The sequence below is a fragment of the Shewanella sp. ECSMB14102 genome, assembly GCF_000813075.1.
GTDB lineage: Bacteria > Pseudomonadota > Gammaproteobacteria > Enterobacterales > Shewanellaceae > Shewanella > Shewanella indica.
Window position 1 is genome coordinate 57,672 of the sequence record NZ_JWGX01000011.1, and the last position, 57,671, is coordinate 115,342.

Below are 57,671 nucleotides of genomic sequence, written 5' to 3' on the forward strand. Positions count from 1 at the left end.
GTTGTGCTTATCCGTGAAAACGAGCTGGAACATCAGGTTCTGGCTGACCGTGACGGTGAAGATGTCAAACTGGAGCCTCGTGCGCCGGTTGTGACCATCATGGGTCACGTTGACCACGGTAAGACTTCGCTGCTTGACTATATCCGTCGCACTAAAGTCGCGGCCGGTGAGGCCGGTGGTATTACCCAGCATATCGGTGCCTACCATGTAGAAACTGATAACGGCATGATCACCTTCCTGGATACTCCTGGCCACGCCGCGTTTACCGCTATGCGTGCCCGTGGTGCCAAGGCCACAGATATCGTGATTCTGGTGGTGGCTGCCGATGATGGCGTAATGCCTCAGACTATTGAAGCTATCCAGCATGCCAAGGCCGGCGGTGTACCGCTGATCGTGGCAGTGAACAAGATGGATAAGCCTGAAGCCGATGTCGATCGCGTCAAGAGTGAACTGTCCCAGCACGGCGTGATGTCGGAAGATTGGGGCGGCGACAACATGTTCGTGTTTGTCTCTGCCAAGACAGGTATGGGCGTGGACGAGCTGCTGGAAGGTATCTTGCTGCAAGCTGAAATCCTCGAACTCAAGGCTGTACGTGACGGCATGGCCGCCGGTGTGGTTGTTGAGTCTCAGCTGGACAAGGGCCGCGGTCCTGTTGCTACCATCCTGGTTCAGGAAGGTACTCTGCGTCAGGGCGATATCGTTCTGTGTGGTCTGGAGTACGGTAAGATCCGTGCCATGAAAGATGAAAACGGCAAGAACATCACTGAAGCCGGTCCGTCGATTCCGGTTGAAATCCTGGGTCTGTCCGGGGTGCCTTCTGCCGGTGACGAAGCGACAGTTGTTCGCGACGAACGTAAGGCCCGTGAAGTTGCCCTGTATCGTCAGGGTAAGTTCCGCGACATCAAGCTGGCGCGTCAGCAGAAGTCCAAGCTGGAAAACATGTTTGCCAACATGACCGAAGGCGAAGTGAAAGAGCTGAATATCGTGCTCAAGTCTGACGTACAGGGTTCTTTGGAAGCCATCGTCGACTCGCTGACTCGTCTGTCTACCGAAGAAGTGAAAGTGAACATCATCGCCAGTGGCGTGGGTGCACTGACCGAGACAGATGCGACTCTGGCCGCAGCGTCCAACGCCATCATGGTGGGCTTCAACGTCCGTGCTGACGCTCAGGCTCGTAAGACCATCGAAAGTGAGAGTGTGGATCTGCGTTACTACAGCGTGATCTACGACCTCATCGACGAAGTCAAGTCGGCCATGAGCGGTATGCTTTCTCCTGAATTCAAGCAGGAGATCATTGGTCTGGCTGAAGTGCGAGATGTGTTCAAGTCGCCTAAACTGGGTGCAATCGCCGGCTGTATGGTGACCGAAGGTATCGTTAAGCGCAGCGCACCTATCCGGGTTCTGCGTGAGAACGTGGTTATCTATGAAGGTGAGCTTGAGTCTCTGCGTCGCTTTAAAGATGACGTTAGCGAAGTTCGCAATGGCATGGAATGTGGTATCGGCGTGAAGAACTACAATGATGTTCGCGTAGGCGACCAGATTGAGGTGTTCGAAACCGTCGAGGTTGCCCGTACCCTGTAACGACAACATCGAAAAGGGCGGCTGAGGCCGCCCTTGTTGATTTTGGGGAAGAATACTATGGCAAAAGAATTTAGTCGTACCCGGCGTATCGCCCAGCAACTGCAACAGGAACTGGCGCAGGTACTGCAGCGTGATATGAAAGATCCTCGTGTAGGCATGGTCACAGTCAACGACGTGGAAGTCTCACGGGATCTGAGTTATGCAAAAGTGTATGTCACCTTCTTTGAAGAAGACCCGGTTAAGGTTGATGAAAAGCTGGCTGCACTCAACAAGGCAGCACCTTATGCCCGCACCCTGGTTGCCGGCAGAATGAAGCTTAGGGTGATGCCTGAACTGAAATTTGTCTATGACAAGTCTCTGGTCGAGGGGATGAGAATGTCCAACCTGGTAACCGAGGTTATTAATAAGGACAAGGCCAAGCAGCAAACCTTTGGCACCGAATCTCAAGACAAGGATGAGGAAAACAACTGATGGCGCGTCGTCCCAAAGGCCGTTTGGTCGATGGTATCGTCCTGTTGGATAAAGACACAGGCATGAGCTCCAACTTTGCCCTGCAAAGGGTAAAGCGGATCTACAATGCCGCCAAGGCTGGCCATACCGGCGCGCTGGATCCACTGGCGACCGGGATGCTGCCCATCTGCCTTGGCGAAGCTACCAAGTTTTCCCAGCACCTGTTGGATGCCGATAAACGTTATCTGGTGACTGCCAAGCTTGGGCAGCGCACTGATACCAGCGATTCAGATGGTGAAGTAGTGCAAACCCGGCCGGTTGAGTTTTCCATGGCCCAACTGGAACAGGCGCTGGAGCATTTTCGTGGTGATAGCATGCAGGTGCCTTCCATGTACTCGGCGCTCAAGTATCAGGGTCAGCCCTTGTACAAGTACGCCCGGGAAGGTAAAGAGGTGCCTCGCGAAGCCAGGCCTATTCACGTCTATGAGCTCAAGTTCATCTCTTGGGAGAATGACGAGCTGACGCTGGATATTCACTGTTCCAAGGGCACTTACATTCGTACTATCGTAGATGACTTGGGTGAAATGCTTGGTTGTGGCGCCCATGTGATCATGTTGCGTCGTACTCAGGTGGCGGGTTATCCCTATGAACGCATGGTTAGTCTGGCACAGCTCGAAGCCTTGCTGGAACAGGCCATGACCGAAGAGCGGGTGCCTTCCGAGCTATTGGACCCTTTGCTGCTTCCCATGGATACGGCGGTTGCCGACCTTCCAGAGTGCAATGTCCCCGATGCCATGGCCGGATATCTGCTTAATGGTAACCCGGTGCGGGTTGCTAAGTTGGAAGCCGATACTCTGGTGCGGATCACCTTGGGTGACAGCAAACGCTTTATTGGTGTCGGCATGATGAATGACGATGGTTTGCTGGCTCCCAAGCGTTTGGTAGTGTTGCCTGAGGCAAAAAGCTGAGCTTGACTTGCGATCTACAGCCCTTGGGGTTATTATGTCGCGCCCTTGGCTGAGTTAGTGATCGGCTGGGGAAACTATCAAGACTATTTTGGAGAGACACATGTCACTAAGTACTGAAGCGAAAGCGAAAATCCTGGCTGAGTTCGGCCGTGGCGAAAACGATAGCGGTTCTACTGAAGTTCAGGTTGCGCTGTTGACTGCTCAGATCAACCACCTGCAAGGCCACTTTAAAGAACACACTCACGATCACCACTCACGTCGTGGTCTGCTGCGTATGGTTAGTTCTCGTCGTAAGCTGCTGGCTTACCTGAAGCGTACCGACGTTGCTCGTTATACCGCTCTGATCCAAAAGCTGGGTCTGCGTCGCTAATCGCGAACTGTACCAAAAGAAGAGGAGGCCCAGGCCTCCTTTTTTTGTGTCTGCAATTTTGGGGAAGCGTATTTTAGCTCGTCCCTTTTCACTTAATGTCAGTCCTCTAAAACCGATTGATTACAATTCAGCTCAGTTGGCCATCCAATTTGAGGATCCTGGCAGTATGGGGGGCTATGTATTTAGCTTCAAACTCCTCCAGTGACAGCGGCTGACTGAAATAAAAGCCTTGACCTATGGCGCAATGATTTTGCTTCAGCCATTCAAGTTGCTGCTCGTTCTCAATGCCTTCAGCGACAATTTTCAGATCCAATTGTCGCCCCAGCATCAGAATGGTGGAAGCTATTGCGCTCTCTTGCGGAAGATCGGTCACAAAACAACGGTCAATCTTCATGGTGGTGATTGGCAGGTGTCTTAGGTAAGAGAGGGATGAGTAACCCGTGCCGAAGTCGTCGACGGCAATACCAAAGCCTGCCGATTTAAGCTGTTCAAGCTTGCTGATCGCCAGCTCAATGTCATTCATCAATGAGGTCTCGGTGATCTCCACCTCCAACAGTTCGGGCCTTATTTGATAGCGCAGGGCCATCTGTTTGATATCCGGTACCAGGCTGGCGTCGGCAAACTGTTGTGAAGCGACATTGACAGCGATTGGAGGACTGAAGTTATAGCGTTTTTGCCAGCGCCGCAGTACCCGGCAGCTTTGCTCTATGACCCAGCGGCCAATAGGAATGATGATCCCGGTTTCTTCGGCAACCGGAATAAAGGACATGGGGCTTATCAAACGGCCGTCTTTTTGCCAGCGGATCAGTGCCTCACATCCCACCAGTTCACCGGTCTCGATATTAACTTTTGGTTGAAAGTGCAGCAGAAATTCGTTGTTGCGAATGGCATCGTGCAGCGAGGCTTCGGTGCGCAGTCTCACCGCCGCCCGCTCTGTCATCTGCTGCTTGAAGAAGGCCCATTGGTTAGAACCGGCTGCCTTGGCGCTGTACATGGCGATATCGGCGTGACGAATAAGATCTTCGGCACTCAGGCCATCTTCGGGATAGATGGAGATGCCTATGGATGCGGCCGGGTGAATGGTATGTTCATTGAGTTGCACCGGGGTGTTGAGCTGGATTAACAGCTTGTCTACAAAGTCGGCCGCCTGGGTTGGTGATTGAATCTCATCGGCCAGGATCACAAATTCATCCCCACCGAGACGGGCTACAGTTCCCTTGTCTCCGACCACCCGTTCCAGAATACGGGCAATTCTTGCCAGAAACTGGTCACCCACCGCATGCCCCAGTGAGTCGTTGACGTTTTTGAATCTATCGAGGTCGATAAACAGCAGGCTGAAGTTGCGTTTATGTACCCGGGCACGCTGAATGGCAACGGCTATAGTTTCCAATAACAAGGTACGGTTGGGCAGGCCGGTGAGAGGGTCCCGGGTCGCCATTTTGCGCAGCTTGCTTTGGGTCTGGCTGAATTGTTTAAGGATCTGATTGAATTTGGAGGTTACCAGTCCCAATTCGTCATCTTTGTGGTTGGCTGATACCGGCAGCATGTTTTCATCCGGTGACTCAGGGTCAATTTTGTCTATTGCTTCACTGATCCGGGCGATGGGTTGGGTCAGGAAACGGTGGAACACTATGGACAGCACCAGTGTCAGAAACAACGCCCTGGCCAGGGTGGCGGCAAAACTGAACTGCAGTTGGCTGATCAGGCTTTGGGTCAACTCTCGGGTATCATAATTGATGGTGAGCGTGCCTATCAGTTGCTCTTTTTCCGCGCCTTCAAAATAAAAAGGACGTTGCAGTGGCCTTGATATCTGCTTGAGATCGCCAAACAGTTTGAGACTCAAATGTCCAAAAGTATCAGAAGGCTCAGGACGGCTGCTGCCGAGATTGACGAATAGGGAGTTGTCATCCAGGGTGATCCTGGCTGAACCGACATGCTCCACTTTCATCACGCCTTCCATTGTCTGACGCGCCAAATTGTCATCCAATGCCCAGACCGCATTGGCGGCCGGTTGTTCAACTGAGTCGAGTAACTCTTGTTGACTACTGAGCAACGATTGCCTTTCTGTGGTCACTACAATCAAAATTTCAATGATAAAAATAGCAACGGCAAAGAAAAGAGCTGTGAAAACCACCAGATTGGTTTGCTTCCAGGTGAGCGACTTGAACCTGGCGGTATTCATCTGCCTTTTCCTGCTATTATGGGGGCGAATTCTATATTCAAGGCTAGTCCAATTCGGTAGCAATGCAGCAACATGTGATTGATATAGTCCACTTTAGAAAAAAGAAGCGTCTTTGTCATCATCTGGCACTCTTTATCTATTCTAGAGGTTTGCAGTATACTTACGCGCGAAATTCAAGGTTATTAAATTAAGGAATGGGTCAAGTGAATCCAATTGTAAAAAGTTTTGAGTATGGTCAACACACAGTCACTCTGGAAACAGGGGTTATTGCACGCCAAGCCGATGCAGCCGTTCTGGCCAGCATGGGCGATACTACAGTTCTGGTGACTGTGGTTGGCAAGAAAGAAGCAGACCCAAGCCGTGACTTCTTCCCGCTGACTGTTAACTATCAGGAAAAGACTTACGCAGCCGGTAAGATCCCTGGTGGTTTCTTCAAGCGTGAAGGTCGACCATCCGAAGATGAAACACTGATCGCCCGCCTGATTGACCGTCCTATCCGTCCACTGTTCCCTGATGGTTTTACCAACGAAGTTCAAGTGATCATCACTGTGGTTTCTGTTGATCCACAGATCGAGCCAGACATCGTGGCCATGATAGGTACTTCTGCTGCTTTGGCTATTTCCGGTATTCCATTCAATGGTCCTCTGGGTGCGGCACGTGTCGGTTACATCAATGGCGAATATGTGCTGAACCCTGGTGCAGAGCAGCGTGAAAACAGCCAGCTGGATCTGGTTGTTGCCGGTACCCAGAGCGCCGTGCTTATGGTGGAATCTGAAGCCAAGGCCCTGCCTGAAGAAGTGATGCTGGGCGCCGTGGTATACGGTCACGAGCAGCAGCAGGTAGTGGTTAATGCCATCAATGAACTCAAGGCCGAAGCCGGTAAGCCTGCTTGGGACTGGACTGCTCCTGTTGCCAATGAAGAGCTGGTTGCCAAGGTTAAGGCGCTGGCAGAGGAAGGTCTTACCGCCGCTTACCAGATCATCGCCAAGCATGAGCGCCGCGATGCGGTAGTTGAAGTCAAGAAAGCTGCTATTGAAAAGCTGCTCGAGGAAAACCCTGAACTGGATCAGCGTGAGCTGGACGGCCTGCTGGGTAGCCTGGAGAAGAAAGTGGTTCGTAGTCGTATCATCAAAGGTATGCCTCGTATCGACGGTCGTGAGCCTGATATGGTACGTGCCCTGTCTGTGATGGCCGGCGTGCTGCCACGTACTCACGGTAGCGCCCTGTTCACCCGTGGTGAAACTCAGGCTCTGGTGACCTGTACTCTGGGTACCGAGCGTGATGCACAGAAGATTGACTCCATCATGGGCGAGCGTACCAACCGCTTCATGTTGCACTATAATTTCCCTCCATACTCTGTTGGTGAAACCGGCATGGTGGGTTCACCCAAGCGTCGTGAAATCGGTCACGGTAAGCTGGCATGGCGTGGTATCAACGCCGTAATGCCTTCTGCTGAAGAATTCCCATACAGCGTGCGCGTAGTATCTGAAATCACTGAATCCAACGGCTCCAGCTCTATGGCGTCTGTGTGTGGTACTTCTCTGGCGCTGATGGATGCCGGTGTACCTATCAAGACTTCAGTTGCCGGTATCGCCATGGGTTTGGTGAAAGAAGGTGATGATTTCGTCGTATTGTCTGACATTCTGGGTGATGAAGATCATCTGGGTGATATGGACTTTAAAGTGGCTGGTACCCGTGATGGTGTAACCGCACTGCAGATGGATATCAAGATTGAAGGTATCACCAAAGAGATCATGGAAATTGCACTGCAGCAAGCCTATGGTGCTCGTGTGCATATCCTTAATGTGATGGACCAGGCCATTGGCTCTGCCCGTGACGATATCTCTGACCACGCTCCACGTATCACTACCATCAAGATCAACCCTGAGAAGATCCGTGAAGTGATAGGTAAGGGCGGTGCAACTATCCGCGCGCTGACCGAAGAGACTGGTACTACCATTGAGCTGGAAGACGATGGCACTGTAAAGATTGCTTCAAGCAATGCCGACGCCACCAAGGAAGCTATCCGCCGCATTGAAGAGATCACCTCTGAAGTGGAAGTGGGTCGCATCTACAAGGGTAAAGTTATCCGCATCGTTGACTTCGGTGCCTTCGTTAACATACTGCCCGGTAAAGATGGTCTGGTACACATCTCTCAAATCGCTGAAGAGCGTGTGGCCAACGTATCCGACTACCTGCAACTGAATCAGGAAGTTGCCGTTAAGGTAATGGAAGTGGATCGTCAGGGCCGTGTACGTCTGTCTATCAAGGAAGCACAACAAGCCGCTCCAGAAGCTGCCGAGTAAGCTTTCATTGCATGAGAAAAGGAGACCTTAGGGTCTCCTTTTTTATGGTTAAAACTTAAATTATCTTGGATTTGCCACCGCAGGCGGATAGCGTAGGTACGGCTGTATTGCTATGATTGAGCCTGCATTGGGATATGACAAAGGATGGATTGGATGAGTTTTAATCTGCGCGCCGCTGTGTTTTCTGTACTGGCCGGAGCCAGTTTGCTGACTTCGGGATGCGCTTCCCTGCCGGCGTCTGAAGCCAACAGTGAATTGTTGGTTGCCCCTGTTTTGCCGGACTATAAGTTGGAAGTCACTCTGGCAAAACTCAATGAAATCCTGGCCAGGGCTGAACTCACTACCGAGCAACGGGCTCGTTTTCATTATGACCGCGGCGTTATATACGACAGCGTGGGCTTGAGGATCTTGGCTCGCATCGATTTTCATCAGGCGTTGAAACTGCAACCCAACTTAGCTGATGCCTATAACTTCCTCGGTATTTATTACACTCAGGAGGGGGAGTTTGAGAGCGCTTATGAGGCCTTTGATGCGGTTCTTGAGTTGTCTCCTGAATATGATTATGCCTTCCTCAATCGTGGTATTGCACTTTACTATGGCGAGCGCAAACAGCTGGCTGCCAAAGACATGGAAAGCTTTTATCTCAAGGATGAAAGTGATGGTTACCGGGCGCTGTGGTTATATCTGATCGAATATGAGCTCTCCCCCCAGGAAGCGCTGGCAAGGTTGCAGTTTAATCGTACCCGTTTGGATGACAATGCCTGGGCGACAGTGTTGGTCGACTATTACCTGGGAGCGGTTGATGAATCTCGGGTGTTTGCCATGGCCAAGAGCGGCCTGACTCACCCCAAAGAGTATGCAGAGCGCTTGTGTGAAACCTACTTTTATCTGGCTAAGGTGGCGGCCGAACAAGGCGATAAAGAAAAGGCTGCTGATTATCTGCGCCTGGCATTGGCCACCAATATCTATGATTTTGTCGAGCACAGATATGCCCGAATGGAACTGGCATTGCTGGAGCAAACGCCGGAACCTGTGCAACAGACGGCTAACTGATCTACCTTTATCTGACAATCAAAGGCCTTGCCTAGCCAAGGCCTGAGTGAGGCGCTATAATTTGCGCCTTTTTCAAGCGTCATAAGTGTACGGAAGAACATGTCAGGTATTAAAGTCGAAGTGGACAAGCGCCGCACCTTCGCCATCATTTCTCACCCGGATGCGGGTAAAACCACCATCACAGAAAAAGTCTTGCTTCATGGCCGCGCCATTCAATCTGCCGGTACAGTAAAAGGCCGTGGCTCGTCTCAGCATGCGAAATCTGACTGGATGGAGATGGAAAAGGAGCGGGGGATCTCGGTCACGACTTCTGTAATGCAGTTTCCTTACAACGACTGCTTGGTTAACCTGCTGGATACCCCAGGTCACGAAGACTTCTCTGAGGATACCTACCGTACCCTGACAGCGGTGGACTCCTGCCTTATGGTTATCGATGCTGCCAAAGGGGTTGAGGACAGAACCCGTAAGTTGATGGAAGTGACTCGGCTGCGTGACACCCCGATCGTTACCTTCATGAACAAGCTTGACCGGGATATCCGCGATCCGATGGAATTGCTCGATGAAGTGGAAAACGAGCTCGATATTCTCTGTGCTCCGGTCAGTTGGCCCATAGGTTGTGGTAAGTCTTTCAAAGGCGTTTACCATATTCACCGCGATGAAACCATTCTGTATCAGACAGGTCACGGTCACACCATTCAGGAAGTGCGGATAGTTAAAGGGTTGGATAACCCTGAGCTGGATGAAGCCGTTGGCAGCGACCTTGCAACACAGCTACGTGACGAGATGGAGTTGGTAACCGGCGCCTCCAATGAATTCGATCTTGAACTATTCTTGAGTGGTGAGCTGACACCTGTGTTCTTCGGTACCGCCTTGGGTAACTTTGGGGTCGACCATATGCTGGATGGCTTGACCGCTTGGGCTCCCAAACCTATGCCTAGGCAGACCACCGAGCGTCTGGTCGAAGCCGGGGAAGAGAAGTTTTCCGGTTTTGTATTCAAGATCCAGGCAAACATGGATCCGAAACACAGAGACCGTATCGCCTTTATGCGTATCGTTTCCGGTAAATATACCCAGGGCATGAAGATGAAGCATGTCCGCTTAGGGAAAACTATCAGTATCTCAGATGCGGTTACTTTTATGGCCGGTGACCGTGAGCGCGCCGCCGAAGCTTACGCCGGCGATATTATAGGTTTGCACAATCATGGCACCATTCAGATTGGCGATACCTTTACCCAAGGTGAAGAGTTGAAGTTTTCCGGGATCCCCAACTTTGCACCGGAAATGTTCCGTCGTATTCGTCTTAAAGATCCGCTGAAGCAGAAACAGCTGCTCAAAGGCCTGGTGCAACTCTCGGAAGAAGGGGCTGTACAGGTTTTTCGTCCTCTGGATACCAATGATTTGATCGTAGGGGCTGTTGGGGTACTGCAGTTTGAAGTGGTGGTCGCCAGACTCAAATCGGAATACAACGTGGAGGCCATCTATGAGGCTATAAACGTGGCAACCGCGCGTTGGGTCTACTGTGATGATGCCCGTAAGCTGGAAGAGTTCCAACGTAAGTGCTCCACCAATCTGGCATTGGATGGCGGTGATAACCTGACTTATATCGCTCCGACCATGGTTAATCTTAATTTATCCATGGAGCGCTATCCGGATATTGAGTTTGCCAAGACCCGGGAACACTAAATCATAAAGGTGGAGCTTGCTCCACCTTTTTTATTGGGATGTTGTTGAGAGATCTTCTGATGTTTTTTATTCAAAAATGCTGGAAAAGTTACATCCGTTTTTGCGACAGCTTGGGGTTAACCGAAGATAGTCGCCGTTGTTGTATGCCAAGGCTCAGCGATCCGCCATTAAAGAAACGTGAGCAGGAAGAACCTCTGGCAGACGGACAAAAAGAAGGAAAACAACATGATCTTTGACTCCCATGCTCATCTGGATTTCAGTGAGTTTGATCATGACAGGCAAGCCCTCATAGCCGCGATGAAGGCTGCCGGTATTGGTGGGGCCATAATTCCCGGTGTTAGCCGTGAACATTGGTCAAAACAGAAAGCGATTGCTCACCAACTGCAACTGCCTTATACCTTGGGGATCCATCCCTGGTATTGCCCGAAAACCCTCATTGAATGTGATCAATCCCTTGCCGCACTGAGAACCGAGCTCATAACGGCGAATGACTCTTTGATGGTGGGAATTGGCGAGTGTGGTTTGGATAAACCCAAGGCAGAGCTCGCACCAGATAACCCGGCGCATGCCCCTTGGAATTTACAATACCGAGTGCTTGATGGGCAGTTGGCCTTGGCGTCGGAGTTGAAGCTGCCACTGATATTGCATTCGGTGAAGACCCATAATGAACTCTTGGGAATGCTGAAACAGTATTCACTGCCGCGGGGCGGAGTAGTTCATGCATTCAACGGCTCCTACGAAACAGCAATCGCTTATCTGGAACTGGGTTTCAAATTGGGGATTGGTGGCTTATTGCTGAATAAAAACGCAAAAAAGTTACGTGACACAGTTAGCAAATTACCTCTGGATGCGCTCTTGATCGAGACGGATTCACCCTCAATGGCACCTCATTTCTTGCCGGAAAAGCGCAATACCCCTCTGACGCTGGTACAAATAATAGCCGAAATGGCGAATTTGCAGAAAAACAGCAATGTTCTAATATCAGAACACCTCCAACAGAATCTAATGCAACTATTTGAGCTTTAGTTTTTTTTAATGGAACAGGTGTAACTCGCATTACATGCGGTGACTAAACTTTTGAAAATTAACTTCAAAAACTTGATCAAAACGACGATTTTGCCCCGGAGGTCGGGTATAATCTTGCTCGGAAAAAGGTTGGTTAACAACATAATTAAAAAGCGTTAACAATAGGGTGATGGTTAATGAATATACTTATGAGCTTGGTAGGGGTGGTCACCCTACTCGCGATTGGTTTCTTGTTGTCCAACAACAAGAAAGCAATCAATCTTAGAACAGTCGGTGGTGCACTGGCGATTCAGGCCGCTTTCGGTGGCTTTGTGCTGTATGTGCCGGTCGGTAAAGATATCCTGAAAAGTATCTCCGACGCTGTTTCCAGTGTTATCGGTTATGCACAAAATGGTATCGGTTTCCTGTTTGGTGATTTGGCTAACTTTAAGGTCGGCTTTATCTTCGCAGTAAACGTGCTGCCAATCATAGTGTTCTTCTCTTCTCTGATCGCTGTGCTCTATTATCTGGGCATCATGCAGTGGATTATCCGCATCATAGGCGGCGCCTTGCAGAAGGCCCTGGGTACCAGCCGTACCGAGTCTATGTCTGCCACTGCCAATATCTTCGTGGGTCAGACCGAAGCACCTCTGGTGGTTCGTCCCTTCATTCCTACCATGACTCAATCTGAGCTGTTTGCCATTATGGTCGGTGGTCTGGCATCTATCGCGGGTTCTGTTCTGGCAGGTTACGCGCAGATGGGTGTACCGATCCAGTATCTGGTTGCGGCATCTTTCATGGCCGCTCCAGGTGGCTTGTTGATGGCCAAATTGATGCACCCAGAGACAGAAACTGCCAAGAACGACATGGATGAGCTGCCGGACGATCCTGACAAGCCAGCCAACGTGCTTGACGCTGCTGCAGCCGGTGCTTCTTCCGGTATGCACCTGGCGCTGAACGTTGGTGCTATGCTGCTGGCCTTCATCGGTTTGATTGCCATGATCAACGGTATCATTGGTGGTATCGGCGGTTGGTTCGGCATGGAAAACCTGACCTTGGAACTGATCCTGGGTTATATCTTCATGCCGCTGGCTTACCTCATTGGTGTGCCTTGGAATGAAGCCATGATTGCAGGTTCTTTCATCGGTCAGAAGATAGTGGTCAACGAGTTTGTGGCTTACATGAACTTCGCTCCTTTCATCCATGATGCTGCTATGGCTTGTACTACAGTTGCCGCTGACGTCACTAAAGAGTTGCCTATGTGTGTGGCTGAAACTCAGGCGCCAATGACAGCCCGTACAATGGCGATTGTCTCTTTCGCTCTGTGTGGCTTTGCTAACCTGTCTTCCATCGCAATTCTGCTGGGCGGTTTGGGTGCCATGGCACCAAATCGTCGTCACGATCTGGCTAAACTGGGTCTGCGCGCTGTGGTTGCCGGTTCTCTGGCTAACTTGATGAGTGCGACTCTGGCCGGTTTGTTCCTGGCACTGTAAGACGGTAGTGAACAGAGGCCTGAATTCGCAGGCCTCTTGTTAACCCAATCGATTTCCAAATTAGCTTTGCTTGGCTCATATGCCTATCTATGGTTGGCAAGATGAGCAGAACAAGAGTGCAGATATTTCTGGCAAGTGAGTGAAATGGGTACTTTTGTTCAAATATAAAATTAAGTGTTCGCATTTTATTTTTGTCTTTCTTGTAGTTTTGGACGGAGAAGGTAGAATGCGGGCGCCAATTAAAAGAATGCCGCTCCAAGAGGGTGGCGAGAACCAAAGATGAATGGGGTTGATGATGAAAAACGTTAAAACTTTAGCTTTAGCCGCTACCGCGGTCGCCGCCATGTCTGGCAACGCCTATGCTGCCGATCGTTCTGATCTGCACGGTAGTGACTACAAGTGGATGCAGTTTAATGCGATGTACTCTATTGATGAGCATCCAATTGCTGCCGGTTCCGATGCCGAACATAACTACCTGGAAATGGAGTTCGGTGGTCGCTCTGGTGTTGTTGATCTGTATGGTTATGTCGATGTATTTAACCTGGCAAACAGCAAGTCTGGTGACAAGGTTGATGGCGCGAGCAAGATGTTCATGAAGTTCGCTCCTCGCTTCTCAATCGACGCCATGACTGGTTGGGATCTGTCAGCCGGTCCTATCCAAGAAGTTTACTTCTCTACTCTGTTTAACTGGGGCGGTGGCGCTATCACAGGCGTTTACGATGCCAAAGACCCAGATGGTAAAGACGTTAAAGTAGAGACTGAAGGTGATACCAACGTATCATTCTGGGGTATCGGTGCAGACGTTATGGTGCCTTGGCTGGGTAAAACCGGCATGAACCTGTACGCTACTTATGACTTCAATAAGAAGGATTGGAACGGTTATCAGTTCTCTATGAACTGGTTCAAGCCTTTCTACTTCTTCGACAACAAGAGCTTCCTGTCTTTCCAAGGTTATATCGATTGGCAGTTCGATATGGACGTTGATCCAAACAACTTCAACGCCTTTACTGGTAAGAACAATAACTCTTCTCATGGTGGTAACGTGTTCCTGGGGCTGTACTGGCATTCAGATCGTTACGCGGTTGGTTACGGTGCCAAGTACTACAACAGAGTATATGGCCTGAATAACCAAGCGTTTGCCAACGAGTTCTGGGGTGGTTTGGATACAACGGGTTGGGGCCACTATTTCAGTGTGACCTACAAGTTCTAAGTTCTGATGGGGTGACCCAAAATTGGGTCACCCCCGTTTTTATTTTGCTCTGACTTAATCTTTACCTAAGCCTGAGCTATAGTGAATTGGGTTCAATGAACCCGGATTAATAGCCGGAAGCTGGTTCAGCTTGTTTATGTAAAGGTTGACAGATTTCTCGCGTTAAAAGGGATTTTTCGCGGCAAGGCAAGGAACTCGAGTTCCCCCTTCCCGGTCTTCAAGGATTCAAGTCGTGATACTCGTTATCAAGGTTGAATACCCTACAAAGATGATTTGCAGTCAAATGCAGGCGTCGCCCGAAGGCCCGGCCATAACAATAACCACAAAAGCCCCTCTGGCGCTGCCAAGACAGATTTTTAATCCTTTGATTTTATGTCTCGGAGAGCAATTATGAGCGATTTAAAACAAGCAGCACAGCGCGCCATCCAACTGATGGACCTGACCACCTTGAATGATGATGATACTGATCAGAAGGTGATTGATCTGTGTCATAAGGCCAATACCCCGGCCGGTCATACCGCTGCTATCTGCATTTATCCACGTTTTATTCCTATCGCGCGCAAGACTCTGGATGCCATGGGTGCCGATGATATCCGTATTGCCACAGTCACCAACTTCCCTCACGGTAATGATGACATCGCTATCGCGGTGCTGGAAACTCGCGCAGCAGTCGCTTACGGTGCTGATGAAGTGGATGTGGTATTCCCTTATCGTGCGCTGATGGAAGGCAACGAAACTGTTGGTTTTGAGCTGGTGAAGGCTTGCAAAGAAGCCTGTGGTGAAGATGTGCTGTTGAAGGTGATCATCGAATCCGGCGAGCTGAAAGACCCGGCGCTTATTCGCAAGGCTTCTGAGCTGTCTATCGATGCCGGCGCTGACTTTATCAAAACCTCTACCGGTAAGGTGCCGGTCAATGCCACTCTTGAAGCAGCTGAAATCATGCTGACTGTTATCAGTGAGAAGAATCCTGCTGTAGGCTTCAAGCCCGCCGGTGGTGTGCGTGATGCCGCCCAAGCTGCTGAATTTCTTGGCGTAGCCGAGCGTATTCTGGGCAGTGACTGGGTGTCTCCCCGGACTTTCCGTTTCGGTGCATCCAGCCTGCTGTCCAGTCTGCTGCACACGCTGGAACTGGCTGACGCACCAGCACCGACTCAAGGTTACTAATCCCCGCTGATTGTGATCCAAGTCTATTTGGGGACGTCAAAACTTGGTTAGTATCTGTAATAAAATTACTACACATTTGACGTCCAACCCCAATGCTGTAACAGCTTTTATAGACAAGGTTGCAGCAGAAAGGAGGCAGTATTATGTTTCTGGCACAAGAGATAATCCGTAAAAAACGTGAAAAAATGGCGCTTTCCAAGGAGGAGATCCAGTTCTTTGTCAAAGGCATTACCGATAACAGTGTGTCTGAAGGTCAGATAGCTGCATTCGGGATGGCGGTGTATTTTAACGACATGGCCATGGATGAGCGCATCGCACTGACTACGGCTATGCGTGATTCCGGCACTGTGCTCAATTGGGATAGCCTGCAGCTCGACGGCCCTGTCATAGACAAACACAGCACAGGCGGCGTGGGTGATGTTATCAGCCTGATGCTTGGCCCTATGGCGGCAGCCTGCGGCGGTTATGTTCCCATGATTTCCGGTCGTGGTCTGGGCCACACAGGTGGTACTCTGGATAAGTTTGACGCCATTCCCGGCTATCAGACTGAGCCCGACAGCGAACTATTCCGTAAGGTAGTTAAAGAGGTCGGTGTGGCCATTATCGGTCAAACCGGCGATCTGGTCCCTGCCGACAAGCGTTTCTATTCCATTCGTGACAACACGGCCACCGTCGAATCGATCCCGCTTATCACCGCCTCTATTCTGTCGAAGAAGCTGGCTTGTAGCCTGGATGCGCTGGCGATGGACGTCAAAGTGGGCAGCGGTGCCTTTATGCCTACTTATCAGGCATCCGAGGAGCTGGCTCGCTCTATTGTTGCGGTTGCCAATGGTGCAGGTACCAAGACCACGGCGCTGCTGACAGATATGAACCAGGTGTTGGCCTCCTGCGCCGGGAACGCGGTCGAAGTGCTTGAGGCGGTGAATTTCCTTACCGGCAAATATCGTAATCCGCGCCTTTACGAAGTCACCATGGGACTTTGCAGTGAGATGTTGCTGCTCGGTGGCCTTGCCGCCAATGAGGCCGAGGCCCGCAGTAAGCTCAACGCCGTGCTGGATAATGGCAAGGCCGCCGAGATCTTCGCCCGTATGGTTTCCGGACTGGGTGGCCCGGCCGATTTTGTCGAACATCCTGAAAAATATTTGCCCCAAGCCAAGATTATTCGTCCTGTATATGCCGAGCGTTCAGGCTTTGCTTACAGTATGGATACCCGTGAACTCGGCTTGGCTGTGGTCACTTTGGGTGGTGGTCGTCGTAAGCCTGGTGATGCCCTGGATTACAGCGTCGGCCTGACACAGGTTTGTGCCCTGGGACATGAAATCAATGCCGACAAGCCGCTGGCAATGGTGCATGCCCAGTCAGAAAGCGCCTTCGAAGAAGCCGCTGCCGCTGTGCGCCGAGCCATAGTCATTGGCGACAGCGCCCCTGAGAAAACACCGGAGATTTATCGCGCCATCCGCGCCGCCGATCTCCAGGAGAAGTAGTATGAAACGTACCATTATTTTAATGCTGGATTCCTTCGGCGTCGGTGCAGCCGGTGATGCTGCCAAGTTTGGTGACCTGGGTTCAGATACCTTTGGTCATATCGCCAAAGAGTGTGCCGAAGGGCGTGCCAATGATGGCCGTGAAGGGCCGCTGAAGTTGCCCAATCTTAGCCGTCTGGGGCTGGCACATGCCGCCATGGAAAGCACAGGTCAGTTTGCCCCTGGGTTTGACGCCGATGTCGAGCTGATAGGCGCCTATGGCCATGCCGAAGAGCTGAGCTCAGGCAAGGATACCCCCAGTGGTCACTGGGAAATGGCCGGTGTTCCCGTGCTGTTTGATTGGGGCTATTTCAGCGACAAGCAAAACTCTTTCCCCAAAGAGTTGACCGATAAGATCCTGGCGCGCGCCGGCCTTGGCGGTTTCCTCGGTAATTGTCACGCATCCGGAACTGCGATTCTTGAAGAGTTGGGTGAAGAACATATGCGTTCGGGCCTGCCCATCTTCTATACTTCGGCTGACTCTGTGTTTCAGATTGCCTGTCATGAAGAGAGTTTCGGCCTGGAGAACCTCTACCGTTTGTGTGAAATCGCCCGTGAAGAGCTTGAGCCATATAATATGGGCCGAGTCATAGCGCGACCTTTTGTTGGCAGCGGCGCCGCCGATTTTGCTCGCACCGGCAATCGCCGTGACTACGCAGTAGAGCCACCGGCGAAAACTGTGCTGGATAAGCTCAAAGCCGCCGGCGGCCAAGTGGTCAGTGTCGGTAAAATTTCCGATATTTATGCCCACTGCGGTATCACCAGCAAGGTTAAGGCCTCGGGCCTGGAAGCCTTGTTTGATGCTACACTGGAGCAGGTCAAGGCTGCCGGTGACAACACCATAGTCTTCACCAACTTCGTGGATTTCGACTCCCATTATGGTCACCGCCGCGACGTGGCAGGTTACGCCCGGGGACTGGAATACTTTGATGCAAGATTGCCTGAAATCCTGGCACTGCTGAATAAGGATGACTTGCTTATCCTGACCGCAGACCATGGTTGCGATCCTACCTGGGAAGGCACAGATCATACCCGCGAACATGTGCCGGTTCTGGCTTATGGCGCAGGTTTGAGTGCCGGCTCGTTGGGGCGTCGCAAGAGCTTTGCCGATATCGGCCAATCCATTGCCAGCTACTTCAAGCTGGAACCAATGGAATACGGCGAATCATTTATTCGCTGACAAGATTTGGCTCCCTCGCCGGAGCCGTCTTTAATAAACAGACTTGAGTCTTTATAAAACTAACGGGGTTATTTCGATGGCAACACCACATATCAATGCAGTTGACGGCGCATTCGCTGAAACCGTACTTTTCCCTGGCGATCCACTGCGGGCCAAGTACATTGCCGAAACCTTTCTGGAAAACGTAGAGCAGGTTACCGATGTACGTAACATGCTTGGTTTTACCGGTACTTACAAAGGTAAGCGTATCTCTGTGATGGGTTCAGGTATGGGTATCCCTTCCTGCTCCATTTATGCCACTGAGCTTATCAAGGACTATGGTGTCAAGAACCTGATCCGTGTGGGCACCTGTGGTGCAATCAGTACTGACGTGAAAGTGCGCGATGTGATCATCGGCATGGGCGCCTGTACCGATTCTCAGGTAAACCGTCTGCGTTTCAAGGGCCAGGACTTTGCCGCTATCGCCAACTATGAGCTGATGAGCGCCGTGGTTGACTCAGCCAAGGCTCACGGTACCAAAATTCGTGTAGGTAACGTGTTCTCTGCCGATCTCTTCTACACTCCGGATCCTGAGATGTTCGACGTGATGGAAAAGATGGGGGTACTGGGTGTGGAAATGGAAGCTGCCGGTCTCTACGGTGTTGCCCATGAATTCGGTGCCCGCGCTCTTTGCGTGGTAACTGTCTCCGACCATATCCGTACCGGTGAGAAGACCAGCTCTGATGAGCGTCAAACCACTTTCAACGATATGATCGTCATGACGCTGGACGCCGCGATTACCCTGTAATCCGGTAGCTAACTGACATCATAAGGGCTCCCTCGGGAGCCCTTATTGTTTAAGCCTTTTCGCTTATTCCTGGAGCGCAGCTCTGTAGCAGAAGCTAGCTCTTGGGCTAGTTGTTCTTTTTGTTTGCTTCTGCAGTTTGAGGCTCCCGTTTGGGGGCTACTTCTGTCCTGGGACGTTTACTGCGGGGATTGTCCGTATCGATAGGATCCGGGATCAGGCTATCGCTGGCTTGCTTGGCTTGCTTGGCTTCGCTTTGGTCTCTTTGGTCTCTTTGGTCTCTTTGGTCTCTTTGGTCTCTTTGGTCTCTTTGGTTACTTGGGTCAATTGGGGATGCTGAAGTTTCAGAGCCTGTTTCTGTTTGGATTTTTTCCCCTGTTTTATTGCCAATCCCAGATTCGGTGTTTACCTCTGAGAGCTCTGGCCTGGCAGCCTTTGTGGCCGATGCTTTGGCGGGCTGTTCAGCCTGTTTGGGAGACGTATTGGTGTTGAATTCAGCGGCAAGCTCTGTCTGGGATTCGCCTGTATCCGGGGCTGAATCTTGGCTTTCGGTGGCAATCAGTTCAGTATCCGCGGCTTCCTTGGCGGCTGCTTTGTCTTGCTGCTTGAGCTTTTTACGCCTGCGTTTGACCCGGGTGCGGCGGCGGTCAAAGTCGGCGCGTTTGAACGACAAGGCCCGTGATAATCGCAGGCCGATAAAGCCCGCGACTATCAGCATCAGTCGCTGCTGCTCCATATTCAGCTGGTGGGCTTCCTGGATCTCATTGAAAAACAGCTTGGGATCAAGCCTGACTTCGACAAACCCCAGGTTGTTACCTTGCTGGATCACCGGCTCGACATAAGGGGGATAGGGCGCCAGCAGATCATCCAGTTCCGGGGAATCCGGCTCCAACAATTCGGGGCTGACGTCCTGGGCAAAGGATAAGCGCTGGCCATCCTCACTGTAGATAGTCGCCGCCATCACCTTGGGATCTTCCACCAATGCGCTGGCGAGCCACTGCAACTGCTCATCATTTTGCAGTTGCAGCGCCGGGGCGGCACCGTAGGCTGTTTGTTGCACCAATAATCTGGCCATCTTTTGGGTTTGGGTCTTCAGAAGCCGCTGCCCTTGTAGTAGGCTTGTCTGCCACAGCTGGACCAGGCCGACCAGCAGAGTGACGGCTATGGCGATCTGCAGCAGTCTGCTGATCTTCTGGCTTTTTTTAAGGCCCTTGAACAACAATACTTTGTCCCTTAATCAATTCGGTGTTTCCCTAATCATAATGGATTATGGGTATGCCCGATAGCCGGAGAGCAGTGACCATGGAGTCAGTCTTACCTTTTCCCTTGTTGGCCAGTCAGCGTCAAGATGGCGTCTATACCTTGAGTCTGCAGCAGCACACTTGGCCGGCATTCAAGGAAGGGCTACACGCTCAAGGCGAGCGACTGCGGTTGATCTTCAGTGAAAAGGCCGCGGCTGCTGTTGCCGACTTGCTTCTTGAGCTGGCACCGAGGGCGGTGGCAATTTTGCAGCGCGAGCAATCCTTGTATGGGCTTGAGTTACAACTCGAAACCAGCCCCTGTCAAGCCATGTTGCAACGTCTTGAGTCAATTGGCGAGCTGGATTACCTGCCCATAGCCGCGACAGCGAATTTACCTGAGCTTTCTACTCCAGGCCTGTTGGTGATGGATATGGACTCGACCGCGATTACCATTGAGTGTATCGATGAATTGGCGGCCGCTGCCGGCGTGGGCGCCGAGGTGGCACAAGTGACCGAACGGGCGATGCAGGGAGAGCTGGACTTTGAACAAAGCCTGCGCCAGAGGGTGGCCAAGCTCAAGGGCGCCGACCAAAGTATTATTGATGACCTCTGTGCCCGCTTGCCCCTGAGTCCAGGGCTTGAGAGCATGATAGCCGAGCTCAAGTCCCATGGCTGGCGCACTGTGGTAGCCTCAGGTGGTTTTACTCCCTTTGTTGGTCATCTGCAGCAGTTGCTTGGGTTGGATGCTGCCTTTGCCAATGAACTGGTAATAAGCGATGGCAAGTTGCTCGGCGAGGTTCGCGGTCAGGTAGTGGATGCCGCCTTCAAGGCCGATGTGGTGACAAAATGCGCCGGGCAGTGGCAGATAGCTGCCGGGCAAAGGTTGGCTATAGGCGATGGCGCCAACGACATCCCCATGGTGCAGGCAGCCGATTTTGGTATTGCCTATCATGCCAAACCTAAGCTGGCTGCGGCGGCTGCGGCGAAGATCAATAAGCTGGGCCTGCAGGCATTACCTTTCTTGCTGCAAGGGCGCTGAAGCGTCAACCGTTAGAACTAGAGTGATTGCTCTTGTTTTTATGACCGGGTTTTATTAGCTTCTGCTATAGAACCCGGTGACGACACAATTCATGGAAACTGTACAGCAATCAATCTTTCTGCCTTATCGCAATGGTGAGCTGCACCTTCGCAAAATTTCTCCCGCTGCCGGTTTTCGGCATCAGATCCCGATTTTGATGTTGCATGGTGCCATGTCCAACGGCCGGGTATTTTATAGCAGCAGCGGTCGAGGTCTGGCGCCGTTTCTGGCTCAGGCGGGCTTTACCGTCTATGTAATGGATAGTGCAGGTCGTGGCCTCAGCACGCCTAAGCTGGCGCGTGGGTTCGAGCTTGGGCAAGGCGAGGTCATCCGTGAACAACTACCCTTGGTGCAGCAATATCTGCTTAAGGCCGAGTCGCTGGACAAGCTGCATTGGTGCGCCCATTCCTGGGGCGGGGTGCTGATGACCAGTGCCCTGGCCCGGTTTCCTGAGCTGCAAGCCTCGGTGGCATCACTGCTTACCTTTGGCAGCAAGCGCACCATAAGAGTCAGGTCACTGAAAAAGTGGTTGATGGTGGATCTTGTTTGGAACCGCCTGGCTCCAGGGATTGCCGCCGGTCACGGCTATCTTGCGGCCGACAAGTGGCGCATGGGTATGGATAACGAGAGCCGGGCTTCGCTGCAGCAGAGCATAGATTGGGTGCGCGGAGATTGGATAGATCATGACGATGGTTTTGACTATGGCCAGGCTGCCGCCAAAGCCACTTGGCCCAAGAGTTGGTTTATCGCCGGACAGAATGACACTGTGCTCGGCAACCCGGAAGATGTGTTGGATATGATGGCCGAATGCGGCTTGCAGAATAGTCGCTTTACCTTGCTGTCACGGGAAAACGGCAATCGCCACGACTATGGTCATGCGGATATGCTGACCCATGTGGATGCACCGACCGATCATTTCAACAAGGTGCTTGCCTGGTATCAGGGCTTTGAGCTTTCCAGCGTCAGTGATTGAGCATCAGGGTTCAGTTCCGGGTAGCGCAGCAATACCTCGCTGGTGATCTCCAAAAACTCGCCGACGCCCACGACCCGCCATAGCATCTCTTCGAGCTTCTTGGCCTTGTGCTTGGCATGGACACCTATATATTCCAGCTCGCGGCGGATATAGCCCAGATCCGGTTTACCGGCAGCGCCGCGATAGACTTTCAAGGCCATAAAGCTGCCGAGCGATTGCGCCTGACGAATAAAATCTATTTGAGCCTGACGCTCTGTCAGCTCATGGCGGGCAGTGCAGCGCAGCCGCAACTGGCCGCTGGATTGGCGCACCAACTGCACAAAGACTTCGAAGCTGTCCATGGTCATCTGCGGCTTCATTGCCCGTATCGGACCGATAAAGTCGCGCTTCAGCCGGCCGTCTTGCAGTAAAGGTTCGAGATTGAACTGCAACTGTTCAGCGCTGCTGTTGGCGAACAGGTCGCTGACGACATCCGGCTTGACGCCGACCCCCAGCGCCGAAAAACGGAAAGACTTGACGGTTTTTTCCACAAGGAAAGGCACTGAATGCAGTTTGCGCATCAAGAGGTTTTTCATTCCTTCGGCCAGTTCTTTGACCTCAGAGTTATTTTCTGTCAGTTGCTGCAATTTCTCGCGGTTTTGCTCTATCAGGCGCTGCAAAAACTCCACTCCCGGATGAGGCGTGTGGCCCATCACCGCCGCCAGATGCAGGGTGACACCGTTTTTACGGCTGCGCACCAAGCGGTAGGGCAGTGCCTGCAGTTTTGCCTTGGGCGCCAGTTCCTGCAGCTTGGGAAAGCTCAGCAGCAGTGGCTCCTTGGGATTGAGAGTCGCGTTCTCATCCAGATTCAGCTGCAGGCCACGACTGGAAATGTCGTGGGTGATCCCTGTGTATTGCTGTTTTCCCTGACTGATGTTGACCAAGGTCTTGAAGGAGAACCTGGCTTCCTGACGTCGCTCGCTGAAATACATGGACACCAATCGGATACTGTTGGTGGTGATTTTGGCTTGGCCGAAACGCTTGAGCTCATTGGCGTCCATCTTGAATGGCCAGCGACGATACTCTTCGGTGGCCTGTTCGTCGGTCACGTCCATCAACTGTAATATGTGGCTGTATTTGCTCAGTTGCTGCTCGGTCAGTGCCGAGTAGTTGCTGTCATCCCCCGGGAGCATGGAGGCCTTGTAGGAACCCTGGTGGTCTATGGCATCCAGGCTCACCTGGATAACCTTCCAACTGCCCTTGGTGGCACCAAAGCCCAGAAACAGAGGTTGCAAGCGGCTTTTTTTCAGCTCGCTGAGGCTGGCTGAGTAGAAGTAGAGTTGACCACGGGCATTATAGGTAAAGCTGAACAGTAATCTGTGCTCGGCGTTGTCCGGTTCGGCGAGCATGGCCGCCAGTCTCTGCTTGCTCAGCAGTCCCGGCAATTGGTTGATATCGGCTTCATCGAGAAAATCGTGCAGCAGTGCCTGATTGTCCCGGCTCAGCAGCAAAGCGCCAATAGTTGGCTTGCCTTGGCTGTCCTGCTCGATAAACAGCGGCAGGTGTGGCAGATGGGCCAGATAATGGCGCTCAAATCCCAGTCCTGTTGCTGTTGTCAGTACATCGTTGACATCCACCTTGTAACGGAACTTATAACCGCGAATAAGGCTGGCAAGTAGCTCGGAGAGCTGCTCACTGCCGCCGATGCGTTTTAGCCGCATCCAGCAGGTATCCTGCTCTGTCTGGGCATCGACTATCTGGTAGTCGACTCCGAGTTGCAGATCCCGGTAATAGTATTCATCGCTGAGGTCCAGTAGCTTGACCCTTAGCGGCCGGTTAAGATCTAAGTTGTGTCTGGCGGGCAGGCGCACCCTGGCGCCACCGACGGAAAGATCTGCGGTATTGCCGCGCAACTCTTCTCTGCCGGGTTGGGAAACCGCTATCTTGATGCTGTAGTTCATCCGCTCTTCACTGCGGTTGAAGTAACGTCCCAGGACGATTCCGGGTACCAGATAGGGATTCTCCTGGCCTTCCTGATTGCGGGGCGTTTGCTGTAGTCGTTGGCGACGCTGGCGATGAGCCTCCATCACCTGTTCATATACTCCCATTGTGTACTGGTTGCGGTACAGCGCCAGTGCGGCATCTAAGGCCTCTTTGGCCGGGGCATCGAGATAATGGCGTTGGTCAGCGAAGCGATACTCCAGGCAGGGCAGTTCCGATTTGTCTCTGAGATCAATGATCCTCAGACAGGGGGAAGCCAGGCGCTGGATTTCCATCTTTAACAGAAAGCGGGTCGAGTTGGACTCTTCGGCGGTGAGCTGCAAGAAGATCTCACTAAAGTCCGGCTCCATCATCAGGGGCTTGAGTTGCTCAATCAGGGCGCTGTGGTGATCTGGGCTCATGGACTCGCTCTTTAAAGGGTGCTTATTCTTGTGCTGACTGTTAGTCTTATGTCGGCCCGGCTTTGGGAAGCTTGAACCCAAATCGGGATTATCGCGCTGAAACTATCACTTTGAAAGTGCAATTATTTTAATTAACTATTACAGATTTTACACAAGTTTGAACCCAGATGGCGAAGAATAAAACAGCATACGTGTGCAACGAATGTGGCCAGGACTTTCCCCGTTGGCAGGGGCAGTGCAGTGCTTGTCATGAATGGAATACCATTACCGAAGTCAGACTGGGGGCGGCCACACCATCCCGGGGGGGGCAGTTCAGCGGTTATGCCGGTGCCGGTGCCAGTGAGATCCAGACGCTGGATCAGATAGATCTCAACGAAGTGCCCAGGATCCCCAGTAGCTTTATCGAATTCGACCGTGTGCTCGGTGGCGGCATAGTCGCCGGCAGTGCCATCCTGATTGGCGGTCATCCGGGGGCCGGTAAGAGTACCTTGCTGCTGCAAACTTTGTGTCAGCTGGCAGAGACAATGCCGGCTCTCTATGTCACCGGCGAGGAATCTTTGCAGCAAGTGGCTATGCGTGCCCATCGTTTGGGTCTGCCCACCGGACGTTTGAAGATGTTGTCCGAAACCAGTGTCGAGACCATCTGCACTGTGGCACTGCGGGAGAAGCCGAAGGTCATAGTAATAGACTCGATTCAGGTGATGCATATCAGCGATGTGCAGTCTTCCCCCGGCAGTGTGGCCCAGGTTCGTGAGTCGGCCGCTTTTCTGACCCGTTTTGCCAAACAAAATGGTATCGCCATTATCATGGTCGGCCATGTCACCAAAGATGGCTCTCTGGCCGGCCCCAAGGTGCTGGAGCACTGCATAGATTGCTCCGTGATGTTTGAAGGGGACAGCGATAGCCGCTACCGTACCCTGCGCTCCCATAAGAACCGCTTTGGCGCGATCAATGAGCTTGGGGTATTTGCCATGACGGAACGGGGGCTCAAGGAAGTGGCCAATCCGTCGGCGATATTCCTGTCACGCGCCGATGAAGCTGCCTCCGGCTCCTTGGTGATGGTGGTTTGGGAGGGCACCCGGCCGCTGCTGGTGGAGCTACAGGTGTTGGTGGACAGCTCGGCACTGTCGCATCCGCGGCGAGTCGCCGTGGGGATGGATGCCAACCGTTTGGCTATGTTGCTGGCGGTAATGCATCGTCATGGCGGCTTACAGATGTCGGATCAGGATGTATTTGTTAACGTGGTCGGTGGTGTCAAGGTGACAGAAACCAGCGCCGATTTGACTCTGCTGTTGGCCATGGTTTCCAGTTTCCGTGGTGATATTCTGCCCAGGGATCTGGTGGTGTTCGGCGAAGTGGGCCTTTCCGGTGAGATACGTCCTGTGCCCAATGGTCAGGAGCGTTTGGTGGAAGCTGCCAAGCATGGCTTTACCCGGGCGATTGTGCCTAAGGCCAATATGCCGAAAAAGCCGCCTCAGGGGATGCAGGTGATAGGGGTGAGCAAACTCAGCGAGGCACTCGGGGCTTTATGATTGCTATGTGAGCGCTATGTGAGTGCTATGTGGAGTAATAGCCCGGCAAACAGGGCTATTGCCGCCCTGTGACCTGTGAAGCAGGAGCCGCTTCAGCGGCTCTGTTCATGTTCGGCGATAAACTGTTCCAACTCCCGGTGCAGCAGTGAGGCATCACCAAGATTCAGCTCCAATAGCCGTCTTAAGTGACTGATACTCTCGATATCAATAAGCCCGCACTTGAGGCCCAGAAGGCCGTTGCGGCGATACACGACATCAGCCTCCATGCACAGTTCAACTTCGGACTGGGGCAGGCAAAAACTCAGCTTCAGCACGCCTTCGGGAGCGAAATCGGCAGGTTCTTCCACCATGGCGCCATTGAGACAGAGATCCAGCAAATGGGTGCTCCACACCTTGTCACCGCAGCTCAGCTGGGCATCTATGCTAAACAGGATCCGCGAAAACTTGCGCTTTTCGTCCATATTCAGTCCTTTAATTTTTGATTCGTCCTTATTGTAGCCACATAAAAAGCGCTTAGCACCGAACTCAGGTCAAATATCTATCCGCTACAGACAAAATATGAAAAATTGTGAATAATGGCCTCTATCCCAGCCGGTTGGAATACAAGCATGGCATACCGCATATTGATAGTGGACGATGAGGCTATCATTAGGACTCGTTTAAAAGGCTACTTTGAAAAAGATGGTTACCAGGTGATGGAGGCCGCTGACGGTGAGCAGATGTGGCAGCAACTACAACAACAGCATGTGGACCTGGTGATGCTGGATATCAATATGCCTGGTGACGATGGTTTGATGCTGACCCGTGAGCTGCGCAGTCGCTCAGATGTGGGCATTATTCTGGTGACCGGCCGGGATGAGGCGATAGATAAAATAGTTGGCCTGGAAATGGGCGCCGATGATTATGTCACCAAGCCGTTTGAGTTTCGTGAGCTCAGGGTCAGGGTCAAAAATCTGCTCTGGCGCATCTCTCTGGTGAAGAAGGCGCAGCAACAAACGGCCGAACAACTGTCGCGCTCGGACGACAATCTTTATTTCGAAGGCTATCACTTGCAGCTCAACAGCCGCCGTTTGAGCTTGGATGGGCAGGCTATCAAGTTGACCAAGGCTGAGTTTGAACTGCTGGTGGCCTTTGCCCTGCACCCGCAGCAGGTGCTATCGAGAGAGCGCTTGATGCAACAAACCAGTCACAGGGATCAGGATGTTAACGACCGTACCATAGATGTGATTATTCGGCGTCTGCGCAGCAAGCTGAGTCCAGAGCTGTTTGTCACTGTGCATGGTGAAGGTTATCTGTTTGCCGCCGATGTTAGCGACTGAGTTCTGAGGCCTTGGCTTCCACTCTGTATACCGGGTAGAAATCCGCCGGTGCCAAACTGTCATCCAGTTGCATGCTGTTGAGGTTATCCGGGCGCAATTGCAAAATTGCCGGGCCTATATCACCAAACGCCTTTTCCCCCTGCAACAGCCTAACGGCGAGATCGACCGCCAGCCGCCCCTGTAGTACCACTCTGTCATCATTGGCATAAGCGACCTTGTTGCGCTTGAGGCCTCGCATGACATCCGGAGACAAGTAGCTGCTTACCAGCGCCATTTTATCCGTCATATTTCTCTGTCTCAGAGTGCCCATGGCGGCTTCAATCGCCACAGCACTGCCGAGTAAGGCTTGTGGCAGCGGCGGCTTATTTTGGTTGAGCAACAGATTGAGCTGATCCCGGTAGAGATTGCGGTTGTTGTCGGCATGCATCACGGCCACTATCTCTACGGTGCTGTCTTGCAGTGCTTGTCCGACGCCTTTTTCCACCAGATCGGTACCACCGCGGCCTTCGGGCCCCGCCAGCATCGCCAGACGTTGATATGGTTTGGATGCGAGAAATTGACCTGTGAGATAACCCATCTGATACCAGTTGACTCCTATATGGGTTTGTACTCGGCTGTCTGCCAACTGGTTCACCAGCGCCAACACCGGCTTGGTCAGCTCAAGCGCCTGACCCTCAAGCAGGTGTGGGCTGACGGCGCCGAGCAAAATGGCATCGGCATCACCATCAAGGCAGGATTTGAGTTGTGCCAACTGGGTTTGAGTGTTGCCATAGCCACCGGCTTCATGGAGTTCCAGCCCGAGCCCCAATACTTGGCTCTGTTTGGCTAAGCCATAATTAATCCCTATCCAGTAAGCATCTTTCAGATGCGGCACCAACGCGCACAGTTTCCAAGGTTTGTTGGCCTTGGTGAGCGGCGTGTGGGTCAGAGGGCTGGCCTGCTGGATTGCTTCGTTGAAAGGACTGCGTTGCTCCAGCTCCCAGATTTCATTGGCCAGCGCGGCAGGGATAAACATCAGCAGAGCCAATAACCACAGCTGTAGCGGTTTTTTAGTTGCAGGCAACACAGCCTCAAACTTGGCGGAAAATTGGCTCATGGGGAAGGCCCTGATATATGATGCAAGTATTCTACCATAGCATTCCTGCTGAATGTTTGAGTGAGTCAATGCCTATGCGAACCGGTATCAACAAGGATAACAAGTGAGACCTTTATCTTCATGGCTGAGCAGCCTGACCGGCCGTCTGATGCTGGCGTTCTGTTTACTGGCGCTGTTGCTGTTATTACTGGTGACTCTGGGCAATTTGAGCCTGCACTGGGTCAAGGGTGCCGACAGTTTTCTGTATGAGAAGGCCTTGCCCGCATCAGAAGCCGCGCGGCAGTTATCGCAGTCGGCCACCTCGTTGGCGGAGAATGCCCAGCGCCTGGGCACAGTTGCAGATGAAAAGCAGCGTCAATATTTGGGACGCCGCCTGTCTCTTGAAAGCAATCGCATGTTGGCGGCGATAGCGACCCTGGAGCAGTTGGCGGTGCCGGATTCGGCCAACCTTAAACAGGCGGCGGCCACCATTATCGCCGAGCTGACCTTACTCGGCGAACAGACTGGCGAGCGACTTGAGCGTACCCAAGCGCTGAAGCAGCAAGGACTTTTACTGGTACAGGCTTCCAAGCAGGCCGATAATCTGCTGCGTTCCGAGCTGGCGGTGCTGGATTCAGTTATTATTGCCAAGCTGAGCCAGATCCCTGGCGCTGAGACAGTAGATGACATTATAGAGCTGGATCTCAGCAGCGCCGAGCAGCTCAACCGCGCCCTGAAACTGACCCACAAGATAGCCTTGCTCGGGCAGATATTTGCCGCGGCCGATGCGCCGCAAGACTTGGTCGGCGCCATCAACCAGGCGCCGTTGACCGATGATGCCCTGTCCCCGGGATTGCTCAAGCGTATTCCTGTGGCCGATTTGGTTCGGGACCCAGGTAGAGCCGAGGCGCTCGAGGCAGAATTTGCTCGTCTTGACCAGGTCATTGCCGGTCAACAATTGGCCGAAGCGATATGGCAGTTGCAGCAGCAACTGGAACAAAGGCAATTGGTGATTTCTGATAACCTCAAGTCGATGGAGCAAACCGTGGATGCCGCCCTCGAAGGCCAACAGCAACAGCTGAATTTGGCCCGCCGCGACTATCTGGGGCAGCTCAATTGGGCCAGCGCAGGGCTCTGGGGGACGGGCGCTTTGATGTTGCTGCTGATCCTGTTTGTCAGTTGGCAGGTTATCTATAAGGGCATCGCCCGGCGCTTGAGCGATGCCACCCAGGCACTCAGTCGCCTGAGTCTTGGCGATACCAATGTCAGTATACGCTCCTACGGTGATGATGAACTTACTGCCATGGCCTCGGCGCTGGAAGCCTTCAAACAGAAAACGGCTCATAATCAAAAGTTGCAGCAGGATCTGCAACGCACCGCCGCCGAGTTGACCGAGCATAAATTGGCGCTGGAGCTGAAGGTCGCCGAGCGAACCCGCGAGCTCGCCCAGACCAATGCCCAGTTGGAGGAAGCCAGTCAGGCCAAGTCGCTGTTTTTGGCAACCATGAGTCATGAAATACGTACACCGCTTAATGGCTTGCTCGGTACCCTGAGTCTGCTGGGGCAGGCGGAGTTACCCGCCAAGGCGCGGCAGATGTTGGCGTTGTCCCAGTACAGTGGCACTCAACTGCAAACCGTGCTCAATGACATTCTCGATTTTTCACGTCTGGAGCAGGGTAGGCTGCTCAATGAGCCAAGGGCTGTGGAGTTGCCGGCGCTGCTCAACGAAGTGACCGCCATCATGTTGGCCGGGGCCAATCTTGCCGGGCTTGAGCTCAGGTTGTTAAAGCCGGAATTGCCCGAATGGGTCTGGCTTGATGGGCCCAAGCTCAGGCAGGTATTATTTAACCTTCTGGGCAATGCGATCAAGTTTACCACCAAGGGCAGTGTGACTCTGGAGGTCAGTATTGAAGGTGCACGCCTGTGCTTCAGCGTGACTGACACAGGTATCGGCATCCGCCCCGAAGCCATGGCGCATCTGTTTACCCCCTATGCCACAGAGGCGACCCATGCCAGTGCCAGGGGTACCGGGCTTGGGCTGAGTATCAGTCGTGACCTGGTGCAACTGATGAATGGCCGTGAGAGCGAGGATGAGCCCGCCATAGACGTTATCAGTACGCCGGGGCAGGGCAGCCGTTTCAGTTTCAGTGTGCCGCTTCAGCCCTGTGAGCAGGGGGAGCAACAATCGAGTCGCCTGCCGCAGAGTGAAATCGCCAAGCGGGTGTTGCTGGTGGAAGATAACAGGGTTAACGCCCTGGTGGCTCAGGGCTTTTTGGCGCACCTTGGACATGAATCACTCTTGTGTGTCAGTTTGGCTGAGGCGCGAAGTGTGTTGCTTGATAACACGTCAGGCCCCTTTGATGCCGTGATGCTGGATTTACAGCTGAGTGACGGCTCCGGCAGCGAGCTGTTGCCTGAGCTCAGGCAACAGCTGGGCACCAAGGTGCCTATTGCCGCCTTTACCGCCCAGTTGCAGACTCAGGACATGGCTGATTATCAGGCCATGGGCTTTGATACAGTGCTGGGTAAGCCCTTGGGATTGCAGGCACTGGCCAATTGGCTAGGGGTTGTCTCCGGCTCGAATCTGAGTGATGAGCGCCATAAGGAGGAGGATATCCAAGCGCCGGGCCTTAAATCCCGCAATACGGACAACGCCCAATGGCTGGCGCTGGAGCAACTTGAGCAGGACTTGCAGGTACTCGGCAAGGCCACTTTGCTGGAGATGCGGCAACAGTTTGTGGATAGCTGTGACGCGCAGCTGCAAGCTTTAAAGGCGGAGGATGGGCAACGGGATATCATTGCTGCCAAGCTGCACGCACTCAAGGGCAGCAGTGGCAACATGGGGCTTGAAGCGCTGCATTTGCGCTGCGCCGCACTGGAACAGTCCATCAAGGTTGGCAATCCTTTGAGCGACGAGGAACTTACCGAGCTGACAGATTGCGTAGCGGCATCATTGCAGGCGCTCGAAAACTGGCTTGAGCAGCAATCAGACTAAGGTGCTTTTTTACCTGGGGTTTAAGCGAAAGAGAGGAAGCGCAGTATTTACCGGCTACTGATGATATAGAAAGGGCGCCGCTCGATACTCGAGTTGGCGCCCTTTGACCCTTTGACCCTTTGATCCTTTGATTAGGGGGGGGGCTGTGTTACGTTTGATTCAGGCAAGCACTTGAGTCAGCACTGGTCTAAATCGCCTCGCTCAGTGCGCTGCGGCGCCTTTCAGCCATTCGGCATCGCTTTGAACAAAGGCCAGGGTCAGGCGCGCGAGCGCGGCATAAAAACCGCCGCGATCGCATTCGCTCACCCGCTGACAAAATGGCTCCAACCAACTGAGCAGACATTCTTGCAGAAATTCTTGCTGCGTTGAGGCCGAGGCGTTCAGACACAGATGAGCCTGGTATGCCAGAATCACCGCCAGATGGTCGGCGGGCTCGGGGAAGTCACCGCTCAGCTGCAGCTGACTTCGCTGCAAAAAGGTCAGCATCTGTTGATGCTGTTCACCGAACAGGGTGACATCGTCATCCGCTTGCAGATAGAGGCCTGCATAGGGCGAAGCACTCTGTTTACTGCCCACCAGAAACAGCCCGCAGAAGTCTGCCGCCAGCTCCAGCAGCGCCTTGTCTCTGTCCTGCATCCAGGCGATGGCCAGCAGTTTTTGCTCCATCAGCTTGGCTTCTTGCTTGAGGGCAGGATCGCTGCTCAGCTGTTGCCAGAAGTCCTTGCTCTGCGGCGCCGTCAATTGATTCAGGCGCTCGGCATTCAACTCGCGGGCGAACAGGCCCGAGAGGAAGTTGTACAGCATGGCTCTGCCTTGATTTAACTGTTTCATTGGCTTACCTCAGTTATCTGCGAACCTTAGGTTAGATTTTTATCTCAATCGGACCATCGAAGGAGGATACCTTGGGCGCCTTGCCGGTGAATTTTTCAAACTCCACTTGGCAAGTGTAGGCCGAGCAAGCCTGCGCCAGCTTGGAGGTACCTATATCCTGAGTCAGGGTATTGGGGTCACCATAGCTGCACAGGGCACCGATTTCGGCGCCGCCTTCGACGCTGCCATCTTTGCCGACCGGGCCATACCAGGCGCCTTCATGGATCCGAATTACCCCTTTGGGGAAACGGCCGGAGACGACGGCACCGGCCAGCAGTTGACCGCGGTCGTTGAACACCCGCACCAGATCGCCGTCTTTGATACCGCGGGCTCTGGCATCTTCAGGGTTGATGTAAACCGGCTCACGCCCTTGCACCGTATAGGTTTCGCGATATTCCTTGGACTCACACATCTGTGAGTGCAGGCGCTTGTCCGGGTGGCAGGACTGCAGCCAAACCGGGTACTTATCGCTGCCTGGACCGCCGTGGCTGCGCTCGGATTTTTCCATCCACACTGGGTGGCCTGGGCAGTCATCATAACCGAACTGGGCAATCTTACGGCTGAAGATTTCAATCAGGCCGGAAGGGGTTCCCAGGGGGTTGATCTCAGGATCCTCGCGGAAGTCGGCGTGTCTGACCCAGTTTTGCCCTTCACCGAAGTGCACATAACCCTGCTTCCAGAACTCGTTGAAGTCCGGCATGGCAAACTTGCCCTGGTTGGCGGCCTTACACTCGTTGTAGAGTTTTTCCAGCCATTCCATTTCGGTTAGCCCACGGGTGTATTCCTTCTCTTTGCCGAGTATTTTGGCAAAGCGGGTGAATATCTCAAAGTCAGACAGACTTTCAAACAGCGGTTCAACCATCTTGTGCATCGCCAGAATACCGCGGCCGGCGTAGGCACCGTAGACATCGATATCGTTGCGCTCCATGGTGGTACAGGCGGGCAAGACTATGTCTGAGAAGCGGCAGGTGGCAGTCCAGTTCACATCAATGGAGACCACACATTCCAGCTTGCGGAACGCCTGCTTCATACGGTTTCTGTCCTGATGGTGGTTCCAGGGGTTGTTGCCCGAGAACACCATCATGCGGATATCCGGATAGGTGACCTTGCTGCCGTTGGCATCAATAGTCTTGCCGGGTTCCAGAATGGCATCTATCCAGCGGGCGACCGGAATGGTGCTGCTGGCACCCTTGAAGTCGTTGTTGTCAAACAGTGGCTTTTGGCCTTCGTCCAGGTTGCGCGGGAAGGCGCCCGGCGCGGCGGCACCTGTGGCAGGTACCCCGATACCCGAGTAGTGGTGACCATAGCTGATACCACCGCCAGGCAGGCCTATCTGGCCTATCATGGTGGCCAGTACCGCTGCCATCCAGTAAGGCTGCTCACCGTGTTGCTGACGCTGAATACACCAGCCCATCATGATCTGGGTACGGCCCTTGGTCAGGGTACGGGCCAGATCGCGGATGACTTCAGCCTTGACGCCACAGATGGCTTCGGCCCATTCAGGAGTCTTGGCGATGCCGTCTTTGTCGCCCAGGAGGTAGGGCAGGAACTCTTCAAAGCCCAGGCTATAGCCTTCGATAAACTTGGCATCGTGCAGCTTGGCTGTGTACATCTCATGGGCGATACCCAACATCAAGGCCACGTCTGTTTGTGGGTTGACATACAGCTGCTCACAACCCAGATAGGCCTGGGTCTTGGTTTCGACCGGATCTATGCTGATCACCCGGATCTTACCGGCTTTGACCTTTTCCTTGAGCTGCGCCAGATAGGCGAAGGACTCGTGGGTTTCGGCGTTCCAGCCCACCTGCAGGTTTTTATATGGATCGTTGGACCAGAGCACTATGGTATCGCTGTGCTCGAGGATCAGCGGCCAGGAGGTGCCTTGAGCGTACACTTCGGTAGAGCCCAGCACATAAGGCATAATTGTTTGCCCGGCGCCGGTGGAGTAGTCGCCTACTTTCTTGACGAAGTTGCCGTGCATGGCAATGGCGCGCTGCATATGGCTGGTGCTTGAGTGCAGCTGTCCGGTGGCTCGCCAACCGGTTTGTCCGGCGTGCAGGCCAGATGGGCCGTACTGGGTTTGAATGATATCCAGCGACTCCTTGAACAGAGTCAAGGCCTTGTCCCAGGTGACACGAACGAAACGGAAGTCGCCGCGTTCATGGGTATTGCTCTTGTGTCCTTTGAGCAGGAAGTCGAGCCGCACCATGGGATAACGGATCCGTGATGGGTTATAGACCAAGCCACGGATGCCACGGATCATGTCGGTGGGATACTTGTCGTATTCCAGTGGTTTGACTTCGGCGATAACCCCGTTGCGGCGCTTGATACGAAATGCACCGAAGTGGGAGCCTGTGGTCAGCCAGGCGTCACCGTCATCCATCCCCTTGGCCAGCGCCGACAGGGGAGCGAGTACCGAACTGCTTCCGGCAACCACAACGGAAGTGGAGGCCAGGCCTTTTAAAAAGTCTCTTCTGTTCATAACGCCAACCTCTTAGTGCTCTTCTTTGCTGAAGGTGGAAGAATGTTGTTGCAGGTATTTCTGCACCAGTGCCTGGGTGTCCTGATCCATGTTGACGAAGGCCAACATCCCCTGGAACATGCCCGGCCAGGTGTTGGCATCAAAGTGATGCTCATCGGGCTGGGTGTGACAGACACTGCAGCTAGAGGCATAAGTGCTGCGGGCATAGCCCCAGAGTGGTGCCAGTTCGGTCAGCAGATAATCGCTGTCGGTCCAGATCTCGGCTTCCACACGTTGCCACTTGAGGCCAGTCATGGGATCTTCTTTCTCTTCAAAGGTCTTGATCACCCCGTCGGTTTCGGCAGCGGCCTTGGTCAATTGAGCCGAGAGGATATTGATACCGAAGTCCATGTAGATCACCCGGCCGGCACCTATCTTTTTACGCCAGCCATCGATGGCGATTTTGACGCGCTTGCCCTTGAGCTCCAGTACCTTGATTTCGGTGGCCACGTTCAGAGTACCGGCTTCTTCCGCGCTCTTGTCATCCAGATACAGAGGCTTGGTCAAGGCGCTGAAATATTTGCCGCCCTGTTGCAGTGAAGTCTCACCCGAACCCACTTCGGCAATCAGTTCCGGGGCTCTGGCTGTGCCCATATCAGGCAGCTTGTGAGCTATGCCCTTGTGGCAATCGATGCAGGACTGATCTTTCTCGGCCGCCTGTTTCATCTGTTTTTGCGCCAGGGCTGACATCTCTTCCCATTTCATTGACTTGTAGTCATGGCAGTTTTTACAGGCCTGGGAGTTGTCACGGGCAAAGCGTTTCCATTCACGGCTGGCCATTTCCAGACGCTTGGCTTCAAATTTTTCCGGAGTGTTGACCGTTTGGAACAGCCAGCCCCAGACATCGTGAGATGCTTCCATCTTACGGGCTATCTTGCGGCTCCAGTCGTGGGGCACGTGGCAGTCTGGGCAGGTTGCCCGCACGCCGGAGTGATTCGACCAATGCACAGTTTGCTGCAGCTCTTGATAGGGATTGCTCTCCATCGAGTGGCAACTGATACAGAAGGCCTCTGTGTTGGTGGCTTCCAGCGCCGTGTTGAAGCCGCCCCAGAAGATAATGCCCATGATAAAGGCTGACAGGCTGATGGCGCCCAGGCTCAGGTACTTGGTTGGGCGGTTGAGAGTACGCCAGATTGCTATTAACCGTTTCATCTATTCAATCCTCTCTTGTATCAGTGACTGGCGACGCCGCCGAGGGCCAGCATGATCCAGATGATCAGGCCATAGAGGCTGATACCTGTGATGGTCAGGGCCGGAAACAGCATGAAAATAATCAGGCCGTGGGCCATAAGTTCCTGTTTTTTGCTTGATGTGGACTCAGACATAGTGATTGCTCCAACGCAGCAGGGTTTGCTTGATGGGGCCACTATAGGGAAAGGATGTGAATGGCGATTGCGCTGCCAATGAATGGGATTTGAGAAAATATGAAAAGTTATGAACAACTGCATATTCAGGATGAGCCACAGATCCCGAAATCTTTTTAGCCGGGGGCGCCAATTTGCAGTATTATCCGCGACCAACAAAGGCTGCGTTGGACATCGTTTGACGATACTCCTTGGTGCCCACCACCTGCAGGTCACGTTTTGTTGTGGATCTCTCACCCGCCCAGCGGGGCTCTCACCTGCCGTAGCCGGCGTCATCTGACCCGAGTAAAGAGATCAAAAAGGTAGAATAATTATGATGTCTTCAAAGACAAATACCGCTGTACCTACTACATCGTCATGGCTGGAACGCTTCTTCAATATCAGCGCTCGTGGCAGCACTGTCCGCCAGGAAGTGATCGCCGGTTTGACCACGTTTCTTGCCATGGTTTACTCAGTTATCGTTGTACCCTCCATGTTGGGAAAGGCCGGGTTTGATCCCGGCTCCGTGTTTATTGCCACCTGTCTGATTGCCGCCTTCGGCTCATTGCTGATGGGTCTGTGGGCCAATCTGCCGATGGCAATAGGCTGCGCCATCTCACTGACTGCGTTTACCGCCTTCAGTCTGGTGTTGGGGCAGGGCATGAGCCTGCCTGTCACCCTGGGGGCGATTTTCCTTATGGGTATCGTCTTTACCCTGGTGAGCGTTACCGGCGTTCGCCAGTGGGTGCTTGCTAACCTGCCCAAGGGGATTGCCCATGGTACAGGGATAGGTATCGGCCTGTTTTTGCTGCTGATTGCCACTAACAGTGTGCAACTGATTGTGGCCAATGATACCGGTTTGCCGGTCAAGCTCGGCGACATCCACAGCCTGCCGGTGATCGCTACTGTTGTGGGGCTGGCTGCCACTATCGGACTCGAGCGTCGCCGGGTGCCGGGCGGCATTCTGTTAGTGATAATCGCCCTGTCAGTGTTTGGTTTGCTGTTTGACCCCAATGTGGAGTTCAAAGGTGTGTTTGCCATACCCGACTTAGGCGCTGAAGGCTCTTTGATTGGCCAGCTGGATATCATGGGCGCCCTTAACCCTGTGGTGCTGCCGATAGTGCTGGCGCTGGTGATGACAGCCATCTTCGATGCCACAGGCACCATAAGAGCCGTGGCCGGACAAGCCAATCTGCTGGACAAGAATGACAACATCATAGGGGGCGGGAAGGCGCTGACCTCGGATTCTGTCAGTTCTATCTTCGCCGGTCTGGTGGGCGGCGCACCTGCCGCTGTATACATTGAATCGGCCGCCGGTACTGCAGCAGGCGGAAAAACAGGCCTGACCGCCACTGTGGTGGGGGTACTGTTCCTGCTGATGATCTTCCTGGCACCCCTGTCTTATTTGGTACCTGCCTACGCCACGGCGCCTGCGCTTATGTATGTGGGACTGCTGATGTTGTCCAATGTCACCAAGCTGGACTTCGATGACAAGGTAGACGCCATGGCGGGACTGACCTGTGCGGTATTCATCATACTCTCCTGCAACATAGTCACAGGCATTATGTTGGGGTTTGCGACCCTGGTTATCGGCCGAATCTGCAGCGGTGAGTGGCGTAAGCTCAAGCCTGGTGTGTTGGTTATCACCATAGGCTTGGTAGTGTTCTATATGGGCGGCTGGGCCATTTAACCCTGAAGTTCAAGCTTTAGGCTTGGTTTAGGGAAGGCAAACAAGGCTTAACTCGTTGGCGCTTTTAATTCCCTATAGGGCAAACTAACCGTGATCCAATAAGGCGGCGGCCAAGCATTACTGCTTTGGCCGCCGTTTTTATTGTCCCGGAATAGGGATGAGTGGATTAATCCAGCAGCAAGTCGATTTGATTCAGCGAGCACAGGTGAGCATAAACCGGTGAGTAGACGCCGCGCTTGGCAAATTCCAGTTTAACCTCATCGCTCAGGGCATTGAGCTTTTGCTCATCGACGATATAGAGGCCATCTATATTGCTCTTTTCACCCTGTTTGTTGGTTACTGTCAGAGTCTTGGGTTGCAGTAATTCATGGCTGGTCAGGGTCTTGACGAACTGCTTGGTGATCTCACGGTACTCAATCAGGTTGCCGATAAATTCGATGCGGTTTTTCAGGAATTCGGTCTGCTCACCGGTTTCGGTAAACAGGGCTTCGCCCTTGTCTTCGCTGACATGCTTGCTGTTGACATCGATACCGATAAGTACATTTTCCTGGCTGGAGTCTCCGGCGGCAAAAGGTTGCATCCGGCACTGCATAGGTAGGTAACGTCGGGTCCAGGTGTTGTCCTTGATAAAGCAGTTGCTCTCAGGCTTCAGAGAGGTGATGGCAACCGGCTGGAATTCTCCACTTTGGCTGTTCTTGGCGAAAATGATCGGGAAACTGGTGGCGGCAGGCAAAAATTCCTGCACCAGCAAGGGCAACATATGGTGCTGCTCAAATTCGCTGAAATCTATGCCTGGAGTGACTTTCAGAGCCTTGTGTGCGCCGTTGTTGAGCGGGACGTATTGTGCTGTCATTGTCTTTTTATCCTTGTTGTTATCTGAGGTTCCGTCAGCCAATCAACTGACGCACCGGAAAATAAATCGTCACTGAAATATCGGGCCAGAACCGCTTCTTCGGTTGTATTAGTACCGCAAACCAGTAAAAAGTTCAGCTTGAGACTTATTGGCTTGTGACCCCAAGCATGCTGCGGATGTTAACAGTGGGCAAACTGGATGTCATTGTTAAAAATATGTTTGCAAGCGCTGTTTTCAAGGGGGCTTGGGAAAATAAAAATTGTCAAAAAAATGTAGAAATAAGGTTTGTACTTGTGTATGTTTATCGATGACAGCGTTGTCATTGCTTGTGTGACTATTGTTTCCATGACCATGCTGTCTTGTAAGGTCTGCATGTCGAGGATGAGGTCTCCTTTACATGCCTTCCACAGTTGAGTATCTGTCGGGCGGCTGCGCAACTGTGTTTTCAATACTGTAGTCTCTCCCCGGAAACTAGAGTGGGCTGGGTGCTGATTTCAGTACCTGGCCATTTTTTTATCCCGGTTGTCACTCAACATAGCTTGTTGAGGTGGCAGCCACTGCTTGAGTCGACAGGGAATATGGCATCATGGTGAAAACAATAATAAGGACAGGAGAGTAACGGAATGAAGTTAACTATCGCGGCGTTAGCCATTGCCTTGAGCTTGGGGCTGACGGCTTGTTCTGACAAGCCGCCGGCAACCGGGACTGAACCAGGGCAGAGCCAAGCCGGTTCTTCGTCAAAAGCCTCGAGTGAAGATCTGACTCAGAATAAGCTGCATAGCTTTGCCCAGAGTTTGCAGCTGAAATATGCTGTGCTGTCCAATGTGCCGGATGATAACTGCGACCCGAGCCGTGCCGAAGGCCGCTGTTTCCAGGCGCAAATTCGCCTGACTCCGAGCGAAGATCTCAGCGCTTCTGACTGGGCCATCTATTTTAGCCAGATGCGTCCGGTACTCTCGGTTGCCTCGCCTGAGTTTCATATAGAGCATATTCAGGGCGATCTGCATCGTCTGACGCCAACCGCCGCCTTCGGCGGTTTCAAAAAGGGTGTCAGCGAAATCATCAATTTTCGCGGTGAGCTGTGGCAGCTGTCGGAAATCGATGCCATGCCCAACTATTACATGGTTGTTGAGGGGCTCAAGCCGGAGGTCATCGCCAGCACTGAAGTTAAGCAAGACCCGGATACCGGGCTTGAGTTGCTTCCCTATGTGCAGCATTACACGGATGCCGAGAAACAATATCGCCGCAGCTCACAGGATAAGCTGCCCTGGGATACCGCCAATGTTGTCTTCGGCCAAAATGCCGATACTCCCGATGATGCCGGCCTTGCGGTGGCAAGCCTTATTCCTAAGCCGGATTCAGTGACTAGGCTTGAACAAACACCTGTCACCCTCAATGCCGGGATTAAGCTTAACCCGAGCCACATAGCTACCGGAGTCGAGCTGCTATCACTCGAGGCGGCGCTCTTGCGCCTACAAAGGCTGGGTGTCAGCCAGAGCGAGCAAGGATTGGCGCTTAACTTGCTGCCACTTGAGGGAGGGCAAAGCGAGCACTATCGACTCGAGATTGAGGCCGGCGGAATTAACCTGGCCGCCGCAGACGCCGCGGGTTACTCCTATGGCTTGGCGAGTCTTGCCGCCTTGCTGCAGTTGCCTGCCGATGATACCCAATCAATAGCACTGCCACAGCTGCGCATTCAAGATGGCCCCAGATACCCGTTTCGCGGTATGCATCTGGATGTTGGCCGCAACTTCCACTCCAAGGCGTTTGTGCTGAGCCTGCTGGAGCAGATGGCGGCTTATAAACTCAACGTATTGCATCTGCACATGGCCGACGATGAAGGCTGGCGCCTGCAGATCCCCGGCCTGCCGGAGCTGACCGAGATTGGCAGCAAACGCTGCCATGATCTCGATGAAAACCGCTGTTTGCTGCCGCAACTCGGCAGTGGCCCCAATCCTGAGACTCAGGTCAACGGGTACTACACGACCCAGGACTATATCGACATTCTCAAGTTTGCCGCCGCAAGACAGATCCAGGTGATCCCGTCGATGGATATGCCGGGGCACTCCCGCGCCGCTATTAAATCGATGCAGGCCCGCAGCCGCAAGCTATTGGCTCAGGGCGACAGTCAGGCCGCCAGCCAATATCTGCTGGCGGATCCCGAGGATGCCACTGTCTACAGCTCTATTCAGTATTACAACGACAATACGCTCAATGTCTGTATGGAGTCCAGTTACACCTTTGTTGCCAAGGTGATAGATGAAATTGCCAAGCTGCATCAGGCCGCCGGAGTACCGCTTAAGCGCTATCACATAGGTGCCGATGAGACCGCCGGTGCCTGGCTCGACTCGCCGGCCTGTGAACGCTTTATTGCGGCCAATTCGCAGCGAGTGGCCGACAAATCGGCCCTCGGCGCCTACTTTATTGAGCGGGTATCGCAGATGCTGGCCGATCGCGGCATAGAGGCTGCCGGTTGGAGCGATGGCATGAGTCACGTCAACCCGGCCAATATGCCGAGCCCGGTGCAAAGCAATATCTGGGACATAGTCGCCCACGGCGGCTTCAAACGGGCACATGCCCAGGCCAATCTCGGCTGGGATACTGTGCTGTCCAACCCGGAAGTACTCTATTTCGATATGCCGCCGGCGGCCGATCCGAAAGAGCCCGGCTATTACTGGGCCAGTCGCAGCAGCAACAGTCGCAAGTTACACAGCTTTATGCCGGATAACCTGCCGGCCAATGCCGAGCAGTGGGGCGATATTGAGGCCAGGCCTTTTGTCGCCGATGACACAGAGCAACTCAGCCCACAAGGAAAGCGTCTCAGCGGCCCAATGGCGCCGGGCAGGGGCTTTGTTGGCCTACAGGGACAACTCTGGAGCGAGACGATTCGCAGCGACACGACCGCAGCTTATATGATTTTCCCTCGCCTCTTGGTTTTGGCGGAAAAGGCCTGGCATAAGCCGGACTGGGAGCTGGCTTACCGGCATCAGGGGGCAAGTTACAGCCAGGATTCCGGTTATTTCGGTGCCGAGCAGCGACAGGCGCAGGCAGAGGATTGGTATCGACTGGCCAACATCCTGGGGCATAAGGAGTTGGCCAAGCTGGATAAGGCCGGGGTGCATTACCGTTTGCCGTTGCCGGGCGGCAGAATCAAGGATGGCAAGCTTGAGGCCAATATCATCTTTCCCGGGCTCAAGATCCAATATCGCCGACCAGGGGCTGAATGGCAGGAGTATCGCGGCCCTGTGGCAATAGCAGCTCCGCTTGAGCTTCGCAGTGTTTCGCCCGATGGCCGCCGCTATAGCCGGGTTCAGCCACTGAATTAGTCTTTAAGCAGGTACGGATGTGGGCTGGCGTTAACAGATAACGCCAGCCCACGTTGCCTGACTTATTTTTAATGCCCGGTTTTTAATGCCTGGTTTTAATACTTGAGTTGCGTTTAGAAGAGTGGCGTTTAAGAGTGGTTAAGGGGCCCGAGTCGCTCAAAGATAGTGGCTTGCTGAATATTTATTGGTTAATTTTCAATGTATTAGTCAATGGCGAGTCCTAGCCATGAGTCGATTTATCTCTGCTGATTAAAATTAAATGACAACGCTGTCATTTGTGATGTAACATTAGTTTAACCACATGGTTAACGATAGCTTTAACTTGAGTGCGCTCAGTGGAATGTCATCGGGTTAATCCTGAAAGGCGCCTTACTGCAGCGATTTGCCAGTGTTCCGCCGCGCCAGATTGCGCCGTGACCATAAAAGAAACAGAAAGAGGTCTGCCATGGGGGAAAACCCGACACCGGATACACAAGTGTTTATAGGGATAGACGGCGGCGGCAGTAAGTGCCGGGCAACCCTCTACTGCCGGCAAAAGGGTGTGCTGGGAACCGGAGTTGCCGGTCGGGCCAATCCTTTGCACGGTCTGAGCCAAACTTTCGACTCCATCATCAGTGCTACAGGTTTGGCCCTGGCCGATGCCGGTCTGCAGCAAGCCGATTGCGCCAATATGGTGGCCGGTCTCGGGCTTGCCGGTGTCAATATTCCCAGGCTTTATCAGGAGATCCTCGATTGGAGGCATCCCTTTGCCGCCATGTATCTGACCACAGATCTGCATACCGCCTGCATAGGCGCCCACCAGGGGGAAGACGGTGCCGTCATCATCACAGGCACAGGTTCCTGCGGTTATGCCCATGTGGGCGAACGGCAATTGTCTCTCGGTGGTCATGGTTTTGCGCTGGGCGATAAGGGCAGCGGCGCATGGATGGGCTTGAAAGCCGCGGAGCAGGTGTTGTTATCGCTCGATGGTTTTGCGCCGCAAACAGCCCTTGGCGCCAAACTGCTGGCCCATTTCGGGGTGACAGATGCTCTGGGGATAGTGGAAAACCTCGCCGGACGCTCCTCCAGTTGTTATGCCGCCCTGGCGAGAATAGTGCTGTCCTGTGCGGCCGAGGGCGATGATACCGCCACCACTATTGTCAGCGAAGGTGCCGACTATATCAGCCAGTTGGCACGGCGCCTGTTTGAACTCAATCCGCCGCGATTTGCCATGATAGGCGGCCTGGCCGAGCCGCTCCGGCCCTGGCTGGCCGACGATGTGGTCGAACGAATCGCTCCCGTGTTGGCGCCACCGGAAATCGGTGCCGTGCACTTTGCCATGCACCAACACTCGCAATTTTCAGCCCGTCCGGCCGATGCCGGCGCATACGACTTAGCAAAGGTGAAACCATGACCCATACCATAATGGAGCGCGAGGCTCGCAGTGCTCCCGAGAAGATTGCCAACCAGTTGCAGGCCAATGACCAGTTAACCCGGAAACTGGGGCAGCGGCTGCGCGAGTTTGCGCCCAAGTTTGTGATGATTGTGGGTCGCGGCTCTTCCGATCACGCCGGGGTATTTGCCAAGTATCTGTTTGAAATAGAGGCCGGTGTGCCTACCTTTGCCGCCGCGCCTTCGGTGGCCAGTGTCTATGGCAAGCGCTTGCAGTTGGCCGGTGGTCTGGTGATAGTCATCTCTCAGTCGGGACGCAGCCCGGATATTCTGGCCCAGGCCAAGATGGCCCGCGAAGCCGGTGCCTTTTGCGTGGCGCTGGTCAATGATGAAACCGCCCCCATTAAGGACATAGTCGATCTTGTATTGCCGCTTCGCGCCGGAGAGGAGCAGGCGGTGGCCGCCACCAAGAGCTATTTGGCTACCCTGTCGGCGCTGCTGCAACTGGCCGCTGCCTGGACCCAGAGCCCTGAGTTGGCCCGCGCCATAGATGAATTGCCCCAGGCGCTGCAGGCGGCTGTGGATGCAGAACCTCAACTGACTGCCGAATCTTTGCAGCACAGCAACAACCTGGTAGTGCTGGGACGAGGACTGGGTTATGCCATCAGTAAAGAGATAGCGCTCAAACTCAAGGAAGTCTGTGCTATCCATGCCGAGGCCTTCTCCAGCGCCGAGTTTCTTCACGGCCCTGTGACCCTGGTGGAGAACCAGCTCAAAATAGTCGATGTCTGTGTGGCCGATGAATCCTATGCCAGCCATCTTGAGCAGATAGCCGAAGTCGGGCGCCGCGGCGCTGAGTTGGTGCACCTCAAGCAAACCGCCAATGAGGTTCACCCCAGAGTGGCACCACTGGCATTACTGCAGCGTTTTTATATCGATGTGGCCGCTGTGGCCATAGCCAGAGGCATAGATCCGGATCAACCGGCCGGGCTTAAGAAAGTCACCCAAACCCTTTGATTAAAGTGGCCGGCGTGCCCAACCTGGATAACGCAGTGGAGAGCAGAGAATGACGCAAACTTTTATCGCCGAGCGCTTGTTCGATGGCAGGCAATATCATCACAATCTGAGCTTTGCCGTGGAGAACGGCCATCTGCAGGCCTTGGGCTCTGCGGCAGGTTCAGATGCTATCCGCCTGCAAGGCCTGGTCGTACCCGGATTTATCGATGTGCAGGTCAATGGTGGTGGCGGCGCGCTGTTTAACGGCGAGCCTACACTCGAGTGTATCGCAACCATAGCCCGGGCCCACGCCAGGTTCGGCACCACGGGCTTCTTGCCGACCCTGATCAGCGACAGAATCGAGGTGATGAACCGCGCGGCCGATGCGGTGGCCGAGGCGATAGCCAGGCAAAGCACAGGGGTGTTGGGGATACATTTTGAGGGGCCGCACTTGTCTGTGCCGAAGAAAGGTGTGCATCCACAGCAATATATCCGCCGAATTTCCGATGCCGAGCTGGCACTGTTCAGCCGTCAGGACTTGGGTGTTCGTTTGGTGACCCTGGCGCCGGAAAATGTGGCGCCTGAGGTTATCAGTGCCTTGGTCGAGGCCGGTGTCCGTGTTTGTCTAGGTCACTCCAATGCCGACTATGATACCGTGCGTTCGGCCCTGGCGGCAGGTGCCAGCGGTTTTACTCACCTCTACAACGCCATGTCGCCCTTGGGCTCCAGAGCACCGGGTATGGTGGGCGCCGCCATAGAGGACGAGGCCAGTTGGTGTGGCCTTATCGTCGATGGTCATCATGTGCATCCGGCCGCAGCCAAGGTGGCTATCCGCGCCAAGGCTAAAGGCAAGATTATTTTGGTGACGGACGCCATGCCACCTGTGGGGTTGGAGCAAGATGCCAGTTTTGAGCTCTTTGGCCAGCAGGTGCTGCGCCAGGGCGACAGACTCAACGCCATCACAGGAGAGCTGGCCGGATGTGTGCTGGATATGAATACCGCGGTGCGAAACGCTGTCTCTCTGCTGGGGCTCAGTGTTGAAGAATCCATGCGGATGGCGAGCGAGTATCCAGCGGCATTTCTTGGGCTTGAGCAGCAAGGCCACTTGGCTGCGGGCAAACGTGCCGATTTCCTGGTGCTCGATAATGAATTCAAGGTGCAAAGCACCTATATCGGCGGTCAATTGGTTTACGCCGCCGAGGAAAGAGTGCAGTGAAATAAGCCGTTGCGCCAAGAACGCGATTAACCCTCTTCACCTAAGCAGTGCAGCTTTTACCCGGATAAAGATAATAACAACAGGGAAGCCCTATGACTGAAAAGATTGCGGCGGCAACTGAGACCGCCAACAAGCCCAGGCTGATGTCGCTCGATGCGCTGCGGGGCTTTGACATGTTCTGGATCCTCGGCGGTGAAGCGCTGTTTGCCGCCCTCTTGCTGCTGACTACTTGGAGTGGCTGGCGTTGGTTCGATGGCCAGATGCACCACAGCAGTTGGCATGGTTTTACCTTCTACGATCTTATCTTCCCGCTGTTTATCTTCCTCTCCGGCGTTGCCCTGGGTTTGTCTCCCAAGCGTCTGGACAAGTTGGCGTTTGCCGAGCGACTTCCAAAATATAAGCACGCAGTTAAGCGTTTGGCTTTACTGCTGTTTTTTGGCGTGCTCTACAATCACGGCTGGGGGACGGGCATGCCGGTGGCCCTGGATGAGATACGCTATGCCAGCGTCTTGGGGCGTATCGCCTTCGCCTGGTTTTTTGCCGCCATGCTGGTGTGGCACACAGGGCTCAGAACCCAGATCTATGTTGCTGTCGCTATCTTGCTGGGATACGCCATGGTGCAGCTGTGGCTGCCGGTCCCGGGCGGCAGTGCCGGGGACTTTAGCGCCGCCGGTTCTATCAACGCCTGGGTAGACAATCATTTCCTGCCCGGGATCAGCTACCAACATAAGCCTTATGATCCGGAAGGCCTGTTATCGACCCTTCCCGCAGTGGTCAATGCTTTGGCCGGTGTGTTTGTGGGCCGCTTTTTGCAGCAGCAAAGTTTTTCAGCCTGGGGCAGGGTAGGTTTGCTGTGTCTGGCCGGGCTTGTTTGTTTGGGGCTTGGCTGGCTGCTTAATCCTCTGATCCCGGTCAATAAAGATCTCTGGACCAGCAGTTTTGTGCTGGTGAGCAGCGGCTGGAGCCTGTTGCTGCTGGCACTGTTTTACGCCGTTATCGATGTGCTTGGGCTGCGTTGGTTGGGTTTCCCCTTTGTGGTGATTGGTTGCAACGCCATCATCATCTATCTCGCTTCCAGTCTGGTTCAGTGGCGCTATAGCAGCGAAAGTCTGCTTGGCGGTTTTATCAATAGCGCTCCCGAGAACTGGCAGCCACTGCTTGGGGTATTGGCCATGCTCGGGGTGCAATGGTTGCTGCTCTGGTGGATGTATCGCAGGCAGTTGTTTATTCGGGTTTAGCTTGCCTAAGTGAGGTGAACAAGCGGTAATCTGCCGGGTTTAAAATTAATGACAGCGTTGTCTTTTTTGTTATTATGACGTAACTTTATTGAAACAAAGCCGTGTGTAAAGCTGCCGCGGCATCAAGGTTTCAAGGGTTAAACACCACTCAAGATGGATGGGGCGCCGATAAATTTGGTTGCCAAACAATAAATTACTATAAGAAGCAGGTTTATGAACATGACAGTTGCTACCCCGGCTGACGCAGCCTCAAGAAGCAGTTTTCTGCCTATGACTATCGTAGGTGCGCTGTTTTTCATCTTTGGATTTGTGACCTGGTTGAATGGTTCATTGATCCCTTTTCTGCAAATCATCTGTGAGCTCAATGAGTTTCAGGCACTGTTTGTCACCTTTGCCTTCTACATCGCTTATACCGTGATGGCGCTGCCCATGTCGTCTATCCTGCGCCGTACCGGCTATCGCAATGGCATGGCGGTGGGGCTGGGGATCATGGCCGTCGGCTCTATGCTGTTTATTCCCGCCGCCTTCAGCGCCAACTTTTTAATGTTCCTGCTGGCGCTTTTTGTACTGGGAACCGGCCTGACCATTTTGCAGACGGCGTCCAACCCCTATGTGGTGCATATTGGTCCAAAGGAGAGCGCCGCCATGCGGATCTCCATCATGGGGTTGATTAACAAGGGGGCCGGGGTGATAGTGCCTATCCTGTTTACCGCTTTGGTACTGGCTGATCTGGAAGGGTTCACCGCCGGGCATCTGGCTGCCATGGCCCCGGCCGAGCGAGAAGCCCAAATAAGCGAACTGTCTTCGCGTCTGGTGATGCCCTATATCTATATGACGCTGGCGCTTGTGGTATTGATTGCACTGGTGAAGTTTTCTGCTTTGCCGGAAATCGCCTTCGAGGGAGAAGAGGGAGAGCACGCCGACAAGAGCGGTATAGTGCATTTCCCTCAGGTGATCCTGGGCGCCATAGCCATCTTTGCCTATGTGGGGGTTGAAGTGATTGCCGGTGATACCATAGGCCTCTATGGTGCTAGCCTCGAGGTCAACAATTTCGCATCCCTGACCTCCTACACCATGGTGTTTATGGTTATCGGCTACCTTTTGGGGGTTAGTTGTATTCCACGTTTTATCAGCCAGGAAAAGGCTTTACTCGCCTCGGCCTTGGCGGGTATTGCTTGCATCTTTGGTATCATCTTCTCATCGGCCGAGAGCCATGCTATCTCGTCGCTGCTGTGGGGGTGGAGCGGTATTCCAACTATTCCGGATACAGTCACCTTTGTCGCCATGATGGGCCTGGCTCACGCTCTGGTTTGGCCTTCTGTGTGGCCGCTGGCGCTGGAAGGGCTGGGCAAGTACACGGCCCAGGGCTCGGCGCTGCTGATCATGGGTATTTCAGGTGGCGCCATACTGCCGCTGATATTCGGCAAGATCGCCCACTTCAGCGACAATGTGCAGTTGGGTTACTGGATAGGCTTGCCCTGTTATCTGTTTATTCTCTTCTATGCGCTGAAAGGCCATAAGATGCGTAGTTGGTAAACAGGGAAATTCCGGGCATAAAGAAGCCACCTGCTAAACAGGTGGCTTCTTGCTTATCAAGGTATCTCTCGTATTCTTCTGTAACTCTGGCTCTTGCAACAAATAGAATAGATAAAGAAACCAGTTAACCTTTCCGTGCCGAGCTTGGCAGGGAATCAATTCCAACTTGGATTAGTCGTACGCTTGTGGCTATGAGCCATTGGTTCCTTGATTGAGCCGTTATCGCTGACATAGATATCAAATGCCGTAGAAGTAGTTACCCAGTAGCAACGTCAGAGCATAGCCCACCGAGTAGCACAGCAGCAGCGCTGGTACATACTTGAGGTAGGAGACAAAAGTCAACTCTTTGACCTTGCTCATGGCGATGATCCCGGCCGCCGAACCTATTACCAGCAGAGAGCCACCAACACCTACTGCGTAGGTCAGGCCGAGCCACTCTGGTGTGGTCAGTTGCGGTGCGGCTTTCAAAAGTGCCGCGGTCAAGGGCACGTTATCCAATACCGCCGAGCCCATACCTGTGACAAAGTTGGAAATGTTGGGGTCGTGACGGGCGTAGACCTGGGCCAGCAGATCCAGCGTTCCTATCTCTTTGAGCATCCCTACCAACAAGAGGATCCCGAGGAAGAACAGCAAGGTGTCGTATTCCACTTGGCGGATATACTCGAGGATCTGCAGCTCTTCTTTGTCGTTACGGGCGGTGTGGCCCACCAGGAACATGATTGACAACCCGGTGAGGAAAGTCAGCACGGGGGGAATGGCAAACAGAATATTCAGTGCCATGGTCATCAATATGGTGGTGAAGAAGATGATGGCTATCAGCACATCCACTGTCTCGTAACTTTGACGAATAGGTGTGGTGGACACCTCGCCCTTGGCATTGAGGGAGAAGAGTATTGCCAGCAACATCACGCTGAACGCCGCCGGCAGCACCAACATCAACAGCTCTGACATATGCACATGGCCGCCGAGGAAGATCATCAGGGTGGTGACGTCACCCGTTATCAGGGAAACCCCTCCTGAGTTGACGGCAAAGATAATCAATACCGCCATCCGGCGACGCATCTGTTTGTCGAGTTTGAAGGTGGTCAGCAGTCCCAGAGAGACCAAGGTAGCGGTGACGTTGTCACAGATGGCCGACAATACCAGGGAAAACAGGGCTACTTGCAGCATCAGCATCCGGGTGCTCACCCGTTGCGGAAACAGCTTCTGCACTAAAATTTGGATCATGCCCTTGGCGTTGAGGTAGGCCACAAAGGTCATGGTCGACATCAAAAACAGCCAGAGCGTCGCGATTTCCAGCAGGTTTTCATTGAGTTGATGCTCTACCAGCTTTTCATGGCCGGGGTCGCCGGCAGACATGAACAGAGCTATCCAGGAGATACAACCGAAAAACAGAGTCGTTTTGGCTTTGTTGAGGTGAGTCACCTCTTCAAAAATGATACTCAGCAGTGCCAACACCGCCAGTATGATAAGAAAGGTATAGAGCATAAATGCAATTCCAACTGCTGATTTTATGTTCGTCTGCCCTGGGGGATGTGGGCAGTTTTTGTGTTGGCCATCAAGGTTCAGTTAATCAAGCTGTGATAGCGCGTGCGCATCAGACCACACTGACATGGATAACGCAACTGTTAACTGGAACACATTTTCTTAGACTTTGTGATAAGCATCCGTCTACTTTCGGGCTAAGCCAGTGATTTGGTCTGTTTATTTTTTATATCTTGGTGTTTTGTACTGATTGGGTTTGTTTGGCAGTGAAACGCGACAGTCGACTCGCGAGCCGGTGGCAAGTTGGCGTGACAGCCATGGTGCAGCTTTAATTGACTTGTGAGTATGGCGCTGGGTGGAAAATTGCAGAAGGGGAATTGAGCAACCTGAGTTCGAGCTGGACGCCAGAGAAATCTACCCGGCGGGAGTGGGCATAAAAAACGGGGCCGTATAGGCCCCGTTTTCAATCCATCTGCGGATTACTTCATGCGTGCCAAGACGCGATCGGCTGCATCCAGAGTCGCTTGCAGCTCTTGCTCGCCGTGAGCCATAGACAGGAAACCTGCTTCAAAGGCGCTTGGTGCCAGGTAAATACCTTCATCCAACATGCCGTGATAGAAGGCGCGGAACTGCTCCATATTGCACTTGGTGACCTGCTCAAAGCCGGTGATCTTCTCTTCATCGGTAAAGAAGAAACCAAACATGCCGCCAACATAGTTGATGGCCATAGGGATACCATGTTTGTCGGCCGCGGCCTTGAAGCCTTCGGCAATACGCTTGGTCTTGGCAGCCAGATCTTCATAGAGGCCAGGCTCTGACAGGGCTTCCAGCTGGGCCAGACCTGCGGTCATGGCGATAGGGTTACCTGAAAGGGTACCGGCTTGGTACACAGGGCCGGTCGGGGCAATATACTGCATGACTTCTTTCTTGCCACCGAAGGCACCAACCGGCATACCGCCGCCGATAACTTTACCCAGAGTGGTCAGATCCGGTGTCACGCCATAGTGGCCTTGAGCACCGCTCTTGGAGACGCGGAAGCCTGTCATCACTTCGTCGATGATTAACAGGGCGCCGAACTGATCGCATAGCTCACGCAGTCCTTCAAGGAAACCTGCAACCGGCGGGATACAGTTCATGTTGCCGGCAACCGGCTCAAGTATGATACAGGCGATATCCTGCGGATGCTGGCTGAACAGCTCTTTGACTGAGTCCAGATCGTTATAGACAGCAGTCAGAGTGTGCTTGGCGAAGTCAGCTGGGATCCCAGGGGAGCTGGGCTGACCCAGAGTCAGGGCGCCTGAGCCGGCCTTAACCAGCAGACAGTCGGCATGGCCGTGGTAGCAGCCTTCGAACTTGAGGATTTTGTCTCTGTTGGTGTAACCACGAGCCAAGCGTATGGCGCTCATGGTAGCTTCTGTACCAGAGCTCACCATGCGTACCTGTTCAATGGAAGGTACCATCTCAATGACTTTTTCTGCCATCTGCACTTCCAGTTCGGTAGGTGCGCCGAAAGACAGACCGTTCTCCACCGCCTTGAGAACTGCTTCGCGGATCTTGGGATGGTTGTGACCCAGGATCATAGGCCCCCAGGAACCGACATAGTCGATATAGGCTTTGCCGTCGGCATCATAGATATAGGCACCGTCGGCCTTTTCGATGAAGCGGGGAGAGCCGCCTACACCATTGAAGGCACGTACTGGCGAGTTCACACCGCCGGGGATGGTTTTCTTGGCCTGTTCAAACAGGTCTTCAGAACGGGTCATGTTTAATCCTTAAAGTCAGTGGCCGCTCTTTAGCGATTGGCCTTGCGTGAATACCAGTTAACCGGACACTCGTATTTTTCCAACTGATTGTCCACCCCGAGTGTCAGGGCAAACAGTGCCATGCGGATCAACAAGCCATTGTCGGCCTGACGGAAGATAGCCAGGTTGGGATGGTTGTTAAGATCATTGTCCAGCTCATTGGCCTGCAGCCTGGAGTCCCGAGGCAATGGATGCATGATCACTGTGTTGGACTTACAATTTTTGGTGTATATGGCGCTGTTCAAACGGAACTTGCCACGATACTTATCGGCTTCCTCCTGCGAGGGGAAGCGCTCTTCCTGAATGCGCGTCAGATAGAGTATATCAGCCTGATCTAAATTGCCTTCCAGTTGGTCTGTTATTGTGATCTTATGCCCGGCATTTTCAATGTCGGCGATCACATAGTCAGGCATTGCCAGCTCGGCAGGGGAGATCAGGGTGAAGCTGATGTTCTTGTACATGCACAGTAGACGCGACAGCGAGTGCACAGTGCGGCCGTATTTGAGATCGCCCACCATGGCGATATGCATACCGTCTATGCCTAAGCCTTTGCTGTGCAGCTCTTTCTGTATGGTGAACAGATCCAGCAGTGCCTGGGTTGGATGCTCGTTGGCACCATCGCCGCCGTTAATCACAGGCACCCGGCTGCCTTCGGCAAATTCGCGTACCGAGTAGGACTCGGGGTGGCGCATGGCTATCACGTCCGAGTAGCTGGACAACACCCTGGCGGTATCGTAGAGGGACTCCCCCTTGGACAGCGACGAGGAGGCCATGCCGACCGTTTCAGCAACCCGGCCGCCAAGCAGGTTGAAGGCGCAGCCGAAGCTGACCCGGGTGCGGGTGCTGGGTTCAAAAAATAGATTGCCGAGAATAGCACCGTCCAGCACCTTGGTACGCTTCTCGCGTAGTGCGTATGGGGTCATCTTTTGGGCTACTGAGAAAATGGTTTGAATGGCGTCCAGATCTAACTGGTTTACAGAGAGGATATGTGATCCCTGGAAATGGTTCATCAGCCTTGGTTTCCAATGCAGTTGGGTGTTGACACTGAGGTCTGGACCCATGGGTTATGTAGGGTTTGGCTGAGACGCAACTATAACAGAAGGCGGCGGTCATGAAAATGACTGATGACTGAAATTACACTTCTCCGGCACGGATTTCCTGCTGCAGGTTAGACCAACTGATCACTCCGACGATATTCTCCGGGTTATCTTGATAGATATAGACTTCACCGGCACGTTTCGGTGCCAGTATTTCATACACCTCGTTGAGGGTGGCCGAGTCGGGTAGCCCCTGGATCCTGTGTTGGGTCAGGCTGGTGTCAGTGTCAAACGAAGGCATCTGCAACTCCAGCATGGCAATCTGGCCTTCGGCATCTCTGGCAAGCACGGGCCTGCCCTGGGCGCGTTTCATTACTTCCAGCAGCAGTTCATCATTGTTGTTGACTATCACTATGCGCCTGTCCATCAGGGCGCGTACCCCGAGTTTCTGTAACCCCAGGTTAACCGGGGCCACTTTATAACCCAGGCCCATGATATCCAACTGACGAAAGAATATGGATTTGGCATTCAGCCCCTGATAGGCGATGAGGTAGGCGGGCACGGCCACTATCATTCCGGGCAGTATGATGGAGGCATCATTGGTCATCTCCAGCAGCGCCACCAGGGCGGCGAGCGGTGCACTGAGGCAAACCCCCATCATGGCGGTCATGCCGATGACGGTATAGAGCCCGGCATAGGGGGCCACCGAGGGAAACAGCAGCGCGGTCGCCTGAGCCAGAATGGCGCCGCCCAAGGCGCCTATACCGTAGAGTGGGCCTATGATCCCACCCGGGATCCCAAGGCCGATAGCGGCAATGGTTGCGATAATCTTGGCCAGCAATACCGCCAGCAAAAACCAGATGGCCGGATTGTCGCTGACCGCAAGTCCTATGGCCATTTCACCGCTGCCCAATGCCTGAGGCAGCACCAGGCCTATCAAAGTGGTGATAACACCCGCCAGTAACAGGCGGATAATCAAGGGCCAGTGTTGGCCGCGCTCGGTCACCTGAATAAGGCTGTGATTGAATAAGGCCGCGGCGACCCCCAGCACTATACCGCCGAGTGCCAGCAGCGGGTACTGATCCAGTGGAATATGGCTGACCTTGATGGCATCAAACTCGTGGATATTACCGAACACCACCTGGCTGGATACGGCGCCGCAGATGGCCGACAGCATGATGGGGAAGAAGTACTGTACCTTGTATTCCCTGAGCACCACTTCGAGGACAAATACCACGGCGGCCAAGGGCGCGTTAAAGGTGGCGGCTATCCCGGCGGCTATGCCGCTGGCGCACATGATGCGTACACTGTTGTCCGGCAGCTTGAATTTTTCCGCCAATACCGAGGCGGTGACCGCCCCCAGATGAATTGCCGGGCCTTCACGACCGACCGAGAAGTTGCTCGCCAGTGCAAACAGCGCCTGAAAAAACTGCCCCGGTGCCGACTGCAGCGGAATTTTGCCGTAATGCAGTTTCACCCTGTGCAGCACATAGGCTATGCCCATCCGCTTGTAGCGTTTGGAGCCGAATTTGGCGACAATCCAGATCAAAAAAGCCCCAAAAAGTGGTAACAGGACTCGCCAGTCACCGATTGAGCCCGTAAAATCCCATTCTTGTGTTTGGGTAAAATGATTGGCCCATTGCAGCAGCAGGCGAAATAGTATGATGACAGCCGAGGCCATCAGCGCAAACAACAGGGCCAGCAGACACAGTTGAATACTGATCCTCGTTTGGGACAGCTTGTCTCTCATCTGGTGGCGCAGATACTTTCGCGCCTCAAGTTTGAACTTTCTGAATCTTGTCTGCACTGCTGCTTTCCGAAGCCTGATGTGAAATCTTAGTACCCAAGATGGAAATTTTTATATAAGGGGCTGTTAGTTAATGGCAAATTATCATCGCTGGCTCGATCGCCTGCAAGTGATGGAGCGAAATATTCGCCCATCCAGTCTGTATTTGTTGCTCTTGGTCATGGTGGCCTTTCTGACTGGACTGCTCAGCTATCACTTTTTTATTCCGCCAGCAGAAGTCAAATTTCAACGAAACGATGGCAAGAGTCAGCGATTGCAGATCGAGTTACAGGAGCAGGCGCAGCAGTTGGCGAGCCGCAATTTGGAGCTGAGCCTGGCCAAGGAAGCCAACGAACAGATGCAGCAGCTGTTCAACAAACAGCATAAAAAGCAGCAGGAGCTGGAACGTGAGTTGGCCTTCTACCGCAGTATCATGGCGCCGGAGTATAATGCCGAAGGGGTGGCTATTCATGGTTTGGAATTGATGCCTTTAGCCACAGCTGGACAGTTTCGCCTCAAATTGGTGCTGACCCAGTTGCAAAAGCGTAAGCAGGCGCTCAAGGGAAGAAGTGAGATACTTCTCATTGGCATGCAAGAGGGCAAGCAAGTCGAACTGAATTTAGCTAAACTGGTGGACACCAAGTTGGCATTTAACTTCAAGTACTTTCAGGTACTGGAAGCGGAATTTACCCTGCCTGAAGGGTTTGAATTACAGCAGATGAAAGCCAAGGTCGTTGTGCCTGCGAGTCGCTGGAGCAAAGGCGCCGAAACCGAGCAAAGTTTCAGCTTGCCTGAGTTGCTTGAGGGCGAAAAAGATCCCGGCATAATACTTGAACAAAATAGTCAGGTAACAGATAATCTGCCACAGCAAACAGATGTAAGAGGTAGTAATGACTGAACAAGCTGAATCAGCTATGCCCATCCAGTTTACCGATGCGGCGGCAACCAAGGTCAAGGCCTTGCTGGAAGAAGAACAGAACAGTGCGCTGAAGCTGCGGGTCTATGTCACGGGCGGCGGCTGCTCAGGTTTTCAGTATGGCTTCACCTTTGACGAAAAAGTGAATGAAGGCGATTTCACTGTGGAAAAACAAGGGGTACAGCTGGTCGTTGATCCCATGAGCCTGCAATACCTCGTTGGCGGTGAAGTGGATTACACCTCAGGGCTGGAAGGTTCGCGTTTTTTCGTCAAAAACCCAAACGCCACCACCACCTGTGGCTGTGGGGCCAGCTTCTCGGTATAACCGAGAATAAAAGCAGCAAAAAGCCGTCCACTGGGATGGCTTTTTTGTGGGCGCAAGGCCGGTTACTGCATCAGGTTGAAGTTCATCTTACGCTTGAAGAAGGCTTTGACCTTGGGGGTAAAGGCTATCCATACCTGCAGCATGCAAAAGCCTATCAGAAAGCTGAAAATGGCCCAGTCCGGTGCCTTGATCTGAAAACCTGTGATTTTGAGTGAGTTAGGCCCAGTAGCTACACTGTCGCCCTGATCCAGAAGATAGGGCAAGAAACTCACCAGCGCGAGTTGCACCAAGGTATAGAGTCGTAGTGCCCATAAGCCGGCTTGATGGCGCGCTAATACCGCCAACACCATGATCAGCGTCAGCAGACAAAAGATAACGCCTTGACCGGCAATCAGACCACTGACCGCGGCAGCGATATAAAGTAGCATCAGCAGCAGTAGGCGTTTGGGAATGGCGTAGCTTTCTGTGGCGGTTTGGCTCATCTCGCGGTGCTCCTTTTGCGCTATTGAATCATGTTCTATTGAATCATGCTCCATCGACTCAGTGACGCGTCTTGGGCGCCAGTCGCTGCTCCAGCTCATGTGGCGGGATCACTACGCCGAGATCTTCCAGCATAGGGAAGACGGCAACATAGAGCTCGTCATCTTCCATACCTGGAACCCAGCGCTCCAGCCACTCGGCCAGGCCGATAGACAGCGGTCGGCAATCTTGCCAATCATCCTCGGCCCACAGGGAAGCCGTCTCTTCACTGGGCCAAACTGGAATACAGTCTTCATCATCCGTGGTCAGCATCACGCAGCCGTCATTGTCTTGTAATACCCACAGCTCTTTATGTTCTTTTACCTGCTCTACCAGAAAGTCGTAGCGGCCTTCCGGTGTCATACCGGCGAACTGGGCCTGGGTTTGTTTCTTGCTCATGGTGACATCTCATCTCGGTGGCCACGGCACTGCGCCCGGCCAAAAATTGACGGCATGTTAACATTGCTTGCAGGCAAGAAAAAGCGCCCCGCAGGGCGCAATGGCTAATTCCTGTTTTTCAGCCTTGCCTGGTTGAAGCCAATCTTTTCTCAGGCGGCGGGGAAACGGGCACCGAGCACGGCTTCGCGGCTGGCGCCGGTTACCGCCGGCAGGTTCGCCGGTAAGCCTTGATGGTGGCGCAGCGCCAGCCAGGCAAACGCTATGCCTTCCACCCACTTGGGATCAATACCCAAAGCCGAGGTAGTGGCTATGCTGTGCTTTGGTAACTGGGCCCCGAGGCGTTTCATCAATACGCCATTGAGCGCGCCGCCACCACAGACATAGATTTCGCCATCCGGGCTCAGCTTGGCTATGTCTCTGGCAATGCTGTGACAGGTGAGATCCAAGAGTGTCGATTGAATATCTTCTTCCGGCAGATGGCTGAACAGCGCCAGTTGTTGATCCAACCAGGCGTTGTTGAATAGCTCTCTGCCCGTGCTCTTGGGATAATCCAGTGAGAAATAGGGGTGTGATAACAACTGCGCCAGAAACTCCGCCGAACTGTTGCCGCTTTCGGCCCACTGGCCATCTTCATCAAACGGCAGTTGTCTTATCTGCTGGCTCCAGGCGTCTATCAGGGTGTTTCCCGGGCCGGTATCAAAGCCAAGGATCTCCCGGTTATCGGCGGGCAGGAAAGTGATGTTGGCGATGCCGCCGATATTGAGAATGAAGCGATTTATACCTGGGTGTGAGAATATCTGCTGGTGGAATGCCGGCACCAAGGGAGCACCCTGGCCACCGAGGGCGACATCCTTACGGCGAAAGTCGGCGATAACATCTATACCGGTTTCGGCGGC

The 57,671-nt window shown here is 53.4% G+C and carries 45 protein-coding genes (2 of these 45 cut by a window edge); 28 read left to right on the forward strand and 17 right to left on the reverse strand.

The window, feature by feature from the left end:
* From infB to rpsO, 4 genes are all read left to right on the forward strand, one after another.
* A protein-coding gene (gene infB, locus RC73_RS05150) for a translation initiation factor IF-2 (protein ID WP_039033639.1) crosses the window boundary here: on the forward strand, nt 1–1,581 show its 3' portion. 1,077 nt of this gene lie to the left of the window's left edge; 1,581 of the gene's 2,658 nt are visible here — the last part of the coding sequence; the start codon falls outside the window, past its left edge; it ends in the stop codon at nt 1,579–1,581.
* Between the two features lie 57 nt (nt 1,582–1,638).
* A complete protein-coding gene (rbfA, locus tag RC73_RS05155; protein ID WP_039033640.1) occupies nt 1,639–2,052 on the forward strand; it encodes a 30S ribosome-binding factor RbfA in 414 nt (137 codons plus the stop codon).
* Nucleotides 2,052–2,999 carry a tRNA pseudouridine(55) synthase TruB gene (gene truB, locus RC73_RS05160; RefSeq protein WP_039033641.1) on the forward strand — a complete coding sequence of 316 codons (948 nt, stop codon included), beginning with the start codon at nt 2,052–2,054 and terminating at the stop codon, nt 2,997–2,999. Before rbfA ends, truB begins: the two co-directional genes overlap by 1 nt.
* Nucleotides 3,000–3,099: 100 nt before the next feature.
* Complete coding sequence (rpsO, locus tag RC73_RS05165) at nt 3,100–3,369, forward strand: 30S ribosomal protein S15 (protein WP_039033642.1); 270 nt, start codon at nt 3,100–3,102, stop codon at nt 3,367–3,369.
* Nucleotides 3,370–3,496: 127 nt separating this feature from the next.
* Here rpsO and RC73_RS05170 read toward each other — a convergent pair whose 3' ends face one another.
* On the reverse strand, nt 3,497–5,551 hold the full coding sequence (locus RC73_RS05170; protein WP_039033643.1) for a putative bifunctional diguanylate cyclase/phosphodiesterase: 2,055 nt from the start codon (nt 5,549–5,551) through the stop codon (nt 3,497–3,499).
* Between the two features lie 203 nt (nt 5,552–5,754).
* Between RC73_RS05170 and pnp the strand changes: the two genes are divergently transcribed.
* The 10 genes from pnp (at nt 5,755) to deoD (ending at nt 18,955) form a co-directional block, all read left to right on the forward strand.
* Nucleotides 5,755–7,857, forward strand: a complete 2,103-nt coding sequence (gene pnp, locus RC73_RS05175; RefSeq protein WP_039033644.1) for a polyribonucleotide nucleotidyltransferase — start codon at nt 5,755–5,757, stop codon at nt 7,855–7,857.
* A gap of 153 nt (nt 7,858–8,010) precedes the next feature.
* Nucleotides 8,011–8,910, forward strand: a complete 900-nt coding sequence (gene nlpI, locus RC73_RS05180; RefSeq protein WP_039033645.1) for a lipoprotein NlpI — start codon at nt 8,011–8,013, stop codon at nt 8,908–8,910.
* A 99-nt stretch (nt 8,911–9,009) separates the two neighbouring features.
* The gene (gene prfC, locus RC73_RS05185; RefSeq protein WP_039033646.1) at nt 9,010–10,593 is read left to right on the forward strand and encodes a peptide chain release factor 3; all 1,584 of its coding nucleotides are present in this window, start codon (nt 9,010–9,012) and stop codon (nt 10,591–10,593) included.
* 228 nt (nt 10,594–10,821) lie between these two features.
* A complete protein-coding gene (locus RC73_RS05190) occupies nt 10,822–11,619 on the forward strand; it encodes a TatD family hydrolase (RefSeq protein WP_039033696.1) in 798 nt (265 codons plus the stop codon).
* Between the two features lie 176 nt (nt 11,620–11,795).
* On the forward strand, nt 11,796–13,091 hold the full coding sequence (locus RC73_RS05195) for a NupC/NupG family nucleoside CNT transporter (RefSeq protein WP_039033647.1): 1,296 nt from the start codon (nt 11,796–11,798) through the stop codon (nt 13,089–13,091).
* Between the two features lie 295 nt (nt 13,092–13,386).
* Nucleotides 13,387–14,301 (forward strand): nucleoside-specific channel-forming Tsx family protein, encoded by a 915-nt coding sequence (locus RC73_RS05200; RefSeq protein WP_039033697.1) that lies wholly within the window; start codon nt 13,387–13,389, stop codon nt 14,299–14,301.
* Nucleotides 14,302–14,691: 390 nt separating this feature from the next.
* Nucleotides 14,692–15,465, forward strand: a complete 774-nt coding sequence (gene deoC, locus RC73_RS05205) for a deoxyribose-phosphate aldolase (protein WP_039033648.1) — start codon at nt 14,692–14,694, stop codon at nt 15,463–15,465.
* Between the two features lie 143 nt (nt 15,466–15,608).
* The gene (gene deoA / locus RC73_RS05210) at nt 15,609–16,949 is read left to right on the forward strand and encodes a thymidine phosphorylase (RefSeq protein ID WP_039033649.1); all 1,341 of its coding nucleotides are present in this window, start codon (nt 15,609–15,611) and stop codon (nt 16,947–16,949) included.
* Nucleotide 16,950: 1 nt separating this feature from the next.
* Nucleotides 16,951–18,168, forward strand: coding sequence for a phosphopentomutase (locus RC73_RS05215; protein WP_039033650.1), 1,218 nt, complete (start codon nt 16,951–16,953; stop codon nt 18,166–18,168).
* A gap of 76 nt (nt 18,169–18,244) precedes the next feature.
* Nucleotides 18,245–18,955, forward strand: coding sequence for a purine-nucleoside phosphorylase (gene deoD, locus RC73_RS05220; protein WP_039033651.1), 711 nt, complete (start codon nt 18,245–18,247; stop codon nt 18,953–18,955).
* A 106-nt stretch (nt 18,956–19,061) separates the two neighbouring features.
* Here the strand turns inward: deoD and RC73_RS20985 are convergent, their stop codons facing one another.
* A complete protein-coding gene (locus RC73_RS20985) occupies nt 19,062–20,174 on the reverse strand; it encodes a YtjB family periplasmic protein (RefSeq protein ID WP_200887986.1) in 1,113 nt (370 codons plus the stop codon).
* Between the two features lie 107 nt (nt 20,175–20,281).
* Here RC73_RS20985 and serB point away from each other — a divergent pair, with 107 nt between their 5' ends.
* Together serB and RC73_RS05235 are read left to right on the forward strand one after the other, a co-directional pair.
* Nucleotides 20,282–21,232: a phosphoserine phosphatase SerB gene (serB, locus tag RC73_RS05230; protein WP_404830124.1), complete on the forward strand. Its 951-nt coding sequence runs from the start codon at nt 20,282–20,284 to the stop codon at nt 21,230–21,232.
* 91 nt (nt 21,233–21,323) lie between these two features.
* Nucleotides 21,324–22,244: an alpha/beta fold hydrolase gene (locus RC73_RS05235; protein WP_039033653.1), complete on the forward strand. Its 921-nt coding sequence runs from the start codon at nt 21,324–21,326 to the stop codon at nt 22,242–22,244.
* Here RC73_RS05235 and RC73_RS05240 read toward each other — a convergent pair.
* Entirely contained in the window at nt 22,211–24,625 is a 2,415-nt protein-coding gene (locus tag RC73_RS05240) for a PilZ domain-containing protein (RefSeq protein WP_039033654.1), read from the reverse strand. The two genes, RC73_RS05235 and RC73_RS05240, sit on opposite strands and share 34 nt — an antisense overlap.
* 167 nt (nt 24,626–24,792) lie before the next feature.
* Here RC73_RS05240 and radA point away from each other — a divergent pair, with 167 nt between their 5' ends.
* A complete protein-coding gene (gene radA, locus RC73_RS05245) occupies nt 24,793–26,157 on the forward strand; it encodes a DNA repair protein RadA (RefSeq protein ID WP_039033655.1) in 1,365 nt (454 codons plus the stop codon).
* A 92-nt stretch (nt 26,158–26,249) separates the two neighbouring features.
* On the opposite strand, the gene RC73_RS05250 is transcribed toward radA, so the two are convergent.
* Nucleotides 26,250–26,618, reverse strand: a complete 369-nt coding sequence (locus tag RC73_RS05250) for a PilZ domain-containing protein (RefSeq protein WP_039033656.1) — start codon at nt 26,616–26,618, stop codon at nt 26,250–26,252.
* Nucleotides 26,619–26,765: 147 nt separating this feature from the next.
* Between RC73_RS05250 and torR the strand changes: the two genes are divergently transcribed.
* Nucleotides 26,766–27,476: a two-component system response regulator TorR gene (gene torR / locus RC73_RS05255; protein ID WP_025009949.1), complete on the forward strand. Its 711-nt coding sequence runs from the start codon at nt 26,766–26,768 to the stop codon at nt 27,474–27,476.
* Here the strand turns inward: torR and torT are convergent.
* Entirely contained in the window at nt 27,466–28,491 is a 1,026-nt protein-coding gene (gene torT / locus RC73_RS05260; RefSeq protein WP_052248009.1) for a TMAO reductase system periplasmic protein TorT, read from the reverse strand. The two genes, torR and torT, sit on opposite strands and share 11 nt — an antisense overlap.
* 184 nt (nt 28,492–28,675) lie before the next feature.
* Between torT and torS the strand changes: the two genes are divergently transcribed.
* The gene (gene torS, locus RC73_RS05265) at nt 28,676–31,546 is read left to right on the forward strand and encodes a TMAO reductase system sensor histidine kinase/response regulator TorS (RefSeq protein WP_039033657.1); all 2,871 of its coding nucleotides are present in this window, start codon (nt 28,676–28,678) and stop codon (nt 31,544–31,546) included.
* A gap of 201 nt (nt 31,547–31,747) precedes the next feature.
* On the opposite strand, the gene torD is transcribed toward torS, so the two are convergent.
* Genes torD through RC73_RS05285 form a run of 4 tightly spaced genes read right to left on the reverse strand, consistent with a single transcriptional unit; the run spans nt 31,748 to nt 36,262 of the window.
* Nucleotides 31,748–32,377, reverse strand: a complete 630-nt coding sequence (gene torD / locus RC73_RS05270; protein ID WP_039033658.1) for a molecular chaperone TorD — start codon at nt 32,375–32,377, stop codon at nt 31,748–31,750.
* A gap of 31 nt (nt 32,378–32,408) precedes the next feature.
* Nucleotides 32,409–34,898, reverse strand: a complete 2,490-nt coding sequence (gene torA, locus RC73_RS05275) for a trimethylamine-N-oxide reductase TorA (RefSeq protein WP_039033659.1) — start codon at nt 34,896–34,898, stop codon at nt 32,409–32,411.
* 12 nt (nt 34,899–34,910) lie between these two features.
* Nucleotides 34,911–36,089 (reverse strand): pentaheme c-type cytochrome TorC, encoded by a 1,179-nt coding sequence (gene torC / locus RC73_RS05280; RefSeq protein WP_039033660.1) that lies wholly within the window; start codon nt 36,087–36,089, stop codon nt 34,911–34,913.
* A 20-nt stretch (nt 36,090–36,109) separates the two neighbouring features.
* Nucleotides 36,110–36,262 carry a nitrate reductase gene (locus RC73_RS05285; protein WP_025009952.1) on the reverse strand — a complete coding sequence of 51 codons (153 nt, stop codon included), beginning with the start codon at nt 36,260–36,262 and terminating at the stop codon, nt 36,110–36,112.
* Between the two features lie 352 nt (nt 36,263–36,614).
* On the opposite strand from RC73_RS05285, the gene RC73_RS05290 reads away from it, so the two are divergent.
* Nucleotides 36,615–37,970 (forward strand): NCS2 family permease, encoded by a 1,356-nt coding sequence (locus tag RC73_RS05290; protein ID WP_039033661.1) that lies wholly within the window; start codon nt 36,615–36,617, stop codon nt 37,968–37,970.
* A 166-nt stretch (nt 37,971–38,136) separates the two neighbouring features.
* On the opposite strand, the gene RC73_RS05295 is transcribed toward RC73_RS05290, so the two are convergent.
* Nucleotides 38,137–38,823 (reverse strand): SapC family protein, encoded by a 687-nt coding sequence (locus RC73_RS05295; RefSeq protein WP_039033662.1) that lies wholly within the window; start codon nt 38,821–38,823, stop codon nt 38,137–38,139.
* Between the two features lie 623 nt (nt 38,824–39,446).
* On the opposite strand from RC73_RS05295, the gene RC73_RS05305 reads away from it, so the two are divergent.
* The 6 genes from RC73_RS05305 (at nt 39,447) to RC73_RS05330 (ending at nt 48,506) form a co-directional block, all read left to right on the forward strand.
* Nucleotides 39,447–42,149 carry a family 20 glycosylhydrolase gene (locus tag RC73_RS05305; protein ID WP_039033664.1) on the forward strand — a complete coding sequence of 901 codons (2,703 nt, stop codon included), beginning with the start codon at nt 39,447–39,449 and terminating at the stop codon, nt 42,147–42,149.
* Nucleotides 42,150–42,594: 445 nt separating this feature from the next.
* Complete coding sequence (gene nagK / locus RC73_RS05310) at nt 42,595–43,542, forward strand: N-acetylglucosamine kinase (RefSeq protein WP_052248004.1); 948 nt, start codon at nt 42,595–42,597, stop codon at nt 43,540–43,542.
* Complete coding sequence (gene nagB-II / locus RC73_RS05315) at nt 43,539–44,537, forward strand: glucosamine-6-phosphate deaminase NagB-II (RefSeq protein WP_039033665.1); 999 nt, start codon at nt 43,539–43,541, stop codon at nt 44,535–44,537. Before nagK ends, nagB-II begins: the two co-directional genes overlap by 4 nt.
* Nucleotides 44,538–44,586: 49 nt before the next feature.
* The gene (nagA, locus tag RC73_RS05320; protein WP_039033666.1) at nt 44,587–45,732 is read left to right on the forward strand and encodes an N-acetylglucosamine-6-phosphate deacetylase; all 1,146 of its coding nucleotides are present in this window, start codon (nt 44,587–44,589) and stop codon (nt 45,730–45,732) included.
* Nucleotides 45,733–45,824: 92 nt separating this feature from the next.
* Entirely contained in the window at nt 45,825–46,970 is a 1,146-nt protein-coding gene (nagX, locus tag RC73_RS05325; protein ID WP_052248005.1) for a transmembrane glucosamine N-acetyltransferase NagX, read from the forward strand.
* 219 nt (nt 46,971–47,189) lie between these two features.
* The gene (locus tag RC73_RS05330) at nt 47,190–48,506 is read left to right on the forward strand and encodes a sugar MFS transporter (protein ID WP_039033702.1); all 1,317 of its coding nucleotides are present in this window, start codon (nt 47,190–47,192) and stop codon (nt 48,504–48,506) included.
* Nucleotides 48,507–48,743: 237 nt separating this feature from the next.
* Here RC73_RS05330 and nhaD read toward each other — a convergent pair whose 3' ends face one another.
* The 4 genes from nhaD to RC73_RS05350 all read right to left on the reverse strand — a co-directional run bounded on the left by nhaD (nt 48,744) and on the right by RC73_RS05350 (nt 54,580).
* A complete protein-coding gene (nhaD, locus tag RC73_RS05335; RefSeq protein ID WP_039033667.1) occupies nt 48,744–49,994 on the reverse strand; it encodes a sodium:proton antiporter NhaD in 1,251 nt (416 codons plus the stop codon).
* A gap of 476 nt (nt 49,995–50,470) precedes the next feature.
* Nucleotides 50,471–51,754 (reverse strand): glutamate-1-semialdehyde 2,1-aminomutase, encoded by a 1,284-nt coding sequence (gene hemL / locus RC73_RS05340; RefSeq protein ID WP_039033668.1) that lies wholly within the window; start codon nt 51,752–51,754, stop codon nt 50,471–50,473.
* A 29-nt stretch (nt 51,755–51,783) separates the two neighbouring features.
* On the reverse strand, nt 51,784–52,803 hold the full coding sequence (locus RC73_RS05345) for an aspartate carbamoyltransferase (protein ID WP_039033669.1): 1,020 nt from the start codon (nt 52,801–52,803) through the stop codon (nt 51,784–51,786).
* Between the two features lie 124 nt (nt 52,804–52,927).
* Nucleotides 52,928–54,580, reverse strand: a complete 1,653-nt coding sequence (locus RC73_RS05350) for a chloride channel protein (protein WP_082014254.1) — start codon at nt 54,578–54,580, stop codon at nt 52,928–52,930.
* Between the two features lie 130 nt (nt 54,581–54,710).
* Between RC73_RS05350 and RC73_RS05355 the strand changes: the two genes are divergently transcribed.
* The gene (locus RC73_RS05355; protein WP_039033671.1) at nt 54,711–55,514 is read left to right on the forward strand and encodes a DUF6776 family protein; all 804 of its coding nucleotides are present in this window, start codon (nt 54,711–54,713) and stop codon (nt 55,512–55,514) included.
* Nucleotides 55,507–55,857, forward strand: a complete 351-nt coding sequence (gene erpA, locus RC73_RS05360) for an iron-sulfur cluster insertion protein ErpA (RefSeq protein ID WP_025010525.1) — start codon at nt 55,507–55,509, stop codon at nt 55,855–55,857. The genes RC73_RS05355 and erpA overlap by 8 nt, the downstream gene beginning before the upstream one ends.
* A 62-nt stretch (nt 55,858–55,919) precedes the next feature.
* On the opposite strand, the gene RC73_RS05365 is transcribed toward erpA, so the two are convergent.
* The 3 genes from RC73_RS05365 to RC73_RS05375 form a co-directional block, all read right to left on the reverse strand.
* Nucleotides 55,920–56,339 (reverse strand): hypothetical protein, encoded by a 420-nt coding sequence (locus RC73_RS05365; RefSeq protein ID WP_039033672.1) that lies wholly within the window; start codon nt 56,337–56,339, stop codon nt 55,920–55,922.
* A gap of 58 nt (nt 56,340–56,397) precedes the next feature.
* Nucleotides 56,398–56,775 (reverse strand): DUF2750 domain-containing protein, encoded by a 378-nt coding sequence (locus RC73_RS05370; RefSeq protein WP_039033673.1) that lies wholly within the window; start codon nt 56,773–56,775, stop codon nt 56,398–56,400.
* 149 nt (nt 56,776–56,924) lie between these two features.
* Nucleotides 56,925–57,671, reverse strand: the 3' portion of a protein-coding gene (locus RC73_RS05375) for an anhydro-N-acetylmuramic acid kinase (RefSeq protein ID WP_039033674.1). 363 nt of this gene lie beyond the right edge of the window; only the last 747 of its 1,110 coding nucleotides appear in the window; its start codon lies beyond the right edge, outside the window — the gene reads right to left on this strand; it ends in the stop codon at nt 56,925–56,927.

What these genes read in the sequence shown, in the direction of transcription:
- nlpI (WP_039033645.1), top strand. Translation starts at nt 8,011, where the DNA reads ATGAGTTTTAATCTGCGCGCCGCTGTGTTTTCTGTACTGGCCGGAGCC.
- RC73_RS05200 (WP_039033697.1), top strand. Translation starts at nt 13,387, where the DNA reads ATGAAAAACGTTAAAACTTTAGCTTTAGCCGCTACCGCGGTCGCCGCC.
- deoA (WP_039033649.1), top strand. Translation starts at nt 15,609, where the DNA reads ATGTTTCTGGCACAAGAGATAATCCGTAAAAAACGTGAAAAAATGGCG.
- RC73_RS05370 (WP_039033673.1), bottom strand. Translation starts at nt 56,775, where the DNA reads ATGAGCAAGAAACAAACCCAGGCCCAGTTCGCCGGTATGACACCGGAA.
- truB (WP_039033641.1), top strand. Translation starts at nt 2,052, where the DNA reads ATGGCGCGTCGTCCCAAAGGCCGTTTGGTCGATGGTATCGTCCTGTTG.
- RC73_RS05350 (WP_082014254.1), bottom strand. Translation starts at nt 54,580, where the DNA reads ATGAGAGACAAGCTGTCCCAAACGAGGATCAGTATTCAACTGTGTCTG.
- RC73_RS05295 (WP_039033662.1), bottom strand. Translation starts at nt 38,823, where the DNA reads ATGACAGCACAATACGTCCCGCTCAACAACGGCGCACACAAGGCTCTG.
- RC73_RS05215 (WP_039033650.1), top strand. Translation starts at nt 16,951, where the DNA reads ATGAAACGTACCATTATTTTAATGCTGGATTCCTTCGGCGTCGGTGCA.
- torD (WP_039033658.1), bottom strand. Translation starts at nt 32,377, where the DNA reads ATGAAACAGTTAAATCAAGGCAGAGCCATGCTGTACAACTTCCTCTCG.
- nagK (WP_052248004.1), top strand. Translation starts at nt 42,595, where the DNA reads ATGGGGGAAAACCCGACACCGGATACACAAGTGTTTATAGGGATAGAC.
- RC73_RS05240 (WP_039033654.1), bottom strand. Translation starts at nt 24,625, where the DNA reads ATGAGCCCAGATCACCACAGCGCCCTGATTGAGCAACTCAAGCCCCTG.
- torT (WP_052248009.1), bottom strand. Translation starts at nt 28,491, where the DNA reads ATGTTTATCCCTGCCGCGCTGGCCAATGAAATCTGGGAGCTGGAGCAA.
- RC73_RS05250 (WP_039033656.1), bottom strand. Translation starts at nt 26,618, where the DNA reads ATGGACGAAAAGCGCAAGTTTTCGCGGATCCTGTTTAGCATAGATGCC.
- erpA (WP_025010525.1), top strand. Translation starts at nt 55,507, where the DNA reads ATGACTGAACAAGCTGAATCAGCTATGCCCATCCAGTTTACCGATGCG.
- rbfA (WP_039033640.1), top strand. Translation starts at nt 1,639, where the DNA reads ATGGCAAAAGAATTTAGTCGTACCCGGCGTATCGCCCAGCAACTGCAA.
- torC (WP_039033660.1), bottom strand. Translation starts at nt 36,089, where the DNA reads ATGAAACGGTTAATAGCAATCTGGCGTACTCTCAACCGCCCAACCAAG.
- RC73_RS05305 (WP_039033664.1), top strand. Translation starts at nt 39,447, where the DNA reads ATGAAGTTAACTATCGCGGCGTTAGCCATTGCCTTGAGCTTGGGGCTG.
- hemL (WP_039033668.1), bottom strand. Translation starts at nt 51,754, where the DNA reads ATGACCCGTTCTGAAGACCTGTTTGAACAGGCCAAGAAAACCATCCCC.
- RC73_RS05285 (WP_025009952.1), bottom strand. Translation starts at nt 36,262, where the DNA reads ATGTCTGAGTCCACATCAAGCAAAAAACAGGAACTTATGGCCCACGGC.
- RC73_RS05355 (WP_039033671.1), top strand. Translation starts at nt 54,711, where the DNA reads ATGGCAAATTATCATCGCTGGCTCGATCGCCTGCAAGTGATGGAGCGA.
- deoC (WP_039033648.1), top strand. Translation starts at nt 14,692, where the DNA reads ATGAGCGATTTAAAACAAGCAGCACAGCGCGCCATCCAACTGATGGAC.
- RC73_RS05345 (WP_039033669.1), bottom strand. Translation starts at nt 52,803, where the DNA reads ATGAACCATTTCCAGGGATCACATATCCTCTCTGTAAACCAGTTAGAT.
- RC73_RS05235 (WP_039033653.1), top strand. Translation starts at nt 21,324, where the DNA reads ATGGAAACTGTACAGCAATCAATCTTTCTGCCTTATCGCAATGGTGAG.
- RC73_RS05365 (WP_039033672.1), bottom strand. Translation starts at nt 56,339, where the DNA reads ATGAGCCAAACCGCCACAGAAAGCTACGCCATTCCCAAACGCCTACTG.
- RC73_RS05330 (WP_039033702.1), top strand. Translation starts at nt 47,190, where the DNA reads ATGACAGTTGCTACCCCGGCTGACGCAGCCTCAAGAAGCAGTTTTCTG.
- radA (WP_039033655.1), top strand. Translation starts at nt 24,793, where the DNA reads ATGGCGAAGAATAAAACAGCATACGTGTGCAACGAATGTGGCCAGGAC.
- rpsO (WP_039033642.1), top strand. Translation starts at nt 3,100, where the DNA reads ATGTCACTAAGTACTGAAGCGAAAGCGAAAATCCTGGCTGAGTTCGGC.
- torA (WP_039033659.1), bottom strand. Translation starts at nt 34,898, where the DNA reads ATGAACAGAAGAGACTTTTTAAAAGGCCTGGCCTCCACTTCCGTTGTG.
- nhaD (WP_039033667.1), bottom strand. Translation starts at nt 49,994, where the DNA reads ATGCTCTATACCTTTCTTATCATACTGGCGGTGTTGGCACTGCTGAGT.
- prfC (WP_039033646.1), top strand. Translation starts at nt 9,010, where the DNA reads ATGTCAGGTATTAAAGTCGAAGTGGACAAGCGCCGCACCTTCGCCATC.
- nagA (WP_039033666.1), top strand. Translation starts at nt 44,587, where the DNA reads ATGACGCAAACTTTTATCGCCGAGCGCTTGTTCGATGGCAGGCAATAT.
- deoD (WP_039033651.1), top strand. Translation starts at nt 18,245, where the DNA reads ATGGCAACACCACATATCAATGCAGTTGACGGCGCATTCGCTGAAACC.
- RC73_RS05170 (WP_039033643.1), bottom strand. Translation starts at nt 5,551, where the DNA reads ATGAATACCGCCAGGTTCAAGTCGCTCACCTGGAAGCAAACCAATCTG.
- RC73_RS05195 (WP_039033647.1), top strand. Translation starts at nt 11,796, where the DNA reads ATGAATATACTTATGAGCTTGGTAGGGGTGGTCACCCTACTCGCGATT.
- torR (WP_025009949.1), top strand. Translation starts at nt 26,766, where the DNA reads ATGGCATACCGCATATTGATAGTGGACGATGAGGCTATCATTAGGACT.
- nagB-II (WP_039033665.1), top strand. Translation starts at nt 43,539, where the DNA reads ATGACCCATACCATAATGGAGCGCGAGGCTCGCAGTGCTCCCGAGAAG.
- nagX (WP_052248005.1), top strand. Translation starts at nt 45,825, where the DNA reads ATGACTGAAAAGATTGCGGCGGCAACTGAGACCGCCAACAAGCCCAGG.
- RC73_RS05290 (WP_039033661.1), top strand. Translation starts at nt 36,615, where the DNA reads ATGATGTCTTCAAAGACAAATACCGCTGTACCTACTACATCGTCATGG.